The organism is Mesorhizobium sp. B2-1-8, assembly GCF_006442545.2.
Taxonomy (GTDB): domain Bacteria; phylum Pseudomonadota; class Alphaproteobacteria; order Rhizobiales; family Rhizobiaceae; genus Mesorhizobium.
The window spans coordinates 3,387,501-3,444,558 of record NZ_CP083952.1 but is presented as its reverse complement, the minus strand read 5'-3'; the positions used below and the strand labels follow the sequence as shown (position 1 = coordinate 3,444,558).

Genomic DNA, 57,058 nt, shown 5'->3' with positions numbered 1-57,058 from the left:
GAAGGCCGCCTGCGGACATGTATGCAGACCCCTGCCCCGCGCCGCGACCATGATGTTTTGCAGGAACATGCCGTAATCGATCCACGAACCCTGGTTGAGCCGGCGGTCGATGGTGAAGATCATGCCGACCGGCGCGTCGAAGAAGACGAAGTTGCGGTCATGCTGGGCACGCATCTTGTCGACTTCCCGGCGGCCTATGCCGAGCGCGCCGTAGAGGCCGAACCCGTTGGCACGGCGGCGGGTGAGATACGGTTCGAAGAACTGGGTCGGATAATAGCGATATTCGTCCCAGTCGGCTTTTTCCGCGCGGATGCCGGAATTCATGATGGCATCCGTGATCCGCTGCTTGGTCCCGCCCTTGGTGACGTAGACCCGCCAGGGCTGCATGTTGGTGCCGGAGGGAGCGCGCGCCGCGACAGCCAGTATGTCACGGATCGTCTCGTCGTCGATCATGTCGGGCAGAAATGCGCGCACCGAACGGCGCGACATGATCGCATCGTCGACGATCTCGGCATCAACCGCGATTCGAGCCTTCTTTCCCAGCATGGGCCGTCCCTTAGCCATGTTCTCGATCGGACGTCCCCACTCGCCGCTCGCGGCGGAGCCTTTGCATGAACCGTCAAAATCCTGCAAGCAAATCTTGAGCAGTGGTGAAAATCTACTTGATTTTTTCATGAGCTTCATTTCTCATGAAATTCGACTGTAATTTTTCATGAAGTGAGCGATTTGGTCTCCCCTACCGCACGAACATTACAGGGACCTGACGAGCGAGTCCTGGCCGGCGATATCAGGGCCTTGCGCCGGGTGCGAGGGCTGACGCTTGCCGAGATCGCGCTGCAACTCGGCCGTTCGGTCGGCTGGGTCAGCCAGGTCGAGCGCGGACTGTCGACGCCGTCGCTCAGCGACCTCAGGGCTTTCGCCGATTTGTTCGGCGTGCCGATCAGCCTGTTCTTCAGCCATGACGTGCCCGTGGAAAGCGAGCGCGGCGTGGTGGTGCGCGCCGGCAAGCGCCGCACCCTTGGCACCAGCGAATCCGGCCTTGTGGAGGAGCTTCTGTCACCGGACCTCGGTGGTAGCTTCGAGATGGTGCGGTCAGTCTTCGCGCCTGGCGCGGAGTTGAAGAACGAGGCCCGCCGCCCGACCGAGGAGGCTGGATACATCGTGTCCGGGCAGTTCGACATCGAAATAGCCGGGGTCTGGCACCGGCTCGGCGAAGGCGACTCCTTCCGCTTCGAAGGCAAGCCTTACCGCTGGCGCAACCCGGGTAGCGAGCCGGCGGTCGTAATCTGGGTGGTTTCGCCACCCGTCTATTGAATGCATGGCACCTAAAACCGTGCAGCGGTTTTGGGAAAAGGACGTGCATCAAACAAAGATAGAAGCGCGACGCGCTCGAAGATTGGGAGAAGAACATGGCGGGTTTGCCGAGCACGGCGCGCGTGGTGATCATCGGAGGTGGCGTTGTCGGCACCTCTTCGCTCTATCATCTGGCCAAGGCCGGCTGGACCGACTGCGTGCTCCTGGAAAAGAACGAGCTGACCTCGGGCTCGACGTGGCATGCCGCCGGCAATGTGCCGACCTTCTCTTCGTCGTGGTCGCTGATGAACATGCAGCGCTATTCGACCGAGCTTTATCGTGGTCTCGCCGACGCGGTCGACTATCCCATGAACTATCATGTCACCGGTTCGCTCAGGCTCGCCCACACAAACGAGCGCATGCAGGAATTCCAGCGCGCCAAGGGCATGGGCACCTACCAGGGCATGGACATAGACGTGGTCGGGCTCGACGAGATCAAGCGCCGCTACCCCTTCCTTGAAACGCATGAGTTGAAGGGCGCGCTCTACGATCCGAGCGACGGCGACATCGACCCGGCGCAGTTGACGCAGGCGCTGGCCAAGGGCGCGCGCGACATGGGCGCCAGGATCATCCGCTTCTGCCCCGTCACCGGCGTGCGGCGCGAGAAGGACGAGTGGGTGGTCGTAACGGCGCAAGGCGAGATCCGTTGCGAGATCGTCGTCAATGCGGCCGGTTACCGTGCCGCCGAAGTCGGCAGGATGTTCGGCCGCGAAGTGCCGATGATGGTGATGAGCCACCAGTACATATTGTTCGAGGAAATCCCCGAACTTGCCGCCTGGTCGAAGGAACAGGGCAAGAAGCTGCCGCTGCTGCGCGACGTCGACACCTCATACTATTTGCGCCAGGAAAAGGCCGGCATGAATCTTGGTCCCTATGAGCGCAATTGCCGCGCGCATTGGGCAACCCACGACGATCCCATGCCGGACGACTTTTCCTTCCAGCTCTTCCCCGACGATCTCGATCGGCTGGAGCATTATCTGGCCGATGCGGTCGCGCGCGTCCCGATCCTGGGCACCGCCGGCCTCTCCAAGGTCATCAACGGCCCGATCCCTTATGCGCCGGACGGCAATCCGCTGATCGGGCCGATGCCGGGCGTTCCCAATGCCTTCGAGGCTTGCGTCTTCACCTTCGGCATCGCCCAGGGCGGCGGCGCCGGCAAGGTGCTGGCCGAATGGGTGACGCAAGGCCAGACCGAATGGGACATGTGGTCGTGCGATCCGCGCCGCTTTACCTCTTTCGCCTCAGCACCGGATTATTGCGTGGCCAAGGGCATGGAAATCTATGGCAATGAATACGCCATCCAGTTCCCGCGTCACGCCTGGCCGGAAGGACGTGACAGGAAACTGTCGCCGATCCACGATCGCATCAAGACGTTCGGCGCCCGCTTCGATGCCTATAATGGCTGGGAACGCGCCACCTGGTACGCGCAGGACGGCGACGACGTCTCCGAGAAAGCGACGCTGACCTTCCGCCGCGAAGGGCCCTGGCAGCAACGCGTCCGCGAAGAGTGCCTGGCGGTCCGCGACGCCGCCGGCATCCTCGACCTGCCCGGCTTCTCGCGCTTCAACCTCGAGGGTCCAGGTGCCGCCGAATGGTTGAGCCGGCAAGTGACCGGCCTGGTGCCGAAGCCGGGCCGCATCGGCCTCGTCTATTTCTCCGACGACAAGGGCCGCATCGTCACCGAAATGTCGGTGGTACGCCATGGCGAAGAGTCCATGACGCTGATCACCGCGGCGGTGGCGCAGTGGCATGACTTCGAATGGCTGAAATCGCACATGCCTGGGGATGCCGCGTTCAAGCTGATCGACCGGACGGAGGAATTCTCCACGCAGATCCTGGCCGGTCCCAATTCGCGCAAAATCCTTGCCGATGTCTGTGAGGCCGACCTGACCTTGCCATGGCTGACGCACCAGGAGACCAGGATCTCCGGTCGCTGGGCCAAGCTGGTCCGCGTCTCCTTTGCCGGCGAGCTCGGCTGGGAGATCCACACCAGGGTCGACGACACCGCGGCAATCTTCGACGCGATCTGCGCCGCCGGGCAAAATCATGGGCTGAAGCCATTCGGCATGTACGCACTGGATTCGCTGCGTCTGGAAAAGGGCTACCGCACCTGGAAGGGCGACCTGTCGACGGACTACTCGGTCCTGCAGGGCGGGCTCGAGCGCTTCGTCAAATGGGAAAAGCCCGACTTCCGTGGCAAGGCGGCCCTCCAGAACGAGAAACAGCAAGGCGTGAAGAAGCGCTTCGTCACGCTGGTGATCGAAAATCCCGGCGATTGCGACGCGCCTTACATGTCGACGCTCTGGCATGACGGCCAGATCGTCGGCGAGACGACCTCGGGCGGCTGGGGCCATCGCATCGACAAGTCGATCGCGCTCGGCATGCTGCGCGCCGACCTGAGCGAACCCGGTACCGCCGTCGAGGTCGAGATCTTCGGCGACCGCTTCAAGGCAGTCGTGCAGCAGGACGAGCCCTTGTGGGATCCCAGGAACGAAAGACTGCGCGCATGAAGCCGGTTATCCTCACCGATGGCGGCATGGGTCAGGAGTTGGTGCGGCGCAGCAAGTCCGAGCCGACGCCGCTGTGGTCGGCCAGGGTGCTGATCGACGAACCGGACCTCGTGCGCGGCTTGCATGCCGAATTCATCCGCGCCGGCGCCCGCGTCATCACCATAAACACCTATTCGGCGACGCCGGAACGGCTGGCGCGCGAAGGTGCGGAAGACCTGTTCAAGCCATTGCAGAAGCGTGGCATCGACCTCGCCAGGCAAGCGCGCGACGAAGCCGGTGAGGCGGCGATCGCCGGCTGCCTGTCACCGCTTTTCGGCAGCTACGCGCCGGCGCTGACCATCTCCTATCAGGACACGCTCGACATCTACCGCCGTATCGTCGCCGAGCAGGCTGATGGCGTCGACCTGTTCCTGTGCGAGACCATGGCGTCGGCCGAAGAGGCACGCGCAGCGGTCACCGCCGCATCGGAAAGCGGCAAGCCTGTCTGGGTGTCATGGACCCTGGCCGACCACGGCACGCCGCGCTTGCGCAGTGGCGAGACGATTGCTTCGGCGGCGGAGGCGCTCGGAAATCTGCCGGTGGCGGCGCGGCTGCTCAACTGCTGCCGCCCGGAAGCGATCGCGGCGGCCTTGCCGGAACTGATCGAGCTCGGCGGCCCGGTCGGCGCCTATGCCAATGGCTTCACCTCCACCGAAGCGCTCAAGCATGGCGGCACGGTGGATGTACTGCATGCCCGCCACGACCTCGGTCCGGATGCCTACGCCGACCAGGCTGTCGGCTGGGTCGAAGCCGGTGCGGACATCGTCGGCGGTTGCTGCGAGGTCGGTCCTGCCCATATCGCCGCCTTGCGCGACCGGCTGCAACAGGACGGCTACGCCATCTCGGGAGTCTCACATGCCTAAACCATCATCGCGCATCACCGGCATCGTGCCATCGGGCAAGGACGGCTGGGAGGTTCATTTCGCCGCCTGGAGCCGCAAGGAAGCCGGCGAGGACATCATCATGCTGTCGGCCGGCGACCATGATTTCGACACGCCGTCGGAAACGATCGAAGCCTGCGTTGCCGCGGTTCGCGGCAGCAACCATCACTACACGCCGCTCCCCGGCCTGCCACGCCTGCGCAAGGCGATGGCGGCGGCCTCCAGCGCCTGCACCGGCGTCGAGACGATGCCGGAAGAGGTCATCGCCACATCGGGCGGCCAGGCCGCACTCTACGCGGCCGTGCAGGCTGTTCTCGACCCGGGCGACCACGCCATCGTCGTCGCCCCCTACTATGCCACCTATCCCAACACCTTCAGTGCGGCGGGTGCCAGTTTCACCGTGGTCGAGACACCGGCCGAGGATGGGTTCCAACCCCGCACCGACATGATCCGCGCGGCACTCAAGCCCAACACGCGCGCCATCCTGATCAACACGCCGAACAACCCGACCGGCGCTGTCTATTCGCGCGAGCGCCTGGAACAGCTGGCCGAAATCTGCCGCGAGCACGATCTCTGGCTGCTGTCGGACGAGGTCTACTGGACGCTGGGCGGCGGCGAGCATGTCTCACCGCGCTCGCTGCCCGGCATGGCCGAGCGCACGCTGGTTATCAATTCCATGTCCAAGAGCCATGGCATGACCGGCTGGCGCATGGGCTGGCTGACCGGTCCGGAGAAAATGATCACACTGCTGATCAACCTCAACCTGGTGACGACCTACGGCCTGCCGGCCTTCATTTCGATCGCTTGCACCGAGGCGCTGGAGCAAAACTATGGCGTCAAGGACATCGCCGAACGCTACGCCGCACGCCGCACCGTCCTGCTCGATGCGGTACGCGGCATGAACGATGTCACCGTGCGCGGTTCCGAAGGCGGCATGTATGTCATGCTCGACATATCGGATGTCGAACCCGATGACGAGAAATTCGCCTTCGCCTTCCTCGACAAGGAGAAGGTCGGCGTCATGCCGGGCTCGAGTTTCGGCGAAGCCGCGGCCGGCCATATCCGCATCAGCCTGTGCCAGCCCGAGCCGGTACTGCGGGAAGCAGCCGCCCGGCTGCGCCGTTTTGTTTCCAGCTATCGCCGCGAGGCCGCATGACCGCCAGGACCATTCCCACCAAAGCGCGGGCCGTCATCATTGGCGGCGGCGTCTCCGGCTGCTCGGTCGCCTACCACCTGGCCAAGCTCGGCTGGACCGACATCGTGCTTTTGGAGCGCAAACAGCTGACCTCGGGCACGACGTGGCACGCCGCCGGGCTGATCGGACAGTTGCGCGGTTCGCAGAACATGACAAGGCTGGCGAAATACTCGGCCGATCTCTACGTCAAGCTGGAAGCCGAGACCGAGGTCGGCACCGGCATGCGCCAGGTCGGCTCGATCACCGTGGCGCTGACCGAGGAGCGCAAGCACGAGATCTACCGGCAGGCGTCGCTGGCCCGCGCCTTCGACGTCGACGTGCGTGAGATTTCTCCCAACGAAGTCAAGGAGATGTACCCGCACGTCAACGTCTCCGACGTGATCGGCGCCGTGCATCTGCCGCTCGACGGCCAGTGCGACCCGGCCAACATCGCCATGGCGCTGGCCAAGGGTGCGCGTCAGCGCGGCGCCACCATCGCCGAGAATGTGAAGGTCACCAAGGTCCATACGAAAAATGGCCGCGTCTCCGGCGTGTCCTGGGCGCAAGGCGAAGAGCAAGGCACGATCGAGGCCGACATCGTGGTCAACTGCGCCGGCATGTGGGCGCGCGACCTCGGCGCACAAAATGGCGTTAACATCCCGCTGCACGCCTGCGAGCACTTCTATCTCGTCACCGAGCCGATCCCCGGCCTCGGCCGCCTGCCGGTGCTGCGCGTGCCGGACGAGTGCGCCTACTACAAGGAAGACGCTGGCAAGATGATGCTCGGTGCCTTCGAACCGGTGGCAAAGCCATGGGGCATGGACGGCATCCGCGAGGATTTCTGCTTCGACCAGTTGCCCGAGGACATGGACCATTTCGAACCGATCCTCGAAATGGGCGTCAATCGGATGCCGATGCTGGCCACCGCCGGCATCCACACCTTCTTCAACGGCCCGGAAAGTTTCACCCCCGACGACCGCTACTATCTTGGCGAGGCGCCGGAGCTGCGTGGTTACTGGATGGCTACGGGCTACAATTCGATCGGCATCGTCTCGTCCGGCGGCGCCGGCATGGCGCTGGCGCAGTGGATCAACGATGGCGAAGCGCCGTTCGACCTCTGGGAAGTGGACATCCGCCGCACCCAGCCGTTCCAGAAGAACCGCCGCTATCTCAAGGAGCGCGTTTCCGAAACGCTCGGCCTGCTCTATGCCGACCACTTTCCCTATCGCCAGATGGCGACGTCGCGTGGCGTGCGCCGCTCGCCCCTGCATGAGCATCTGAAGGCGCGCGGCGCCGTGTTCGGCGAAGTCGCCGGCTGGGAGCGCGCCAACTGGTTCGCGCGCGAAGGCCAGGAGCGCGAATATCGCTATTCCTGGAAGCGGCAGAACTGGTTCTACAACCAGCGTGAAGAACATCTGGCCGTCCGCAACAAGGTCGGCCTGTTCGACATGACTTCGTTCGGCAAGATCCGCGTCGAGGGCCGCGATGCCTGCGCCTTCCTGCAAAGACTCTGCGCCAACGACATGGATGTGGCGCCGGGCAAGATCGTCTACACCCAGATGCTCAACCAGCGCGGCGGCATCGAGAGCGACCTCACCGTGTCGCGGCTTTCAGCAACGGCCTTCTTAGCCGTTGTGCCAGGCGCGACACTGCAGCGCGACCTCGCCTGGCTGCGCCGGCATGTTGGCGAGCAGTTCGTCGTCGTCACGGACATAACCGCCGCTGAAGCCGTGCTTTGCCTGATGGGTCCGGATGCGCGAAAACTGATCCAGAAGGTCAGCCCGAACGACTTCTCCAACGAGAACAATCCCTTCGGCACCTTCCAGGAGATCGAGATTGGCATGGGCCTCGCTCGGGCGCACCGCGTCACCTATGTCGGCGAACTCGGCTGGGAGCTTTATGTCTCGACCGACCAGGCGGCGCACGTCTTCGAGGCCATCGACGAGGCCGGCGCCGATGTAGGCTTGAGGCTCTGTGGCCTGCACACGCTGGATTCCTGCCGCATCGAAAAGGCTTTCCGTCATTTCGGCCATGACATCACCGATGAAGACAACGTGCTGGAAGCGGGCCTCGGCTTCGCGGTGAAGACGGCCAAGGGCGATTTCATCGGCCGCGATGCCGTGCTGCGGAAGAAAGAGGCCGGATTGAACCGCCGTCTCGTCCAGTTCCGCCTGAAGGACCCGCAGCCGTTGCTCTTCCACAACGAGGCGATCCTGCGCGATGGCAAGATCGTCGGTCCGGTCACTTCGGGCAACTATGGTCATCATCTCGGCGGCGCGATCGGGCTGGGCTATGTGCCATGCAAGGGCGAGAGCGAAGCGGATGTGCTGGGTTCGACCTACGAAATCGAGATCGCCGGCGAACGGTTTGCCGCCGAAGCATCGCTGAAGCCGATGTATGATCCGAAGGCGGAACGGACGAAGATGTAGCGCCTCTTACCCTTCTCCCCGTTCTACGGGGAGAAGGTGGCCCGAAGGGCCGGATGAGGGGCGGCGCCGAGTTGGCAAGGCTAGCGCTGCCCCTCATCTGCCTGCCGGCATCTTCTCCCCGTAGAACGGGGAGAAGGACGCTAATTTCGCCGCCTAAAACCGCTCCAGCTTCGCCCGCACCTTCACCAGAAACGCCGCCCTCGTCGCCGGCGTCGAGGCATCCATCAAATAATGCGCCAGGAAGAATGTCTTGCAGCGTCTGGCGCACAGCGCCCGCATGCCGCGCAGCAAGGTCTTGCGTCCGGGTTGGCCGACGACGACGCTCCACCAGGTGGGGGCGCCGCAGGTGGTGATGACGCCGACCTTGGTCACATGCGTCATCAGCGACCTGATACCGCCCTTGCCCACTGGGAGCTTGAAGGCGATGTCGGTCGCCCACACCCGGTCGAGCCAGCCTTTCAGCATCGCCGGCAGCCCATACCACCAGGTCGGATAGACGAACAGGATCGCCTCGGCCCAGCTGAGCAGCTCGAAATGCGGTTTCAGCGCCGGATCCTGCGGCGCCTGATTGTTATAGCTGCGCCGCTCCTCGCAGCTCATCACCGGGTTGAATTTTTCGGCATAGAGGTCCAGCAGCCGCACGTCCCAGCCTCGTCGTGTCAGCACATCCACGGCGGTGTCGCGGATCGCGGCGCAAAAGCTCTCCGGCACCGGATGGCAATAGACGACAAGCGCACGCATCAAAATGCATCCATGCTGGCCGCGACCTTCGCCGTGAAGGACTTCCGCGTCTCGTCGGTCGACAGGTTCATCGAATAGTGGGCGAGATAGGAGACCGGAGCGCCAGGCTTGATCGTGGCGCGCAGCATGCGCTTCACAACCTTGCGTGGCGGGTCGCCCATCAGCATGGCGCGGAATCGGCTGCCACCATAGGTGGTGACAGCCGTCAGCTTGCGGATGTTGTGTAGCGTCGGCTGCACTTTGCCATCGACAAGCTTGAACGACACGCCGGGCAGGAAGACGCGGTCGAAAAACCCTTTCAGGATCGCCGGATAGCCGTAGTTCCACACCGGAAACGACAGCACCAGAGCCTCAGCTGCCTGTAGCCTCTGAATGTAGCCGGTAACCGCATCGCCTGCTCCACGCTGGTCGTGATAGCCGAGCCGCTCGGCCCGCGTCAGCCGCGGGTCGAAGTCCTCGGTATAGAGGTCGCAGTCATCGACCGTATGGCCCGCCGTCGTCAGCCGCTCGACGATCATCCGGTGCAGGCCGGCATTGAAGCTGGTCTCGACCGGATGGGCGTAGAGGACGAGGATGTTCATGGAAGGACATCCCGCAAGTCAGCGCGAGGCGCCCCCCTCTGCCCTGCCGGGCATCTCCCCCTCAAGGGGGGAGATTGGCAGGTTCGACGTCCCCAATCCATTTCGGCGTTGGTAATTGGCGAAAGCCCAAGCGACATCCAATCTCCCCCCTTGAGGGGGAGATGGCCGGCAGGCCAGAGGGGGGTGGCTTGGCGCCAACGCTTCATGGATCAGCTTGCCCTCTGCAGCCCCTTGAACAGAAAGGTCCGGCCGGAACGATAATCGTAGTCCGGGTTTTCCCAGGCGATCATCTTGCCGGGGTTGAGCAGGCCTTGCGGGTCGGTCTCGCGCTTGAAGGCCAGTTGCACCGCGTCGGTCTGCTTCATACCGCCCTCTTCCAGCGTGTAGCGGTGTGGGTTGAAGATCGGGCAGCCATTTTCCTCATGCAGGCGGATGATCTCGTCGAGCCGCGCCTCGGTGGTGAACTTGACCAGCGGCAGGCCGAAGCAGGTGATGTTGCCGTCCAGCCGCACGAATTCGAGATGCGAAAACACTTCGCCGGGAAACATCGCATCCATTTTCTCGACCAGCGCCAGCTGGTTGGGAAAGGGATAGAGCGACTGCAGGTAGGTGATGGCGGGATCGACCCGCAGCGCCCTGAGCGTGGTATGGTTCCATGCCAGTTCATAGGCCGGCGGCAGGCCCTTTTTCTCTTCCGGCGCAGCAAGAGCGGCGTTGAAGATCACTTCGCCCCCGGCGCGTCGCGTAAAGGCAAGGAACGCGTCCAGCCCATGCTGCGCCACCATGACGACGCATATGCTTTGCCCTTCCCGGAAGAATTTCTGGTGCCGCTTGAAGTAGAGCTGCGGCACGGGCGCTGCGATCGGCGTGATCAGCTTGGTCAGGATGCCGTCCTGGCAGGCCAGCGCGTTACCATAGCGGGCCGCATCCATGAAGGCGTCGAAGCCGACGATGACGTCGATCCACTCATAGGCTGCCGTCAGCGGCATCTCGACTTCCGAGATAATGCCGTTGGTGCCATAGGCATGGGTCACCTTGTGCAGGTCTTCGCCGGTGAGTTCGAGCGTTTTCGGCTCGGCCTCCATCGTCACCACGCGCAGCCGCAGCACATTGCCGAAATCACGCAATCCGCCGAAATTGATCGAGCCGACGCCGCCAGAGCCGCCGGCGATGAAGCCGCCGATCGAGGCGGTGTTGTAGGTTGAGGGCGACAGCCGCAGTTCCTGTCCGGAATGCGCCCGTGTCGCCTTGTCGATGTCGGCCAGCACCGCGCCCGGACCAGTCACCACGCGGCCCGGGGCGATTGACTTGATCTCGTTCATCTCGGCAAGGTTCAGCACCACCCCGCCCGACAGCGGCATCGCCTGGCCGTAATTGCCGGTGCCGCTGCCGCGCGGCGTCACCGGCACGCCATGGCGATGACAGGCGGTAAGCACGCGGATCAGTTCGGCTTCGGTCTTCGGCGTCACGATGAGGTCACCGGTGACATGGTCGAGCTGCTGTTTCAGCACCGGGCTGTACCAGTAGAAGTCGCGGCTCTTCTGCTGCACGATGGCCGGATTGTCGTCGAGTTTTATCCCGTCCAGATCGCTTTTGAGCGCCGAAACATCCATCATTCCACCATCAGCCCGTCGAGTTCGGCATAGTCGGGCAATTGCCGGTCGATCGCGCGTCCGGCGCGCACGACGATGCGATCCGATTCGGGTCGCGACAGCAATTCCGTCCAGCTTCGACCTTTGAACAGGACGAAGTCGGCATCGCCTCCGGCGGCAAGCGTGCCGAAGCCATCGAGCCGCATCACCTTGGCCGGCGTTGCGGTGACCGCCTGCGGCCAGTCGGCGACCGGATGGTCGAAATGCAGGATGCGCGTCGCCATGCGGTAGACCTCCAGCATGTCGAGATCGCCATAGGCGTAGAACGGGTCGCGCGTGTTGTCGGAAGCGACGGCCACTGGAATGCCCCTCGCCTTCATCTCGTGCAGCAGCGTCACGCCACGCCAGCGCGGTGTGGTTTGGTCAGCGCGACGGTCCTGCAAATAGAGATTGCACATCGGCAGCGATACGATTGCCAGCCTGGCTTTCGCCACTTTGTCGAGCGTGTCCAGCACCTCGAGATCGGGCTGCCGTGCCAGCGAGCAGCAATGGCCGACGAGGATTTTTCCCTCGAATCCGTTCCACAGGGCTGCTTCGGCGATCTTCTTCAGCGAGATCGCGGCGACATCGTCGGTCTCGTCGGCGTGAAAATCGAGGTCGAGTCCGTGCTTGATGGCCTGCGCGAAGACGTGGTCGAGCAGTTCTTCCAGGTCCGGCACCATATAGGTGACGACGCCGAGCACACCCTTGGCGGCGGCCACCCTTTTGGCCAGCCTGTCGAACCATTTCTTGTCGCGCACGCCCTCGATGCCGAGCAGGCAGGCACCCTGCAATTCGATGCGGCCGCGCCATGCCTCGCGCATCGTCTCGAACACCGGCCAGGAGATTTCCTCCTGCGGCGCGACGCTGTCGATATGAGTCCTGAGCGCCCTGGTGCCATGCGCGTAGGCCGAGCGCAGCGAGAAGTCCATGCGGCGCGCGACGTCCTCGGCGCTCCAGCGCGCCACGCGGTCGGCGCCGGTGGCATTCAGCGCGCCCATGAACGTACCGTCGGGATTGGGCTTTCGCGGCCAGATATGGCCCTTGTCGATATGCGTGTGGCAGTCGACGAAACACGGCAGCACGATACGGCCGCCAAGGTCTATGGTGCCGGCCGGTACCTTCGATGCGGCGTGCGTGGCGATGCTGGAAATCTTGCCGTCGGCGACGGTGATGTCGGCAAGGGCGAAACCATCGCTGTCGAAGGTCGCAGCACGACCCGGCGTCAGCGACGCATGAAGCCGGATGTTGGTTAGGTGGTAAGGACCGGAGGTTGGTATCAAGGCACTAGCGCTCCTGCTTCAGCGCGCTCTCGTGCCAGCGCCGCAGAATGAGATGCGAAATCAGCGACAGCACGAGGAAGATCAGGATGCCGGTAAGCGAAATCAAAAACAGCGCCGCGAACAGCCTAGGCGCATTCAGCCGGTAGCCGGCCTCGATGATGCGCGACGCCAGCCCCGAGGACTGGCCGGTGGTGCCGGCGACGAACTCGGCGACCACGGCGCCGATCAGCGACAGGCCGCCGGCGATCTTCAGCCCACCGAGAAAATACGGCATCGCCGCCGGCAGTCTGAGATAGCGCAGCTGCTGCCAGCGCGTCGCGCCGTTGAGCTTGAACAGGTCGCGCAGATTGCGGTCGACCGAGTTGAGGCCAAGCGTGGTGTTGGACAGGATCGGGAAGAAGGCGACGATCCAGGCGCAGAGCAGAAGCTTGGTCGTCTGATTGTCGACATAGATGTTGATCAGCGGAAAGATCGCCACGATCGGCGTTACCTGCAGCACGATGGCGAACGGGAAGAACGACATCTCCACCCACTTAGACTGGGCGAACAAGACCGCCAGCCCGACCCCGCCGACAACCGCGAGCAGCAGACTGAGGAAGGTGATGCGCAAGGTGACCAGCAGTGCGGAAAACAGCAGGCCGGCATCGTTGTAGAGCGTTGTCAGCACGACGCCGGGTCGCGGCAGGATGTACTGCGGAATCCCGTTCCAAACGCAGATACGGTCCCACAGCCAGATCGCCAGGATCATGATCGCCAGCGGCAGCACCCAGCGGCCGATCCGCTCGAGCCGCTCCTGGCGCACGCGGCGCACTTCCTCGGGGTCGAGTTTCAACGTGCCGTCAATGACCGTCATGATGCGAGCCCGCTGTTGAATTGATGGCATTGACCAGCACATCCGAGGTTTGCCGGCAAAGGGCTGCATAATCCGGCGACGTGCGGAAAGCCTCGTCGCGCGGATAGGAGGCCTCGATGGCGAGTTCTTCGAACACCCTGCCCGGCCGCGCCGCCATGACGACGACGCGGTTGGAGAGAAAGACGCTTTCGAACACACTGTGGGTGACGAAGACGACGGTGAAGCGCTCGTCCTGCCACAGTTCCAGCAGATCGTTGTTGAGCTTGAAGCGGGTGATCTCGTCGAGCGCGGCGAACGGCTCGTCCATCAATAGCACACGCGGCTTGGTCACCATGGCGCGCGCGATCGAAACCCGCATCTTCATGCCGCCGGACAGCTCGCGCGGCACGGCGTCATCGAAGCCGGTCAGGTGCACCCGCGCCAGCATCTCCGTGATCGCCGGGGCGGCCTTGGCGCGGGAAATGCCTTTCAGCCTGAGCGGCAGCCAGACATTGTCGAAGACGCTGGCCCAGGGCAGCAGCGTAGGCTCCTGGAAAACAAAGCCGATATTGGCGCGGTCGAGCGAACCGCCGCCGCGCCAGTCGAGCCCACCCGATGTCGGCGTCGACAGGCCGGCAATCAGCCGCAGCGCCGTCGACTTGCCGCAGCCCGACGGCCCGAGCAAGCTGAGGAAATCCCCTTCCCGGATCGTCAGGTCGACATCGCTGAGCGCCGTCACGCCATTGGAAAAGACCTTGCCGACGCCACGCAGCGCCAGCAAGGTCGGAGCCATGTCCGAGGCGGGCGTTTTCGCCACCTGTTCCCGCATCATGCCGGGCCGGCCTATTTCTTCAGCTCGAGCCCGACACCCTTGTTGATGAAGGCCAGCGTGTAGGCCTTCGTGATGTCGATGCCTGCAGGCGTGACCTTGGCCTTGACCATCTTGTCGTAGAAACTCTTGATCCGCGCATCGGTCATGGCGCCGATGCCGAGTTTCTCTGTGTCGCCGGAATCGGCAAGGCCGAACTTCTTCATCTGCTCGATCGAGAAGGCGATCTGCTCGTCGCTCATGTCAGGATTGTCTTTCTTGATCATGTCGTTGGCGGCCTTGTTGTCGCCGTAGAGGTACTTGTACCAGCCCTTGGCCGAGCCATCGACGAAGCACTGGACCACCTCGGGTTTCTTGTCGATCGTGTCCTGCATCACCTCGATCGTGGTCGAATAGGTGTCCCAACCGTAGTCGGCGAGCAGGAACTGGTTCGGCACGAAGCCGCCTTCCTTCTTGACCGCGAATGGCTCCGAAGTGACGTAGCCCTGCTGGATCGACTTCTTGTTGGCGATGAAAGGAGCGGTGTTGTAGGTGTAGGGCACGCGCTTTGACGCGTCGAAACCGAGTTCGATGACCATCCACTGGAAGAAGGTCTGCGCACCTTCATCGCCCAGAATGTACTGGTCGGCGTTCTTCAGGTCTTCCCATTTGTCGAGCCCCTCACCGGGGTGGGACATGATGACCTGCGGATCCTTCTGGAAGTCGGCGGCCACGACACGCATCGGAATGCCCTGCTGGACGGCATCGAAGGCCGACAGCAAATTGCCGCCCATGTAGAAATCGATCTTGCCGGCCAGGAGCATCGGCCGGCCGCTGACCTGCGGGCCGCCCTGCATGATGGTGACGTCGAGACCACAGGCGGCATAGGTGCCATCCGCCACGGCCTGGTAATAGCCGCCATGTTCCGGCTCGGCGAGCCAGTTGGTGCCGAAGGTGACTTTTTCATTCGCCGCCGCACCCAGAGTGCTGCCCGCAAGGAGCGCCACCACCGCGACCGAAATCTTCTGTTTCACGTACATTGACACCGCCCTTATTTTGCACCGGCGCGCTGCGCGCCGTGCTTGACACCAAAGATTCAAGAAGCAAGACACATGCCACCGGCGTCGCGCGCCAGGACCCGCCCGCCTGCACCACAGCCATCTGCGAAAGCCGGAAAGGTCGTGCTGCACCGAAGCGCATCGTGCCTATTTTTTGAACGCCTGTCCACAATCGCACCGGCGACATGCACTGCCATCTTGATGGTGCAATGCATCCGGCCTTAGGCTGGCGATGTCCAGGAGATTGCCATGTTCAAGTTCCTCGCCCCGAAGTCGATCAAGCCGCCCTTTGCCCGTTACAGCCACGGCGTCGAGGTGCCGGCCGGCAAGCGGCTGGTGCTGTGTTCCGGCCAGGTTGCCATCACGGCGGACGACCAGATCCCGGAAGACGCCGGTGCGCAGGCAGAACTCTGCTTCAGGAACATCGCGGCGATCCTGGGCGAGGCCGGGCTGGGACTTGGCGACATCGTGCGCATCAACGCCTACGTCACCGACCGCGCGCATCTGCGGCCCTATATGGAGGTTCGCGACCGGCTGTTTTCCAGCCCTGCTCCGGCCTCGACGCTGATGATCGTTTCCGGCTTTGCCCGGCCCGAATTCAAGGTCGAGGTCGAGGCCATCGCGGCCGGGTGATCGACAGGCCGGCCACACCGCGCTAGGTCTGCCCTGATCATTGAAGAGGCGTGACATGACCGTAGCAAAAAGACGCGTCTGGTGGGGCGACTACCGGACAACCGAGTATGCCTCGATGGATCCCGAGGCGACGATAGCCGTGCTGCCGGTCGCGGCGATCGAGCAGCATGGGCCGCATCTGCCCGTCTCGACCGACACCTCGATCATGAACGGCATGCTCGACACGGTGATTTCACGCCTGCCCGAGGACCTCGACATCCGCATCCTGCCGGTCCAGGCGGTGGGCAAGTCGAACGAGCATCTGCACGCGCCGGGCACACTGACCCTGCCGGCAACGACGCTGATCGAGGCGTGGACCGAGCTTGGCCTGTCGATCGCGCGCGCCGGCGTGCGCAAGCTCATCGTCGTCAATTCGCATGGCGGCAATGAAGAGATCATGGGCATCGTCACGCGCGAACTGCGCGTGCGCGAAAAGATGCTGGCGGTGAAGACCAGCTGGCAGCGCTTTGGCCGCCCGGCCGGCATGTACACCGAGCTCGAGGACCGTCACGGCATTCATGGCGGCGACGTCGAGACTTCGCTGATGCTGCATTTCCGGCCGGATCTCGTCGACATGGGCAAGGCCGACAATTTCGTTTCCAACGTCGCGGACGCCGAGAAGGAATTCGCGCTGCTGCGCCAGACCGGCACGCATGCCTTTGCCTGGATCGCCAGCGATCTCAACCCGAACGGCGTGGTCGGTGATGCCAGCATTGCAACGGCAGAGAAAGGCCGATTGACCGCGGAATATCAGGCCGACGGCTTCATCGGCCTGGTGCGGGACGTGCGCAAGGCAAAGCTCGCCGAGTGGCTGAAGTAGCTAGCCGTCGATCTTGAGGGCGAAGGGCGTGCCTTCGAAGGCGTCGGCGCCGCGCCCGATCGCCTCGATCGCCTCGATCATGCGGCCATTGCGGTCGAGCAGCGTGTCCGCCGCCGCGATCAGCCGCGGATTGGGCGTCGCCGAAGGCGACAGCGCGCGCAACGTCTGCGCCAGTTCCACCTCGTCGCGTTTCGGCGCCAAAGCTGCGGCGATAATATAGGCCGAAGCGGTCGAGCGGCTGATGCCGGCATAGCAATGCACGACCATGGGCTTCACCCGGTCCCAGCGGCGCGCGAAATCGAGCAGGTTGCGCACATGCTCCTCGCCCGGCATGGTCATGCCCTCCTGCGCCACCGCGATGTCATGCATGACCAGATGCAGGTGGTTTTCCCTGGGGATCGAAGCCGGACGCACCACCTCGGTGCCGGCCGCAAGCAGCGACAGCATGCGGTCGGCGCCGGTCCTGGCCACGGTTTCCTCGATCTTCGCCAGCGAGCAGACATGGATCATTGTTTCGAACCTTTCGACCGATCCTCGCGCCGCGACGCCCAGTCCGCAAGAGCGGATTCAAGCCTGCGCCATTCCTCCTCACTCCCCGGCAGACCGGCGCGCAGGACATGCGGCCGGTCGGAGAAATGCCGGAGCAAGATGCCGCTCTCGCCAAGCGCGGAAAACAGGCCGGCGGCATCGGGCAGGCTGAGATAGCGGAACAATGTGGTGCCGCCCGCGACGCGAATGCCGAAACGACCGAACAGCGCATCGAGCCGCGCCGCGGCATCCGCCAGCGACGTCCGCATCGCATCCTGCCAGTCGAGATCGGCGAGCGCGCGGATGCCGTATTCCAGTGCCGGTCCGGCGACGGCCCACGGCCCGAACTGCATGTTCAGCCGTTCAGCCGTCGGCGCATCGGCAAGCGCGAACCCAAGCCGTAGACCGGCCAGACCAAAGAACTTGCCGAAGGAACGCAGTACGATGATGCCACCTTGGCCGACGTAGGCGGCGAGACTGTGCTCGCGTGGGCCGACATCCATGAACGCCTCGTCGACGACCAGAAGCCCGCCCTTGGCGCGAAGTCCGGCAGCCAGCGCCAGCAGCCGGTCACGCTCGATGATGCGCCCATCCGGATTGTTCGGATTGACGATGATGGCGAGGTCGGCTTCGGCCAGCGCCGCGAAGTCACGGACCTCGACCACCTCGTGCCCGGCAATCGCGGCCGCCCGGGCGTGTTCGGCATAGGTCGGCCCCAGCACCAATGCCTTGCCGGGCTTCACCAGCGAAGTCACCCGCGGCAGCAGGATCTGCGTACCGGGCGCCGCCACGACGTTTCCTGCGGAAGGCGCGCCATATGTCTTGGCCGCGATCTCAATCAGTTCGCGCCCACGCGCGGCCTCCGGCAATCGCCACAGGGAGGTGGCGGGCAGGTCGAAAAGCGGGTAGGAGTGCGGATTGATACCGGTCGAGAGGTCGACGAAAGGCAGCACGGCACTGGGGAAAAGCGCCCTTGCCCGGCCAAGACTTCCACCATGGTCCACCGCTCCTTCAAGAAGCCTCATGTCAGTCCTGATCGCTTTCCTGTCATTGGTTGTCGAATTCGCCCTCGGTTATCCCGACTGGCTGTTTCGCGCCATCGGCCATCCGGTGACGTGGTTCGGCAGGCTCATATCCTTTCTCGACTTAAGCCTCAACCGCGCCACTGATCCCGACGCGCTGCGTCGTCAACGCGGTGTCCAGGCGCTTTTGGTCATTGTGCTGATGCCGGCGCTAACAGGTCTTTGCGTGCAGCTTGTTCTACTCTGGTTCGTCCCCTTGGGGTGGATCATTGCCGTCCTTCTGGCGACATCGCTTCTGTCGCAGAAGAGCCTCTATGAACATGTCGAAGCCGTCGCTGACGCGCTCGACAGTGGAGGCCTCGACATGGGCCGCGCCGCTGTCTCTCGGATCGTCGGCCGTGACCCCGAGACGCTGGACCGCGCCGGCGTCTGCCGCGCGGCGATCGAGAGCCTGGCGGAGAATTTTTCCGACGGCATCGTCGCCCCCGCCTTCTGGACCGGTGTCGGCGGGGTGGCCGGCGGCGCCGCCTACAAGGCGGCCAACACCGCCGATTCGATGATCGGTCACCGTACTCCGCGCCATGAGGCCTTCGGCTGGGCGGCGGCGCGCTTCGACGATTGGATCAACCTGCCGGCGTCGCGGCTGACGGCGCTGCTGATCGTGCTTGCGGCTTTCCTGGTTAAGGGCACCGACCCCAGCAACGCCTGGCAGGCGGTACGGCGCGACGCGAAAAAACACCGGTCGCCCAATGCCGGCTGGCCGGAAGCAGCGATGGCCGGCGCGCTTGGCCTGGCGCTCGCCGGGCCACGCAGCTATGGCGGCGTTGTGGTCGACGACGTCTTCATGGGCGAAGGCGGCCGCCGCGATGTCGACAGCGGCGATATAAGGCGGGCACTGAAACTCTATCGTGTCGCTGATTTCCTGCTGATTGGCTTGTTCGGCCTGGTCGCTGTGATCGCTGTTCTGGTGTTTTAAAACTCTATCCCCTGCTGCGCCTTCACGCCCGCCGAGAAATGGTGCTTGGTCACACCCATCTCGGTGACCAGATCCGCCGCCTCGACCAGCGCCGGCTTGGCGTTGCGGCCGGTGACGACGACGTGCAGGCCCTCGCGACGGGCCTTCAGCGCCGCAACCACCTTGTCGAGATCGAGATATTCGTAGCGTAGCGCGATGTTCAATTCGTCGAGCACGACAAGGCTGATCGAGGGATCTTCGATCAATTCCAGAGCCTTGGCCCAGGCGGCCTCGGCGGCCGCGATGTCGCGCTTCAAATCCTGCGTCTCCCAGGTGAAACCCTCGCCCATGGCGTGCCAGACGACCCGGTCGCCAAAGGCGGCGAAAGCGTCCTTCTCGCCTGTGTGCCATCTGCCCTTGATGAACTGCACGACACCGACGCGCTTGCCGTAGCCGAGCATTCTAAGCGCCAGTCCGAAGGCGGCCGTGGTCTTGCCCTTGCCGGGGCCGGTGTTGACGATCAGCAAGCCCTTCTCGATAGTCTTGCCGGCAACCTCGGCGTCCTGCACCGCCTTGCGCTTGGCCATCTTGGCGCGATGGCGTTCTTCATCCTTGTCGTCGATGTCAGTCATTTCACTTCACCTTGAGCGGTAGCCCCGCCACCATCAGGAGCACCGTGTCGGCGACCGCGGCGACCCGCTGGTTGAGCCGGCCGGCGTCGTCGCGAAAACGCCGCGCCAGCGCATTGTCGGGCACGATGCCTTGCCCGACCTCGTTCGATACCACGAACCACGGCCCGCGCGGCCGCGACAGCACGTCCGCCAGCCGTCGGCACGCCGCGTCAACGTCGTGATCGGCCAACATGTGATTGGTCAGCCACAGCGTCAGGCAGTCGACAAGCACCGGCTGATCATCCGGCAAGGCTTCCAGCGCTTCGGCAAGGTCGAGTGGCGCATCGATGGTCGACCACCCTTCGCCGCGCCGCGAGCGGTGCAACGCGATGCGCTCGCGCATCTCGTCGTCACAGGCTTGCGCCGTGGCGATATAGGCCCATGGCGAGGGCAATGCCGCCACCAGGGTTTCGGCGTGCGCGCTCTTGCCGGAGCGCGCGCCACCGATGATGAAGGTCAGCTTGCCGCGATCAGGCAAAGCTGTCGCGCAGGCTGGTCGCCGTGCCGGTGAAGCGTCTGCGCACCACGCCGACGACGGCGCCGAGCACCAGCCAGAACACCAGATTGGTCACCGTCACCGCCACCACGAACTGATGGTGCAGGCCTTCCGGGATCGGTGTTTCGAAACTGTCGGGCTGCGGCGCGCCGACGACATGCGGGGCGACGATCAGCAAGACGGCGAGGATGGTCAACGGCAGCGATCTGCGAAACACGATCAGACCAAGGCCGATGGCGGTCGCCGCCGCCGTTGCCGTCCACCAGATCTGACGCGGAAGAAGATCGGCCGCCGGCATTGCCGGCAGTTCCGGCTGCAGGCCGAGGCCAGGCGCCAGCGTGAACACGGCAAAGCCGGCCAGCCCCCAGAACACGCCCTGGCGCCAATTGCCGATGCCGCCGGCAAACTCGGAAACCGCGACCAGGACCAGCGCGAAACCGATGCCGGTGACGATATTGGCAACCACGCTGAAGGCGAAACGCTCGAAACCGTCGGCCGGCGCCCAGGCTTCGTCTTCCTCCGCCGGCGTCTTGGCTTCGACGGCTGCTGGCGCGGCAGAACTCATCGCATTCCCAGCGGGCGCGACCGTGCTTACGGCGCTGGTATCGGTTGCGGCGGGTGCCGCGCCATGGTCGTGGTGATGGCGGCCGCCGGCCTTTTCGTAGACCTCCGCCTTGAGGATCAGCGGCACTGTCGCATAGGCCTGGATGCAGGCGAGAACGACACCGGCCACGAGCCCCGCGATCGCCGCGACGAACACGACGTTGCGAAACAGATTCATGATGTCAGATCCTCGTCAGTGGCAGGGAAACGCCATCGAGTGGCGATAGTCGTGGGCGGCATTGTGGACCGCATCGATATGCGAGAAACCGACAAAGCCGACGACGAAGATGCCGAGCAGCGCCGCGAGCGCGAGCTGCATGAAGCGCGACTGCGAGGAGACGGAGGCGCCGAGGGAGACGGAAGCGGTAGTCATGTCTTGTCCTTTCGCCCTCCACCCGAGGGCATCGAAGTCAGTTTCCTGTCGCCGGCAGGTCTCCTGGCTCGCGGATAAGCGCCCTTCCCCACCTTCCCGAAGGAAAACCTTCAGTGGCATATGGAGAGGACTACCGCACACAGTTGCGGGGGCAGCCACGGCATTGGACAGGAATTCCTGTCCGCACCGCATTCCCTCTTGGCTCCAAAAAGGAACCGACGACGCTGATGACTATAGGGAAATTCGCCGCGCGCGGCAAACCAAATTCCGACAGCAGCCAGCGCAGGAGCGTCGTATCGGCAAAGCCGCTCCCATCCCGTCCTGATTGACAAACTCCATGGCCGGGTGTCGGCTGGCAACCCTCACAGGAAGCCAGCCATGCAGCCCGATGCCAGCGAGCGCGAGCCCTATAACGGCCTGACCCGAACCGAGCCGTCGCTGCCCTCATCGGCCTATTGGGATCAGGAGAACTATCAGCGTGATCTCGACGCCATCTGGTACAGAAATTGGCTGCTCGTCTGCCGCGAGGCCGACCTTGCCCGGCCTTTGGCATTCCGCACCTTCCGCGTCGGTACGCAGGAAATTCTTGTGTTGCGCGACGAGACCGGCGCGTTGCGTGCCTTCCACAACACGTGCCGGCATCGCGGCTCGCAGCTTTGCCAGGAAAGCGAAGGACGGCTGAAGGCGCGGCTGATCACCTGCCCGTATCATGCCTGGTCCTATTCGCTGCGCGGCGACCTTGTGCGCGTGCCATCGAAGTCGCTGCCTGACGGCTTCGACAAGGCCGATTATCCGCTTTACCGCGTTGCCCTCTCGGTGTGGCGGGGCTTCGTCTTCGTCAATCTTGCTGAAGATGCCGCCGGCTCGGCGCAGTCACCCTTCGACCCGGCCTCCGGCGACCTCGGCAACTGGCCGCTGGACACGCTGGTGTCGGGCCATGTGCTGCGCAAGGTCATGAACTGCAACTGGAAGATTTTCTGGGAAAACTTCAACGAATGCCTGCACTGCCCGGGCGTTCACAAGGACCTGTCGCGGCTTGTGCCGATCTATGGCCGCGGTCTGATGAGCCGGCACGACGATCCCGAATGGGCGCGCCATGCCGCCAATGATGCGCCGGAGTTTTCCGGCGGCCTGCGCGCCGGGGCTGAAACATGGTCGCGTGACGGGCGGACGCACGGGCCGGTCTTCCCGGGCTTGACGCAGGCGGAACGAACCGCTGGCCAGACCTACGTCACCAGCCTGCCCTCGATGTTCATCGTCGGCCATGTCGACTATGTCAGGACCGTGCGGCTGGTGCCGCTCGGCCCGGAGCAGACCGAATTGACCGCCGAATGGCTGTTCGCGCCCGAGGCGCTCGCCGAGACCGACATCGACAACATCGTCGCCTTCGGCACACAGGTGCTGGAGGAGGATGCCGCGATCTGCGAGGTCAACCAGAAAGGCCTGCGCTCGATGCGTCATACAGCCGGCGTGCTGATGCCCGAGGAGTACGACTTGCATCGTTTCCACAATTGGGTGCGCGAGCGCCATACGGCGCTTTCGCCCTGATTTTTACAGGGACTTCGGCAGGTAGCGCCACGTCATGAAGCCGCAAAACGCCGCCAGCAGGCCGAGCGTGACGAACACCGATCCCAGTCCGAAGAAGGCCAGCACCACCGAATAGACCAGCGGCGGCGTCAGTTCGGAAAAGTCGAGATAGGTGCGGTAGACCGCCGCCATCTGCGCGCGCTCATAGGAGCGCACCGAGCGCATGAAGGCGGTCGAACCCAGCGCATCGAGCGCGATGGTGAAGAAGGCCCCGCACAGCAGGAAGGCGCCGGTGAGCAAGGGCGCTGCGGCTCCGACCGTGCCCGCGGCCAGCAGCATCGCCGACATGGCGAAATAGGCAAATGTCATGGTCCGGCGGCCGCCGAAGCGCTTTCCCGCCTTGCCCCAGAAGATCGCCATGAACAAAAGCGCATTGCCGGCCGAGACCAGCAGGCCGCCCGCCAGTTCACCTTGCCCGGTGATGACCATGAACAGCGGTCCATAGACGAAGAACGTCGTCCAGAAGCAGGATCGGCCGAAGGCGATCAGCCAGGCGAGCCTGAGCCTCGGCTGCGCCACGAAGCGGCCGATATTGGCGAGCGGATTGGCCGGCCGCGTCTTGCCGGGGCGGATCGACGGGTTGTCGCCCAGCCGATAGGTCCAGAACAGCGCCAGCAAGGCCATGGCGAAAACCGCCACCGCGCCATGCGCGGCATAGATGCCGAAATGCGCGTAAAGGAAGATGCCGAGCGTCGGCCCGCCCGTCCAGGCGACCATCGACCACGCCATGCGCAGCGATTCAGCCTGCATGAAGTCGGTCTTGCGGATGTGGTCCATGATGTAGAGGTTGAGCGTGATCGACAGCGCGCTGGCGCCCATCACCCGGCACAGCATCCCGGCCACTTGCCCGGCGAGCGAATGAGTGACGAAGAACAGCGAGCCGATGGCGAGCAGGCAGGCGCCCGCCGTGTAGACCCAGCGCCGCGCGAAGCGGCGGATCAGCATCGGCATGAACAAGGTCACCGACAGGCCGAGCATGGACACGACGGTATAGAGGATCGAGACGATCTGCTCGTTATGGAGGATCTCGTAGGCCTGGATCGGTATGACGCTCGAAACCATGGCGCGGGCGAAGGATTCCACCGCGTAGAGCGAGGCGAAGGTGCGCGCATCCGCGGCCTTGAGGGCCGGAAGCCAGATCGGATGGCGCACATGCGTGGACATTGCTTCCCCAAAGCAGAATCGCGGCGTCAAATCTGCCGTGGACATTTCAGGCCCATTAAGAGGAAACCGACGCACATCCGGCAAAAGCGAAGCCGGTCAAAGGCTTTCCGGCGCTGGCCCAACCCGGCGGCTGACGCGCACCCGCCGCGCGACCCAGGCCAAGGCGACCGGCCTTCTTCTATCCGGTGCAACCGTGATAGTCGTCTTGTAGGGGCTGAATCAGATCGCGAGACCATGAGCATCCACACGCCGACCGCACCCGCTCCGGAGCCATCGAAGCGCATCGTCGCCATCGATATCTTGCGCGGCGTCGCGCTAATCGCGATGGCGAGCTACCATTTCACCTGGGATCTGGAATTCTTCGGCTACACCGATCCCGGTCTCACCGCCTTCGGCTGGTGGAAGATCTACGCCCGCTGCATCGCCTCGACCTTCCTGTTCCTGGTCGGTGTCAGCCTGTATCTCGCGCATGGCCGACAGATCCGCTGGAACGGTTTCTGGAAGCGGTTCGCCATGGTTGCAGGTGCCGCGGTCGCCATCTCGATCGTCACCCGCATCGCCACGCCCGATGGATTCATCTTCTTCGGCATCCTGCACGAGATCGCACTCGCCAGCCTGCTTGGCCTCGCCTTCCTGCGCCTGCCGGCCCTGCTGACGCTTGTCGTCGCCGCGCTCGTCATCGCCGCGCCAGTCTACCTGCGCTTCGAGGCCTTCGATCACCCCTGGCTGTGGTGGATCGGCCTTTCCGCCATCAATCCGCGTTCCAACGACTACGTGCCGCTGTTCCCCTGGTTCGGCGCGGTGCTTCTCGGCCTTGGGGCGGCGAAACTGGCGTCCGCTTCCGGCATACGGGCACGCCTGGCGAGCCTCGTGCCCGGCCGTTGGGCCAATCCGCTGGTCTTCATCGGCCGCCACAGCCTGGCCTTCTACCTGATCCACCAGCCGCTGCTGATCAGTTGCGTCTGGCTGTTCTCGCAAGTGATGCCGGCGCAGGTCGAGCCTCCGCAAGTCAATTTCCTGAAAACCTGCCAGCGCTCGTGCGAGCAGATGCGCAACGCAACCTTCTGTTCGAGCTATTGCGGCTGCATGCTCGAGACGCTTCAAGGTGAAGGCTCTCTTGATCGGCTCTTCAACAACGACCAGACTGCGGACTTCAGGGCGCATCTGTCCGATCATGCCGCAACGTGCACCACCAAGACCGAGGACAAGATGACGGAGGGAGGGACACAATGATCGAGCCGAAGCCTGGGACCGTGCCGAAGCCTGGGGTGATACCGTGGCCGCCGGTGATCTACGCTGCTGCGATCGCGATCAGCATCATCCTCGGCATGCTCTATCCCTTGCCCTGGATCGGCGACCTCCTGGGCGACATTCTGTTCGCCGCCGGCTGGGTGGCACTGTTCACCGTCGCCGTACTCTGGTTCACCGCGATCCGCACCATGATACGGGCCAGGACAACGCTCAATCCCAACGCCGTACCCGATCATCTCGTCACGACCGGCCCCTTCGGCGTCACCCGCAACCCGATGTATTTGGCCAACACGCTGCTGTTGATCGGCGTTGCCTTCGTCTCGGGCATCGCCTGGTTCTTCCTGCTTGCCTTCGTCGCCGCCTTCGCCACCCAGAAGCTCGCGATCGAGCGCGAGGAAAAGATGTTGGCGGCGAAATTCGGCAAGAAATACCGCGACTATGCAAAAAGAGTACGGCGCTGGATCTGAGTAGAGTTAGGTGTTCACCCCGAGCTCGACCAGCCGCTCGACGCAAGACTCCTCGGCCTGGTCGAGTTCGGCCAGCGTCTCCTCGAGGTCGCGGCGCTTTTGCCTGAGATCCTCGCGCTTTTCCTCGATACGCTTGATCATCAGCTTGAGCTGCCCGACCTCGCCCGGCGGCTCCTTGTACATCTGGATGATCTCGCGGATCTCGTTGATCGAGAAGCCGAGGCGTTTTCCGCGCATGATCTGCCGGATGAGGTGACGGTCGGAAGGGCGAAACAGCCGCGTGCGACCGCGACGCACCGGCTGCACCAGTCCCTCGTCTTCGTAGAAACGCAGCGTCCGCGTCGACACGTCGAATTCGCGGGTCAGTTCGGTGATCGAATAATATTCCCGCATTGTCACTCCACGCGGGAATTCCGGGCATTCGCCATGCGGCGCCCTTCCCTCCCGAACCAACCGTTGCCACATCGGAATCGACGCGGCACCCCATGCGAGCCTCGCACGGCATTTACGTAAAAGTCAATTGAGACGCCTAACGGACGCTGAACCACCAGGTCGCGAGGCCAAGGAAAGCAAAGAATCCAACGACATCGGTAACGGTGGTGACGAAGACCGCCGAAGCGACCGCGGGGTCGACCTTGAACCGGTCGAGCAGCAACGGGATCAGGATGCCGGCAAGGGCCGCCACGAACATGTTGATGATCATCGCCGCGGCGATGATGCCGCCCAGATTGGGGTCGTGGAACCAGACGGCCGCGACGATGCCGATCAGGATGGCGAAGACGATGCCGTTGATGAAGCCGACGCCCATTTCGCGGCGGATGATGCGGCCGGCATTGTAGATGTCGAGATCCCTGGTCGCCAGCGCCCGCACGGTGACGGTCATGGTCTGCGAACCGGCATTGCCGCCCATGCCGGCCACGATCGGCATCAGCACGGCGAGCGCCACGATATGCTCGATCGTGCGGTCGAAAAGGCCGATCACCGATGCCGCCAAAAATGCCGTCAGCAGGTTGACGAGTAGCCAGGGAACGCGCGAGCGCGAGGTCGCCAGGATGCTGTCGGAGAGCTCCTCGTCGCCGACGCCGCCCATGCGCAGCAGGTCTTCCTCCGCTTCCTGCTGGATGACATCGACGACGTCGTCGATGGTCAGCACGCCGACCAGCCGCTCGTTCTCGTCGACGACGGCGGCCGACAAAAGGTCGTATTGCTCGAATTCCCGCGCCGCCTCTTCCTGGTCCATGGTGGCCGGGATGGCGTGCCGCGTCTCATGCATGACTTCCTCGACCTTGACCGCGCGCTTGGTGCGCAGGATCTGGTCGAGATCGATGGCGCCCAGCAGCTTGAAGGTCGGATCGATGACGAAGATCTGGCTGAAGCGGTCGGGAAGGTTCTTGTCCTCGCGCATGTAGTCGATGGTCTGGCCGATGGTCCAGAATGGCGGCACCGCGACGAACTCGGTCTGCATGCGCCGCCCGGCGGTCTCTTCCGGGTAGTCGAGCGAACGGCGCAGCCTGATCCGCTCGGTGAACGGCAGCCGCGACAGGATCTCGTCCTGGTCTTCCGGCTCGAGGTCTTCGAGGATGTAGACCGCATCGTCGGAATCGAGTGCCTGCACCGCTTGCGCGATCTGCGCGTTGGGCAGGTTGTCGACGATATCCATGCGGATCGCCTCGTCGACTTCGGTCAGCGCGGAAAAATCGAAGTCGGCGCCCAACAGTTCGACCAGCGCGCGCCGCTGTTCGGGGTGCAGCGCCTCGATGAGGTCGCCAAGTTCCGACTGATGCAGGTCGTCGACCTGGCGCTTGAGGATCAGCGTATCGCGATCGGCGATCGCCGCGCCGATCTGGGCAAGGAAGGACGATAGGACGGCACCGTCCTCGCCATAGATGTCGGCGTGGTGCTCGTCGGCGGCCCTGGCGCCGGTCGTCCGTTCGTCCTGGCCTTCCACCAGCGCCTCCCGCCATCAGAATCCCGGAAAAGGTGCAAATCAGGTCTAGACCATGAGTCCGCAAAGTGGAAACCGGTTTTCGGTCCGGTGCCCATACAAAAGTAACGGCGACCCGGCACGCTTCAACTTCGCAACATTTTCTTCTAACGCACGGGAATCTCAGGCCAAATGCGTTCTTGCCTGCTGATGCCGTGCTTTCCCGATGCCGAGTGGACTGCCGATTTCATCAAAAGCCGGCCACGCTTCGGCTTCCGGCGGCGCGACAGCCGATGTCGCTGGGGAAAGAGCACCCCCGCGCCATTGGAGCAGAATTGTCATGATGCAGGTCCAGGCATCGGCTGGACCCGCCAAGCCGCAATAAAAAAAGCCGGAAGCCGTTGAAGATCAGGTCGCGGACAGAGAACAAGGCAATCGAAGAGCGGCGCGTTCGCGTGGTCGTGGCCGAGCGCAATCCGCTCGTCATATCGGCGCTGCGTGAAATGCTGGACTGCGACGGGCGCTTCGAACTTCTGGCCTCGGTACAAAGCGGCAGGCATTTCCTGGAGCTTGCGGCGGCACAGGAGTTCGATGTCGCCGTGATCGGCTGGAAGCTCTCCGACATGGACGGCGCGGACGTCCTGGCCGAGGTCCAGGGCCGCAAGCTCGACGTCCGCATCGCGGTCTTTTCAAACGACCATGACATCGGCATCCTGAAACAGTGCGTGCGCCTCGGGGCGCAAGGCTACTGCTTCCAGTTCGACGATCCCGCCATCATCTTCGACACGATCCTGGCCGTCGCCCATGGTCGCATCTGCATCCCCTATATCGACATCAACAAGGTCAACGACACGCCTCTGTCCCGGCTTACCGTGCGCGAGCGTGAACTGCTGGCGGTGCTGTCCGATGGCTGGACCAATTTGCAGATCGCGACCCGGACCGGCATCTCCGAGAATACCGTGAAGTACCATCTCAAGAATCTCTACGACAAGCTGGACGTCCGCAACCGCGCCATGGCGGTCGCGCTCTATTCACGAGAGAGGCGCAGCCAGAAGCAGCCTTTCGGGTAGGGCGACCGGGTAGGCCATACCCACCCGCACGCGGCAAGTTCTTACCCGCCAAGGTGTTGCTGCAATCAGCCATCGAAACGAAACTCCCCACCACCGCTTTGCTGGATCAGGAGGAGTTCGCACCATGGCCGGTTTCACCCATCTTTTCATCCCCGGGCCGACCAATATCCCCGAACAGGTGCGGCAGGCGATGAACCTGCCCATGGAGGACATGCGCGCGGCCTCCTTCCCCGACCTCACCCTGCCGCTGTTCGAGGACATCAAAAAAGTCTTCAAGAACCAGACCGGCCGCGTCTTCATCTATCCGTCCTCCGGCACCGGCGCCTGGGAAGCGGCGATGACCAATGTGCTCAGCCCCGGCGACCGCGTGCTGATGTCGCGCTTCGGCCAGTTCTCGCATCTGTGGGTCGACATGGCCGAGCGCCTCGGCTTCGAGGTCGAGGTGATCGACTGCGAATGGGGAACCGGCGTTCCGCTGGACCTCTATGCGGAGCGGTTGAAGGCGGACAAGACGCACCGCATCAAGGCGATCTTCTGCACCCAGAACGAGACGGCGACAGGTGTCACCAGTGACGTGGCCGGCTGCCGCGCCGCGCTCGACGAGGCGAACCACCCAGCGCTCCTCTTCGTCGACGGCGTCTCGTCGATCGGCTCGATCGATTTCCGCCAGGAAGAATGGGGTGTCGACTGCGCCGTCAGCGGTTCGCAGAAGGGTTTCATGCTGCCGGCCGGCCTCGGCTTCTTGTCGGTCAGCAAGAAGGCGCTCGTCGCTTCCAGAATCGCCACTCACCGGCGCTGTTTCTTCTCCTTCGAGGACATGATCCGCGCCAACGATGCCGGCTATTTTCCCTACACGCCGGCGACGCAGCTGCTGCGCGGCCTGCGCGCCTCGCTCGACTTGATCGCCGAGGAAGGGCTGGACACCATCTTTGCCCGCCACCACCGGCTGGCTGAAGGCGTGCGCAAGGCGGTCGATGCCTGGGGCCTGAAGCTCTGTGCCAAGGCGCCGAAATGGCATTCGGACACGGTCAGCGCCATTCTCGTGCCCGATGGCATCGACAGCGGCGATGTCGTCAAGCGCGCCTCCCAGGCTTACCAGACATCGCTCGGCGGTGGCCTCAACAAGGTGTTCGGCAAGGTTTTCCGCATTGGCCATCTCGGCTGGCTGAACGAGGTGATGGTGCTGGCCTCGCTGTCATCGGCTGAAATGGCGCTGCTCGATTGCGGCGTCCGGCTGGCGCCGGGCTCGGGCGTCGGCGCCGCCATCCAGCATTTCCGCGCCTCGGCCGCAATGCCTGTCGCCGCAGCCGCCTGAGGGGAGAGAAGATGAGCCACACCATCAACCACCTCAGGAAACTCAGGCTGCAGCGCAGCGAACTGGCGGTTCCCGGCTCCAGCCCGGAGATGATCGACAAGGCGGCCAACAGCGCCGCCGACTTCGTCTTCCTCGACATCGAGGACGCTGTCGCCCCGCCCGACAAGGAACGCGCCCGCAAGAACATCATCCAGGCGCTCAACGACATCGACTGGCGCGCCAAGGGCAAGACCGTTTCGGTACGCATCAACGGCCTCGACACGCACTACATGTATCGCGACGTCGTCGACGTGATGGAACAGGCCGGCGACCGGCTGGACACGATCCTGGTGCCGAAGGTCGGCGTGCCGGCTGACCTCTACATGGTCGAGGCCATGGTCAACCAGGTCGAGATGGCCAAGGGTTTCAAGACACGTGTCGGCCTTGAAGCCCTGATCGAGACCGCGCTCGGCATGGCCAATGTCGAGGCCATTGCCGCGACGCCAGGCCGGCTGGAGGCGATGCATTTCGGCGTTGCCGACTATGCCGCCAGCAACAAGGCGCGCACCGTCAACATCGGCGGCCTCAATCCCGACTATCCCGGCGACCAGTGGCATTTCGCCCTGTCGCGGATGACTGTGGCCTGCCGCGCCTATGGGTTGCGCGCCATCGACGGGCCGTTCGGCGATTTCTCCGATCCGGAAGGCTACAAGGCGGCCGCCAGGCGCGCTGCCGCACTCGGCATCGAGGGCAAATGGGCGATCCATCCCTCGCAGATTGCCTTGGCCAACGAGGTGTTCTCACCGCCGGAGAAGGAAGTCACGCGCGCCCGCCGCATCCTCGAAGTGCTGAAGGAAGCCGAGGCGCAGGGCAAGGGTGCCGCCGCGCTCGACGGCAAGATGATCGACGCCGCATCGGAACGCATGGCGCGCAACGTGCTGGTGGTCAACGACGCCATCGAACGCGCCGGCCAGCTTAACTAGCCAACGAGAGCCGCGCCTCGCGGCACCTTGACGATTTGGGGAGGAGAAAAAATGGACATCCACGAATATCAAGCCAAGGAACTGCTCGCCCGGCATGGGGTGCATGTGCCGCGCGGCGGCCTGGCCTACAGCCCCGAACAGGCGACCTACCGGGCGCGCGAGATCGGCGGCGGCAAATGGGTGCTGAAGGCGCAGGTTCATTCCGGCGCGCGCGGCAAGGCCGGCGGCATCAAGCTGTGCGCCAATGACGAGGAGATTTCCAACGCCGCCGAAGCCATGCTCGGGCGCAAGCTGGTGACCCACCAGACCGGCCCGCGCGGCAAGCTGATCTCGCGGCTCTATCTGGAGGAAGCCGTCGACATCGCGCAGGAACTCTATCTCGGCTTCGTGCTCGACCGCAAGGAAGAGCGCGTCATGATCGTGGCCTCGGCCGCCGGCGGCATGGAGATCGAGGAGATCGCCGAAAGAGCGCCGGATTCCATCATCCGCGCCACCGTCGATCCGGGCGTCGGCATGCAGCGCTTCCAGGCGCGCGAGATCGCCTTCGGGCTCGGGCTGGAGGACAGCCTGATCGGCAAGGCGACCGAGACCATCTTCAGCTGTTACCAGGTGTTCCGCGACTACGACGCCTCGATGCTGGAGATCAATCCGCTGGTGGTGACCCGCGACGGCAGCCTAGTGGCGCTCGATGCCAAGATGTCGTTCGACGAGAACGCGCTGTTCCGGCGGCCCGAAATCTCCGAATTGCGCGACAAGAGCCAGGAAGACCCGCGCGAAACCTTCGCCAGCGACCGCGGCCTCTCCTATGTCGGCCTCGACGGCAATATCGGCTGCATCATCAATGGCGCCGGGCTCGCCATGGCGACGATGGACATGATCAAGATCGCCGGCGGCGAGCCGGCCAATTTCCTCGACATCGGCGGCGGCGCTTCGCCCGAGCGGGTGGCGAAATCCTTCCGCGCCGTGCTCGGCGACAAGAATGTCGAGACCATCCTGGTCAACATCTTTGCCGGCATCAACCGTTGCGACTGGGTTGCCGAGGGCGTCATCAAGGCGATCCGCGAGGTCGGCGTCAACGTGCCGCTGGTGGTGCGGCTTTCCGGCACCAGGGCCGAGGAAGGACGCAAGATCCTGGCCGATTCCGGCGAGGCGGTGATCGTCGCCGACACGCTCGCCGAAGCCGCCGAAAAAGCCGTCGCCGCTTGGCGCGCGGCCACCAAGAAAAAAGCAGCTTGAGGGAGGACGGAAAAATGGCAATCCTGCTCAACCGCAGCACGCGCGTCATCGTGCAAGGTTTCACCGGCAAGATCGGCAGCTTCCATGCCGAGGACATGAAGCGCTACGGCACCAAGCTCGTCGGCGGCGTCACTCCCGGCAAGGGCGGACAGACGCATCTCGGCCTGCCGATCTTCAACACCGTCAAGGGCGCTGTGCGCGAAACCCGGGCCGAGGCCAGCATCGTCTTCGTGCCGCCGCCCTTCGCCGCCGATTCGATCATGGAGGCCGCGGATGCGGGAATAAAGCTCTGCGTCTGCATCACCGACGGCATCCCCTCGCAGGACATGATGCAGGTCAAGCGCTACATGCGCCGCTACCGCTTCGAGGACCGCATGCGGCTGGTCGGGCCGAACTGCGCCGGCATCATCACGCCGGGGCAGGCGCTGATGGGCATCATGCCCGGCTCGATCTACCTTCCCGGCCGCGTCGGCATCGTCGGCCGCTCGGGCACGCTGGGCTACGAGGCCGCCTCGCAGATGAAGGCGCTCGGCATCGGCGTCTCGACCAGCGTCGGCATCGGCGGCGATCCGATCAACGGCTCCTCCTTCAAGGACGTTCTGAAGCTGTTCGAGCAGGACGACGAAACCGACGCCGTGGTGATGATAGGCGAGATCGGCGGACCGCAGGAAGCCGAAGCCGCGATCTGGGCGCGCGACAATATGAGGAAGCCGCTGATCGCCTACATTGCCGGGCTCTCCGCCCCGAAAGGCCGCCGCATGGGCCATGCCGGCGCCATAATCTCGGCCTTCGGCGAGTCCGCGCAGGAAAAGGTCGAGATCCTGAAAGAGGCCGGCGTCATCATCGTGCCGACGCCGTCGTCCTTCGGCGATGTGGTGGCGGAGACGCTGGAGCGAACGAAGAAGGCGGCTTGAAGCGGTTTGGAACAGAGCAGACGCATCAAATTTCGGGAGGACGAGCGCAGCCTCTTGTTGCGCCTGCTGCTTCAGGTCGCAAGCGCGCGCGAGCCCGAGATCGCCGCCGTTCTGGCCGGACGCAGGTCACTTGTCTCGCTTGCGGCGGAGCAGCGCATCCCGGCGCTTCAGGCGAGCGGCGTTTGGTTCCAGTTGCTGGCGATTGCCGACGAGTTGCTTGCCATGCGGGCGCGTCGCGAACTCGAACAAGGCGCCGGTGTCGACGAAATGCCCGGCTCCTTCGGCAGTGTGATCGCGCGGATGGCGGCGAACGGCCATTCGGCGGCGGAGGTCCAGGCGAGGCTCGACGAACTCTGCGTCGGCCCGACCATGACCGCGCACCCGACCGAGGCCAAACGCGTCACGGTGCTGGAGATCCACCGACGTATCTATCGCAAGCTGACCGAGCTCGACCAGCCGCGCTGGGCGCCACGCGAACGCGACCTGCTGGTCGCCGATCTGGAAAGCGAGATCGAGCTTCTGTGGATGACAGGCGAGCTGCGGCTGGAGCGCCCAACGGTCGAACGCGAAATCGCCTGGGGGCTGCATTTCTTTCGCGAAGTCATCTTTGAGGCAACGCCGCAGCTCTATGGCAAGCTTGAAGGCGCCATCGAGCGCCACTATCCGGCGGCGCCGATCAGAATCCCCTCCTTCATGCGCTATGCCTCGTGGATCGGCGGCGACCGCGACGGCAACCCGAATGTGACGGCCGCCGTCACCGCCCATGCCCTGGCCGAATACCGCGATACCGCCATGGGCTGGTATCTGACGCAGATGCAGCGGCTGGTGACGGTGCTCAGCGCCAGTTCGAACGTCATCGACCTGCCGGCGAGCTTCAAGCCGGTGTTGCATACTGCGCTTGATAAAAGCGGACAGGCTGACGTGATCAGCGCCCGCAACCCTGACGAACCGCTTCGCCAGTTTGCTTCGGCCTTGTTTGCCCGCCTAATAGCCACGCGGGACGGCAGCGCGGCAGCGTACCCGTCGGCAGGGGGTTTCGTTCCGATTTGAACGCGCTGTCTCGCGTTCTCGAAGCAATCGGAGGGCGCGCGGTAGCCAGGCGTTTCGTCCAGCCCCTGCTTTGGCAAGTCGGAAGCTTCGGCTTCCGCACCGTCTCGCTCGACATCCGGCAGAACTCCACGGTCGTCAACCGCGTGCTGGCCGAGCTGTTTGCACTGACAAATCCCGCCGATCCGGCCGAAGCCGGCACGCCGCAATGGTCGGCGCGCATTCGCAAAGCTATCGCCGAGGGTGAGCGGCTGGAGATCGACGCCAGGCACCTCTCGCCTGAAGCAGGTGAACTGCTTTCGACATTCTCCGTCATCGCCAAGCACATCTCCAGCTCGGATCCCGACGCTGTCGGCTCTTTCGTTCTCTCGATGACCCGCTCGGTCGACGATCTGCTCGCGGTCTATCTGCTGGCACAATATTGCGGACTCTCAACCGCGCCCGCCGGCGGCACAATCAGGCTGCGGATCGTGCCATTGTTCGAGACCATCGCCGATCTGCAGGCCGCGCCGGGCATATTGAACGGATTGCTCGACGTCTCTTTGGTGAGGCGCACGGTGCGCGATTTCGGCGCGCGCCAGGAAATCATGCTTGGCTATTCGGATTCCAACAAGGACGGCGGCTTTCTCGCTTCCAATTGGGAACTGGCAAAAGCGCAAAAGCGCCTCGCTGCCGTCGGGCGCAAGCACAAGGTCAGGATCAGTTTCTTTCACGGTCGCGGCGGCTCTGTCAGCCGTGGCGGCGCGCCGACCGGCCGAGCAATCGCGGCGCAGCCGCAAGGCACCGTCACTGGCACCATGCGGGTGACCGAGCAGGGCGAGGTCGTATCGTCGAAATTCGCCAATCGCGGCACCGGCCTTAACCAGCTCGAAATTCTCGCCGCCGCCGTTCTGGCCCACAGCGTCGTATCGCCCGGAGATGTCGAACCGAAGGAAACGCCGGAGTTCTATGAGGCGCTGGAAGCGCTGGCGGGCATGTCACAGGCATCCTATGCCCGGTTGATGGCCGAGCCCGGCTTCCTCCAGTATTTCAACGAGGCGAGCCCGGTCGCGGAACTGGCGCTCCTGAAAATGGGATCACGGCCGGATCGCCGTTTCGGTGCCAGCGGCATTGCCGACCTGCGCGCCATTCCATGGGTGTTCGCCTGGAGCCAGAACCGTCATCTGCTGACCGGCTGGTATGGCATTGGCAGCGCGCTCAGCGCTTTCGTCACGGTGCGTGGCGAGGCTGGGCGCGAACTTCTGGGCCGCATGTTCGAGCACTCGCGCTTCTTTCGCCTGATCGTCGACGAGGCCGAGAAGACGCTTTACCAATCGGACATGGAGATCGCGCGGCTCTACGCCGGCCTGGTGTCCGACAGCGACGCGGCCCACCGAATCCATGCCCGCATCGCCGCTGAACACGAGTTGACGCGACGCCTGATCGGCGACCTCACGGGAGGCGATCTTTCCGAGCGCTTTCCGATGTTCAAGCGGCGTTTCGACAGTCTGCGGCGGCAGATGGACGACATCCACCGGCTGCAGGTCGATCTGCTGCGTGATGTCAGGGCAAGGACGACGGATCAAAAGCGGGCAACCGACGCCCTGCTCGTATCGATCAATTGCATCTCGTCTGGACTGGGGTGGACGGGATAGCTCGCCGGCTGGCCGAGTTACGTCAGTCACCTTGCTTCATTGTTCTGGGGCTGATTGCTGATCGCAGATCGCCGGCCTACCCGCGCCGAAGGCCTCCGCAGGGCCGCCAGTGGCGACCCAACATCCGATCAAAGCGAAACGTCTATGGGGAGCCCTCGCCCCGAAAAGGACGTGCTCGCCCGGATCACAACTGCTTGTCGGGAAATACTGGTGCGGTCGAGACGGCTCGAACTGAAATTTAGATGTTTTAAATCAGATAGTTACCTGTCGTATTTCGAAATTTTGTAGTGCAATTAGTAGTGCATTTTGTCGAGGGTTCGGTGGCTGTGAATACGCGCCACGACCCTTTTTCGAGGATCGCCGACCGAGAAACCCGGGATGCACGGATTTGGCGCCCTTCCTTCGGAGATTTGGTGGCCCGGAGGATGTCAGACGAATATCGATTTCATCGGCTTTTTCGTGGCCTGAATCTTCAAAATTCCCGCATTGTTTCGTATCATCACAGGACGAATTGACGACTGGAGGAGATCGGGGAAACGCTATCGCCTGGTCGTGTCCCATCAAGTGGTGTAGCTGGCGGTTACGAAGCCGCTCGCGAGCGCGCCGTTAGTAGCGCTGTAGCGAGTGAGCGGGGTGTCGGTGGTCATCGGCGTTTTCCGTTAGGGTTTGGTTGTTGACGCCAACCCCATTTCGGAAGGACCACCGATGACCGACGACATGATGAACCTGCGCACGCTCGTGGAGAAGACCCCGGATGCCGATCTGCTGCGCGAGATGATCGGCTTTGCCGCCGAGCGGCTGATGGAAATGGAGGTGGGCGCGGCCACCGGCGCCGGCTATGGCGAGAAGAACCCGCTGCGGCTCGCCCAGCGCAACGGCTACCGCGACCGGGACTGGGAGACGCGGGCCGGCACGGTCGAGCTGCGCATCCCGAAGCTCACTGGCTTGTCGTCACTGATGGTTGCGAGTTTCAACTTGGCCATATCAACCTCCGTATGGTTCAAGCGCGAGGTCGCGGGTCACGAGAACGCGAACGGGAAGCCCGGGTCGGATCGTAAGCGTCGGCGCCACATCGAGTTGCCGCTGAACGACCCGTTGGCCTAGATGGCTGACGCTATCGGAGGCGCCGCTGCGCAGAGCACGCACGATATCGCTGTCTTGGTCGGACGAACCGGACTGTGCGCCAACGCTCAGAACGGTCGACAACGCCGCGGCCTTGAACAACTCGCCCCAGTGATAGTCGACGCCGTCCTCAAGCCCAGCATACCCCTGCTCATCTGCGCCAGGCTGCCGCTCCAGAACGATGGAGCGTCCGTCGGGAAAGATCAGCCTGTTCCAGACGAGCAGCAAGCGACGCTGTCCCGAACGAATTCCGTTGTCGTATTGCCCAATAACACGAGTGCCTTGCGGGATGAGCAGCGAGCGGCCGGTGGGACTGTCATAGACATTCTCGGTTACCTGCGCGCTGATCTGGCCGGGCAAGTCCGACCGGATACCCGTGATGAGCGCGGCCGGGATCACGGCACCGGCTTGAAGCACATAAGGTGACGCCGGCGGTGTGACGTGATCTGACGCCACGGTCCGCCGGTCAGCGGCAGCGGACAGGAAGGCAAGCTGGCGATCCTGCGCATTTGGTTGACCGTTCTGACTGGCAAGGTTGATAACAGCAGGGGCGGACGCCTCCGCGGTCCTGGCATCTCCTTGCGCTGTCTGGAAAAAGATGCGTGAGGTTCGGGCCGCTTCCTCTTCGGCTCGCCGGCGTTGCTCGGCTTCGTCAATCGCGGCGCTGGCGGTCGCGAGAGGCACGACGGCCTGTCCCTTGTTTTGGGCATCGAGGATCGGCCTGCCGAGATCACCAGGCAACGGCGGCCCAAGGACCGGGCCGGCATAGTCGCGCGGCAGGCGCGCCAGTCCGTCAGCGGGCGGCCGATTGGAGGTCGGGTAGAGCTCTTCGCCCTGCTTGAATGTGTTGGCGTCCTGCAGGGCGTAGATCAGCGCGCCCCCGAGACCGAGCGAGGCGACGAAGCCGATGCCTGCGAGCATCTTGCGCGAAAGACGCGTCACGCGCGGCGGGTCGGCGCGAAGCCGCATGGGTTCGACGTCCATATGGTTCTCGTTCATGGCTGCAGTGCTCCCCTGTGCGTTGAGTTCGGCACCCTTGACGCGACGCTGTCGCTTGGCCTCCGCCACAACCCATCGGTTCTTCCACCATCGTTGCGGACGATCCTTACCGTCTGCTGCCGCTTGCCGGCGCCAAGACGCAGTTCGGCGGCCCCAAAAAGGCGGTCGACGATCAGGACGTTCTGATAGACGCGGCTGTTGGTGATTTCAGCCTCGCCTTCCGGACCGATGACGAAAATCGGCGGCATCTCGCCTTGCACAATGCCGCGCGGAAACTCGACGTATACCCGGCGGCCGTCGTCGTAGGCGCCGACCGGCTTCCAGGGTGGGCTGTCGCCGGTAAGGCCGTACCGATAGTTGCGCGCGGTAACGTCCGGTATGACCGGTGTTGTGGCGACGGTCTGCAGGGGTCCCGCTTTCAGGGCCGGATAGGACCACGCAACGGCAGGCATGTAGGGCTTCACGCCTGCCCGTAGCTCAAGCATATAGCTGCGCCGGTCGGTGGCGATGATAAGGTTCGTGGTGATGTCCGCGCGGGAGGGTTTTACCAGGACGTGGATGCGCCGCGCGACGCCGGACCCGCTTTCCGTGTCGCCGATAATCCAGCGCGCGGTGTCACCGGCCGCGATCGGACCGTCTCCCGTCAGACTTTCGCCCGGCTCGAGCGCGATGTCCGTTATCTGGCCAGGCGCGGCGTAGACCTGATAGAGCGCTCCTTCGCTCCATGGGTAGATCTGGATGGCGTTGTAGTAGCCCTCGCGGCGCGGCTCCACGCGCGCTGCCGCGTTTGCGTTCTCGACGCGCGCGGCCGGTGTTTCGCCGATGGCGCCGCCCCGCGCGGGTGCCCAGCCTGGTGGCACGCGAAGAGGTTTCGGCCGTTCGTCTTTCGCGGCGGCCGGAGCCGGCGGCAAAGGGGGAACATAGGAATCGTAGCTGATCTTGGGCGGCTTCTTCGGCGCCATGGCGCAGTTCGCGAGGAGCGTGGTTCCCGAGACCAGCATGGCCGGTAGCAGCCATCTTGCGAGACTTGGGCCAGCGACAAGACGCAATCTCGGGCTCATTGGCTCATCTCCCGCGACCAGTTGATGGCGTTGACGTAAATGCCAAGGGGATTGGCGCGAAGCCGTTCGGCGTCGTTTGGCATCTGCGTCACGATCGTCAGGATCGCGGTCCAGCGCTCGGTGCCTGAGAGCTGGCCGTTTTCGTAGTGGTGCTCGATCCAGGCGACACGGAAGGAGTTTGGCGAGGCTCTGATGACCGAAGAGATCTCCACCGCGACCTGCTGCTTGCGGACCTTGGAGAAAGGATCGTCAGCGCGAGCATAGTCGTTGAGCGCCGCAGCACCCTGGTCGGTGGTCCATTCATAGGCGCGCAGCCAGTCCTGGCGCAGGATGATTGGGTCGGCTGGAACAGAGCGCACCTGCTCGATAAAGCGGGCGAGATGCCACGCGATCTGCGGATCGGTTGGCTTGTAGTCGGCGATCGCGGGCGCGGTCGCTTGAGCCTGGCCGAGCCTATCGACCTGCACGACCCAGGGCACCACGGTACCGCGGCCCAATTGCCAGACCAGTGAAGTGGCCAGCCCCGCCGACAGGATCAGCGACCCGAACGCCATGGCGCGCCAGTTTCGTGCCTGCACGCGGGCGGAGCCGATGCGCTCATCCCAGATCTGCTGCGCCTTTTGATAAGGGGTTTCCGGTCGAGGGGTCTTGCCGTAGTGGACGGCGGGGCGCCGAAAGATGTTCATGGGTCATTCGCCTTCAGAAAGAGAAATCGAGGCTCCGCCGCCGTGGCTGTCGCCGGCGCGCACCGCGTGTGCGGCGGTCTGGGCGCCGTGCGCGAGGCGCTGTGAGCGATGCATGCGCCTGGCCCATTCGGGCTGTTCTTGAGTGCCGGGCGGCTTGCCCGCGGCGGGCGGAGGAGCCGCGGCTGACACCGCGGCGCCTCCGATCGTTCCCATGGTCGAAGAGCCCCCGGTGATTTCAGCGGCTGAATTGGCGGCGGTTGCGAAGCTCGACTTGAGCGATTGACCGGTGTTGGCGGCAGCGCGCTTGAGTGGGGAGGCTGCCGCCGAGGCGCCTGCGCGCGCAATCCCGCCCAAGCCGGAGGCGATGCCTGCCGCGCCAGCTTGGCCAGCGGCGCCAAGCGTATAAGCGGCCGAACCGCCGCCAGCGAGTGAGGCCCCGCCACGCGCGGCTGACGCCGCTCCCGAGAATGCGGCTGTCCCGCCTCGCGCCGCCAGGCCGGCTGCGCCATAACCTGCAACCGCCAAGCCGCCCGCGGCAAGGCCAGTGCCGACGGCCGCACCGGCGCCAAGCTGCGGTCCACCCGCGACGAGGCCGTTGGCGATGCCGGGACCGAAGATGCCGAGGCCAAGCAGCGAGAGCGCCGCCAGCACGATCGCCATGGCCTGGTCGATGGTGGGGTTCTCGCCGCCGAAGCCTTGCGTGAATTCGCCGAAGAGCGTCGATCCGATGCCGATGACCACGGCAAGCACCAGAACCTTGATGCCGGACGAGATGACGTTGCCGAGCACGCGCTCGGCCATGAAGGCCGTCTTGCCGAAGAGGCCGAAAGGGATCAGCACGAAGCCGGCCAGCGTCGCCAGCTTGAACTCGATCAGGGTCACAAAGAGCTGCACCGCCAAGATGAAGAAGGCGAGCAGGACGAGCGCCCAGGCGAAGAGCAGGCAAGCGATCTGGAGTTTTCAAAGAAGGAGATGTAGCCCATCAAGCCGGAGATCGCCTCAAGCAATGGTCGTCCCGCGTCGAGGCCGGTTTGCGCTACCTTGCCGGGGTGTAGCAGGTCCTGTGCCGAGAAACCGGTTCCACTCGCCTTGAGACCAAGACCGGAGAAACTATCGAAGACGATTTGGGCCAGGCTGTTCCAGTTGGAGATCAGGTAGGCGAAGACGCCGACGAAGAGCGTCTTCTTGACGAGCCGCGCGAGGATGTCGTCATCGGCGCCCCAGCTCCAGAAAAGCGCGGCGAGCGTCACGTCGATGACGATCAACGTGGTGGCGACGAAGGCGACCTCGCCGCCGAGCAGGCCGAAGCCGCTGTCGATGTAGCGGGTGAAGGTGGCCAGGAAATGGTCGATGACGCCGGTATTGCCCATGTCTATCGGGCCTCGCGCAGGGCGGCATCAGGCGACTGCGAAACGGCCGGCTCGCTTATCGAACTCCGGGACGGCTTTTCGAGGCCGAGGAAGCGATGGCGCTGTTCGGCCCACAGCCGCGCACATCCCTCGTCACGCAGAGCAGCCGCGCCGAGGGCCCGGCAGCGGCGCAGGCGGTCACGAAGCGGATTCGGCGCCGAGGCCGCCGGTGTGTGCGGGCCCTCCCCTACCCGCTTGTCTTCCTTCCGGCTCATCTCGAGCGCGGTCGCCGCGACGGCGACCGCGACGAAGACGACGGCCACGAGGCGAGCGAGGGCTTTGCCGTCCATGGCCATGACCCTCAGCGGTTGAACATTTGAACGTCGCCGGCCTGATACCCGGAGCCAGGGGTCAGGAAGCGGCGGCGTTGCTCGCGGCCCTGGTCGACCGCGGCGGCACGTTCAGCTTCGGTCAGCGCCTGGGCGCGACCGTTGGCGGCTACCACGGCGGTCAGGTCCGCAAGCTGCTGGCCCTGAAGCGCAAGCAACTGATTGCCGGCTTGCGTTGCCTGCAGCGCACCGGTCGCCGATTGGCTGGCGCCGACCAACGCCGACATCTGCGCGCGACCGGTCTCGATATTTCCGACGACGCCCGCCTGGATGCGCATGGCGTCCTGGAGACCGCCTACCGTGTTTTGCCAGCGCGAACGCGCGTCCGTGACGAGCTGCTGGTCGGAAGCGGAGAGTGAGGCGCTGCCGTATTGCTGCTGAAAGGCCTTGTCGACCTGCTGGACGTCGAAGGCGATGTTCTGTGCCTCGCCGAGAAGCTGTTGCGTGCGCTGCACCGACTGTTGCAGTTGCTGGAGCGAGGACAAAGGCAGGCTCGCCAGGTTGCGCGCCTGGTTGATCAGCATCTGGGCCTGGTTCTGAAGCGAGGTGATCTGGTTCGTGATCTGCTGCAGCGAACGCGCGGCCGTCAGGACATTCTGGGAATAGTTCGACGGATCAAACACGATGAAGGCATGCGCTGCCGCAGTCATCATCGGCGAGATCGCGACCGGCGCGGCGAGCATCGCCGCGGCCAGCAGAAGGGCGCGCCGGCGGCTTTGACGAATAGTCATTGTTGGGGATCCTTTTCAGGTTCAGGGGCGGTGAGATCGGGAATGAGGTCGGCGGCCCAGCCGACATCGCGGGCACGCAGCCAGGCTGACAGGAAGTCGTCGCGGCCGTGCTCGGCGATGATGCTGCCGATCAGGGCCTGATCGCTCTTCGAGGACGCGGCGCAAAGTGCCAGCCCGACCTCGGACAGGCCGAGCTCGAAGAGACGGTTGCCGCGACGCGACTGGCAGTAATAATCGCGCTTGGGTGTCGCTCGCGCCAGGATCTCGATCTGGCGGTCGTTCAGGCCGAAGCGGCGATAGATGGCGGTAATTTGCGGCTCAATGGCGCGTTCATTGGGCAACAGCAGCCGGGTCGGACAGCTTTCGATGATCGCCGGCGCGATAGCCGAATTGTCGATGTCGGAGAGTGACTGGGTGGCGAAGACGACGCTGGCATTCTTCTTGCGAAGCGTCTTCAGCCACTCGCGCAACTGCCCGGCGAACGCGTCATCGTCGAGGGCAAGCCAGCCTTCGTCGATGATGAGCAGTGTCGGACGACCGTCGAGCCGGTCGCCGATGCGATGAAACAGATAGGATAGGACGGCCGGCGCGGCCTGCGTGCCCACCAGACCCTCGATTTCGAACGCCTGCACGGATGCCTGGCCGAGGTGTTCGGCCTCTGCGTCGAGCAGCCGGCCGTGAGGGCCGCCAACACAGTAAGGACGAAGCGCCTGTTTCAGGTCATTGGCTTGCAAAAGCACGCTGAGCCCGGTGATGGTGCGCTCCTCGACCGGAGCCGAAGCCAGCGACGTCAGCGCCGCCCAGATATGCTCCTTTGCGTCCGGGGTGATCACGATGCCCTCGCGCGTCAGGATCGCGACGATCCAGTCAGCCGCCCAAGCGCGCTCGTACGTGTCATGAACGCGGGCGAGCGGCTGCAGCGAAACGGAGGCGTCCATGCCTTCGGTAAGATGACCGCCGAGATCGTGCCAGTCGCCGCCCATGGCTAGCGTCGCCGCCCGAATCGAGCCGCCGAAGTCGAAGGCGAAGATCTGAGCATTGCGGTAGCGGCAAAATTGCAGGGCCATCAGCGCCAGCAGAACCGACTTGCCAGCGCCGGTGGGGCCGACGACCAGCGTGTGGCCAACATCGCCGACGTGAAGGACCAACCGGAACGGGGTCGAGCCTTCGGTCTTGCCATAAAGCAAGGGAGGACTGACCAGATGCTCGTCCCGTTCCGGCCCCGCCCACACGGCAGAGAGGGGGATCATGTGGGCGAGATTGAGCGTTGAGATCGGCGGCTGGCGGACGTTGGCATAGGCGTGCCCTGGCAAGGAGCCGAGCCAGGCGTCGACGGCGTTGACGGTCTCGACAATCGCCGTGAAGTCGCGGCCCTGGATGACTTTCTCGACGAGCCGCAGTTTCTCGTCGGCCACGCGCGGGTCGGAATCCCATATGGCGACGGTCGCGGTGACATAGGCCATCCCCGCCATGTCGGCGCCGAGCTCCTGCAGCGCCGTATCGGCGTCGGCCGCCTTGTTGGCGGCGTCGGTGTCGAGCAGTGCTGATGCCTCGTTGGTCATCACCTCCTTCAGGATCAAGGCGATACTCTTGCGCTTGGCGAACCATTGCCGCCGTATCCTGGTCAACAGGCGGACAGCGTCGACCTTGTCGAGCAGGATCGCGCGGGTCGACCAGCGGTACGGGAAGGCCAACCTATTGAGGTCGTCAAGCAGGCCGGGTGTCGTGGCGGTCGGGAAGCCGACGATGGTGAGCACGCGAAGATGCTTGTCGCCAAGCCGCGGTTCGAGCCCGCCGGCGAGCGGCTCGTCGGCCAGCAGCGCATCGAGATAGATCGGGGTCTCGGGGACGCGCACCTGATGGCGTTTGGTGGAGACCGTCGTGTGCAGGTAGGTCAGCGTTTGGCCGTCATCGAGCCAGTGGCATTCCGGCATGAACCCGTCGAGCAGGGACAGCACGCGCTCTGTCCGGTCGACAAAGGCGCGCATGATCTCACCCGGATCCGCGCCCGACTGGTCGCGGCCCTCATAAAGCCATCCCTCGGCGCGCGTGGCGTCTTCGGGCGGCGGCAGGAACAGGAATGTGAGAAAGTAGCTCGATACGAAATGAACTCCTTCCTCGTCGAAGTCGGCTTTGCGCTCGGCGTCGAGCAGGCCGGAGGCCGCATTGGGAAACTGGCTTTCGGGATAGGAAGCCGCTTCGTGCCGCTGTGCTTCAACGAAGATGCTCCAACCCGAGCCGAGGCGACGGAAGGCATTGTTGATGCGCGATGCCACCGCAACAAGTTCCGCCGCCACGGCGGAGTCGAGATCGGGCCCGCGAAACCTCGCGGTGCGCTGAAAGCTGCCGTCCTTGTTGAGCACGACGCCCGGCGCGACGAGAGCGACCCAAGGCAGATAGTCGGCAAGGCGGGCAGCCGTCCGGCGGTATTCGGCAAGGCTCATCATAACGACGCCCTCAAACCGACAGATGTCCGGGCAGCCGCAGGTGCCGGCGTCCGACCTCGAAAAACAGCGGATCGCGCCTGGCAGCCCACACCGCCATGACATGTCCGATTGCCCAGATGAGAAGACCGACCAGCCAGAGCCGCAGCCCAAGACCGACAGCGCCAGCCAGCGTGCCATTCAGGATCGCGATTCCGCGCGGCGCGCCGCCAAGCAGGATCTGCTCGGTCAGGGCCCGATGGACGGGCACCGACCACCCCGGCACCGCGTCGAATTGTTCGAAAGCTGCTGTCATGAGATCAACGCTCCGCCGCCGAACGAGAAGAACGACAGGAAGAAACTCGACGCCGCGAAGGCGATCGAAAGGCCGAAAACGATCTGGATCAACCGCCTGAAACCGCCCGAACTGTCGCCGAAGGCCAGCGTCAGGCCGGTGACGATGATGATGATGACGGCGATGATCTTCGACACCGGTCCCTCGACCGACTGCAGGATTTTTTCGAGCGGCTGTTCCCACGGCATCGAGGAGCCCGAGGCATGGGCGTTCGACACGACCAGGAGATTGACGGCTAGGGCGACGGCTCCTGCGTCATATTGCCGTGGCAGTGTGCAAGGAGGCGGATCATGAGGTTTCTCCTGGGTTGGTGGGCTTGGCTTCAGCAATGCGATAATCGCCGTCGGGGCCGAGACCCTCGATCCGAACGAGTTCGCTAAGCCGCCGCGCGGCGCCACGTCCGGACAGGACAGCCACAAGGCCGATCGTGTCGGCGATCAACGCACGCGGGACAGTGACGACGGCTTCCTGGATAAGCTGCTCAAGGCGGCGCAGAGCGCCAATACCGGACCCCGCATGAAGGGTGCCGATACCGCCGGGATGCCCTGTGCCCCATGCCTTCAAGAGGTCCAGGGCCTCGGCGCCGCGCACTTCGCCGATTGGGATGCGATCAGGCCGCAGGCGCAGCGAGGAACGAACCAGGTCGGAGAGCGTGGCGACGCCATCCTTGGTGCGCATTGCGACAAGGTTGGGCGCGGCGCATTGCAGTTCGCGGGTGTCCTCGATGATGACGACCCGATCCATCCCTTTCGCCACTTCGGCGAGCAGCGCGTTGGTGAGGGTCGTCTTGCCGGTCGATGTGCCACCGGCAACGAGGATGTTAGCGCGGCCAGCAACCGCGGCGCGCAACATCGCGGCCTGGCCAGAAGTCATGATGCCCGCCGCGACATAGTCATCGAGCGTGAACACGGCGACCGCAGGTTTGCGGATCGCGAAAGCCGGCGCGGCGACCACGGGCGGCAGCAGGCCTTCGAAACGCTCGCCGGTTTGCGGCAATTCGGCCGAGACGCGCGGGGAACGGGAATGGACCTCAGCGCCGACATGATGGGCGACCAGGCGCACAATCCGCTCGCCAGCGGTAGGCGCGAGCATTTCCCCCGTATCGGCCAAACCTTCCGAAAGCCGATCCACCCAGATCCGGCCATCCGGGTTCAGCATAACCTCAACGATCGCGGGATCGTCTAGGAACCGGGCGATGGCGGGTCCGAGCGCGGTCCGCAGCATACGCGAGCTGCGCGCGCGTCCCTCGGTATCGTTATGCGAGATAGCCATCCTGTCCCCGCTTGGGCCGGGAACACGTCGAACTGTCCCCGGGTCGGGGACGATCAAAGCCTTGGAGCAGTCCGATTCAACGCGTTTCAGCCGCCGTCGTAGCGTAGCGCGCAAATACCGGCGAACGGCGTCGCCGCAGGCCGTGGCGGTCTACGGCGACGCATTGCGCCATTCACCGCAAATGCGTGCAATATAAACTTCCGCAATACTATGTCCATGTTTATTGACACCCGACTCCCACCGGGTTTAAGAGAGAGCCATCGATCGCCTGGCCGTACAGCCGATCGTCCTTTTCACGGCGCGGAGGATAGCCATGAGGTCCGGTCCAGAGGGCGCGATTTCTCAACGCAACGCCGCCTTCCTCAGGCACGCCGAAACGATACTGACATCGTCGTCACCCGCGTCGACAAAGAGGGGTGGCACCCCGTGAGCATGCTGGACATCTGGCTGGGCATTCTGCAGGGGCTGGGTATCACCGCACAGGTCACAGCCTGCGGCCTGGTCTTCGCGGTCCCCTTCGCGCTCGTTTTCGGCGTCGCGCAGTTTCTGACCACCGGTATAGCGCGCTTTCTGGTTACCGCCGTGATCGAATTCTGGCGCAGCTCCGCGGTCGTCGTCCTGCTTTTCGTCTTTTACTACGTGCTGCCGGTCGTGGGCGTCACTCTATCGGCGCTGACCGTCAGTGCATTGGTGCTCGGCCTCAATAGCGGCGGCTATGCCAGCCAGGCGGTGCGCGCCGGGCTCCAATCTCTTCCTGCCGGCCAGCGCGAGGCAGGCATGGCGCTCGGCCTCTCGCGCCCGGCGATCCTGCTTCTGATCGAGCTCCCCCAGGCGTTGGTCGCCATGAGTCCCACCTTCGTCAACAACCTTATTCAGCTCGTCAAGGCGACTTCCCTTGTCTCGTTGGTCACGTTGACGGACATGACGTTCCGCGCCAAGGAAATCTCGCAGACCGAATACGACCCGGTCGCGATCTATTCGGCGCTGCTGCTAGCCTTCTTCGTCGTCTGTTATCCGATCGCACTCGCCGGACGCTGGCTCGAGAAGCGGGTCAATCCCGAAAGAGGAACGCCTCGTGGGATTTAACCTCGATTTCGCACTCTCGACCATCCCGACCATAATCGGCGCGATAGGGAATACCCTGCTCGCCACGGTCTTGAGTTGCCTCGGTGCGTCGGCGCTTGGCTTCACTTTCGAAATGATCCGCCGCGGGGGCGGAGCGCCTGGCCTCGCCGTGCGCTTCCTGATCGACTTCATCCGCTCAACGCCGGTCCTGGCCTGGCTCTATTTCCTGTATTTCGTCATGCCCTTCTACGGGATCCGCCTTGGCGCCATGACGGTGGGCATACTGGGGCTGAGCCTGTACTACAGCGGTTATCTGGCGGAGGTGTTCAAGGCGGGCATCGACGCAATTCCAAGCGGCCAGCTGGAAGCAGCCAGAGCCTTGTCGCTCACCCGCCGCGATACGATCATTTTCATCATCGGACCGCAAATGCTGCGCAACATCGCCGCGCCGCTCGGCAACTACCTGGTTTCGATCCTCAAGGCGACGCCTTATCTCGCGATCCTGGCCGTGCCGGAAATGCTCGGGCGCGCCTTCGATATCGCTTCCGAGACCTATCGTTACGCGGAGCCGCTGACCGTCGCCGGCGTTCTGTTTCTCGCCCTGGCGCTGATCGTTTCTTATGGCGTGAAGTGCATCGAGCAGCGTCTGCTTGCAGCTGGACGTCGCTGATGCTCGCTCAAGCCCCAATCTCCACCGCTCAATCCTTCCCCCTTGTGCGGATCGACGGCCTCAACAAGTGGTTCGGTGCCCTGCAGGTTTTGACAGACATCGATCTGACGGTACGAGCGGGCGCACGCGTCGTCGTTTGCGGACCGTCCGGGTCCGGCAAGTCGACATTGATCCGCTGCATCAACGGTCTCGAACCTTTCCAGAAGGGAACGATCCAGTTCGAAGCGATAACTCTGGGAAAAGATGCTCGCGATACCGCGCGGGCGCGCCGACAGACAGGTATGGTCTTCCAGAGCTTCAATCTCTTTCCGCACCTCACCGTGCTCGCCAACTGCACGCTGGCGCTGCGCCGGGTTCTCCTGAAACCGGCGCGCGAGGCCGAAGAGATCGCCATACAGCATTTGACGACGGTGCACATCCCCGAAAAGGCGCATGCCTACCCGGCCCAGCTCTCGGGCGGTCAACAACAGCGAGCGGCGATCGCGCGCGCTCTCTGCCTCAATCCCCGCATCATGCTGTTCGATGAACCCACCTCGGCGCTTGACCCGGAAATGATCAAGGAAGTCCTGGACGTGATCATCGCGTTGGCGGGAACCGGCGTGACCATGGTCTGCGTGACCCATGAAATGGGTTTTGCACGCGAAGTCGCGGACGAGATCGTTTTCATGGACGAAGGCCGCATTGTCGAGCATGCCTCTTCCAATGACTTTTTCTCTAGAGCCGCTCACCCACGCGCCCGGCTGTTCCTCGATACCATCCTGAGCCATTGAGGGCAGATGCCTGTGACCCGGCGTGCCGGCCAAGAGCTCGGACGGACGCCAACACGCGTCCGGCAGGTGCCGGACGCGCCAAGCAGGTTACCACTCCGGCGCGAACGCGTAGCCTGCGGAGCGGACGGTCCTGATCACATCGCTTCCCACGGATGCCCGAAGCCTTTTGCGCAGCCTTGCTATATGAACGTCGACGCCCCGCACATCAGTTGCGGCGGCATGTTCAGGCCATGCGGTCGCGACCAGTTCCTCGCGGCTGAAAACCTTGCCTGGTTTTGCCAAAAGGCTTCGCAAAAGCTTGAACTCGATCGGCGGCATGACAATCTCGTTTTGCTTGAAGAATGTCCGGTGGGTCTGTCGCTCGAGCCGAAAATCGCCATGCACCACATCTCCCGAGTCCGTTTCGCGCGATAGCTTCGCAAGATCCGCTTTGCCATGCAGCCAGGTCAGCAGCTGTTCGGGCGCAAACGGCCGCGAAAATATCTCGTCGACGCCAGCCTTGATCAGTTCGAGGTGCAGCTTGCCGGAACGGGGAGCGACGAGGGCTGCGATGGGGATGCCTCCCGTCGCTTCGCTCGATTTCAGCGACAGGCACTGTTTGGCGATTTTGCCGTCGCCGGGTTGACAGTCCAGGATAACGGCAAGCGGCGCCGCCGCCTTGATGACACGTGCGATTTCCTTGTCTGCCGTGATCAGTCGGGTTTCGAAGCCGGCAACCGAGAGGATGTGGCCGAAAACCAGGAAGAAATCCGGGTCCTTTGAGGAGATCAGGGCCAGTGGCTTCATGCGTCCATCAACCGAATCCGAGGCACCATGGGCGCAAACGGCCACTCTGTCTGATTTTTCGCCATTTTTTATGTAACATCAAATCGGTAGAAGCTGCCGAGTGCACACGAATTTACGCCAGAATGCGACAATTTTCGCCACTTTTCGATCTCTCGTCGCACACGGAGCGCACACGAATATATGGCCACCTACCCAAAGCTCTCGTCCGGTTCCTGGCGTGTCCAAGTTCGTCGCAAAGGTCACTACGTCAGTGGGACCACCTTCCTGCGCCGAGACGACGCGCGTCGCTGGGCGACCGAAACCGAGCGCTTAGTCGAACGCGGTGAGTCGCCGACCAAGTCCCGTATAGCGCGCCTTAAAACTTTCGGCGCCTCATCGACCTTCATATCGACGACATGAGCGATGTAGGCAAGTCCCCTCGCCGCTCCAAGGCCGCAGCCCTCAATATGCTCCAATGACATCTGGGGAAGATCATCCGCCACGTTTTCGGGGCGCGCGTCCAGGCGGACGACAAGCATGACTTACAAGGTTGGAATTCTCGCCTTCGACTCGTTGGTCGGCGACCCGAGCAAGGATCTCGGAGCTCAAATCATCGTACGCCTCCGGCGAGGGCCGCCTTGCGCGAACATGGGCCGGTAGCGAGGCTGCGCTCTTACGGTCGTCCTTACGAGCGGAGTTCGCAGCACAGCCATGAGCCAGATGACGATATTGACCGGGCCCGAACGCCGTCGTCGTTGGAGTGAAGAGGATCAGTGCCGGATACTGGCCGCAGCATTCGCGCCGAGGGCCACAGTGGCAGCGGCGGCGCGTCAGTACGATGTCGCGACCAGCCTGATCTATAAGTGGCGCCGCACGTTAGGCCCCGGGAAACGGGCTTTGCCGAAGTTGTCGTGGTTCGCGATGAGCCTGCCGCCGCTTCGGTGCCGGCGCCACCAGCCGTGATCGAGCTGGAGATCGCCGGCAAGGTGCGGCTGCGGATTCCGCTGACCACGCCGCCGACCCTTGCGGCGGCGATGGTGAAGGCGCTGGGCGTATCATGATCCCGGTTCCGAGCCAGGTGCATATCTGGTTGGCGGTCGGCCGGACCGATATGCGTGGTGGGATGCAAGGCCTCGCTCTGCAGGCCCAGGAGACGTTGGGCCGGGATCCGCATGCCGGTGATCTATATGTCTTCCGCGGCCGCAACGGCAATCTGATCAAGACTATCTGGCATGATGGGCTCGGCATGTCGCTGTATGCAAAACGGCTCGAGAAGGGCCGGTTTCTATGGCCGCCGCCGGCGGACGGCACGGTTTCCATATCACCGGCGCAGCTCGCCTACATGCTCGACGGGATCGATTGGCGCAACCCGCGCCACACGTTCCGCCCGCGGCGCGCGGGCTGAGTTTTTCTTTGATTTTGCGCCATTTTCCGCGAGTCAGCGGACGCGTTTTATGATTCACTCCAGGGCATGGTTGCCACCGCCCAGGATGCTGTTCCGGACGATATCGGCGCGCTGAGAGCAGCGCTGAGCGCGGCGCTGGCCAGAGCCGAAGACGAGGCCGCGCGCGCTGCGCTGGTCGAGGCCGAACTGGCGGTCGCCAGGGCCAAGGCATCGGATGATGCGGCGCTGATCGCACATCAGGACCTGACGATCCGGGAGCTGCAGCGGCCGCTGCACGGTCAGAGTTCTGAAGGCTCAGCCCGCCTGCACGACCAGATGGAGCTCACCTTCGAGGAACTCGAGAGCACGGCGACGGAATACGAGATCGCCGCCGCACAAGCCGCGGCCCGGACCACCGAGGTGGCGCCTTATGTGCGCAAGCGACCGGCGCGCCAGCCATTTCCCGAGCATCTGCCACGCGAGCGCGTGGTCGAGCCGGCGCCGACCGCTTGCGACTGCTGCGGCGGTCACCGGCTGCGCAAGCTGGGTGAGGACATCACCGAGACGCTGGAGGTGGTGCCACGGCAATGGAAGGTGATCCAAGACGTGCGGGAGAAGTTCACCTGCCGCGACTGCGAGGCGATCAGCCAGGCTCCGGCGCCGTTGCACGCCACCCCACGCGGCTGGGCCGGTCCCGGCCTACTGGGGATGATCCTGTTCGAGAAGTTCGGCCAGCATCAGCCGCTCAACCGCCAGGCTGAACGCTATGCCCGCGAAGGCGTGCCGCTCAGCCTGTCGACGCTCGCCGACCAGGTCGGCGCCGGCGGCGCGGCGCTGATGCCGCTGTTCAAGCGGCTCGAAGCCCATGTGCTGGCCGCTTCACGTCTGCACGGCGACGACACGACGGTGCCAGTCCTGGCCAAGGGCAAGACCGATACCGGCCGATTATGGACCTATGTGCGCGATGACCGACCGTTCGGCGGCGCCGATCCGCCGGCGGCAGTGTTCTACAATTCCCGCGATCGGTTATGGCGATCTCTATGCGTCGGGTCGTCAGCCGGCGCCTGTTCTGGAAGCCAGCTGCTGGGCCCACAGCCGGCCCAAAGTGTTCGAGCTGGCCGATATCGAAGCGGCGGCGCGCAAGAAGGCGCGTGGCGACAAGCTCAAACCTGGTCCATCCGCTAGCGGTTGAAGCCGTGAAGCGCATCGATGCCTTATTCGATATCGAGCGCGCGATCAACGGCATGTCGCCAGGCCAACGCCACGCCGCGCGCCAGGAGCGGAGCCTGCCACTGATCACCGAGCTCAAGCGCTGGATGATCGAGACACGCGACAAGCTCTCCCGCGGACACGATCTGACCAAGGCCTTCAACTACATGCTGCGCCGCTGGTCATCCTTCACCCGGTTCCTGGACGATGGGCGGATTTGTCTGTCGAACAATGCAGCCGAGCGAGCCCTGCGCCGCATCGCTCTCGGCAGAAAGTCATGGCTGTTCTGCGGTTCCGATCGCGGCGGACAGCGCGCTGCCGTTCTCTACAGCCTGATCGTCAGCGCCAAGATGAATGATATCGACCCGCGGTCCTGGCTCGCCGACTTCCTCGCCCGACTGCCCGCCTATCCGGCCCATCGGATCGATGATTTGCTGCCATGGAATTGGAGATCCGCAAAACTGCGGACTCAACCAGCGGCGGCCTGATATGCAGCGCAATAAGGTGCATCACGTTCACACCGTCGAACGTGTCGCCAGGGACCTCGGCGTCAGCGAAGAGCTCATCCAGGACCTGACGCTCGGTCTCGAGCCCGAGGACGGCGTCATCTGGGTCTACGGGCCAACGATGACGACGGGATCTTGGCCTTCACCGATGAAGGCATCGAGGAGGTCGAACTCCTCCCCGAAGATATCATCGCGTCTCCCCATCGAAAGCTTGACCTCAGCACTGCGGTGTCATGGCCGCCGGATACGAACGCCTGCGGTCTTCACCGGATGAGTACAAATCATCGCGACCATTCCGTGTAAAACGCCGGTGCCAACTCGTTGACCGCGAAGCCTAGCGAGGGAAGGTCTGCGCTAGGCTAGGGCAGTTTGTGTTGAAGACTGGCTGTTTGGGTCCGGCTGATCGTCGCCCACGACGATTGTGTGCCAGTCCAACAATAAAGCCGTCTCGATTGTTCAGATCGAGACGGCCGGTGATTTATGGCAAAATTGGTTGCGGGGACAGGATTTGAACCTGTGACCTTCAGGTTATGAGCCTGACGAGCTACCGGGCTGCTCCACCCCGCGTCAACCGTTGGACGTAAGCCGAGGCCTACAGATAGTAAGGATGTCCACCAAATGAAAGGGCCGCTTAGAGCGGCCCGAGGTTTCCCGTTGGCGGGCCATGTGCAGAGAAGATTTCATCACATCGACCCAAAAATCGGCTTCGATTTTTGGAAAGTACGATGTGACACGTAAACGTGCGTTTAGCAGACCTGGCAGCGACCTACTCTCCCGCGTCTTGAGACGAAGTACCATCAGCGCTGGAGCGTTTCACGGCCGAGTTCGGAATGGGATCGGGTGCAGCCGCTCCGCCATAACCACCAGGTCGGCAAAACGCACGTTGTTCGAGAAGCTGTTTTCTGTGCCAAGGCGACGTTTGCAGTTTGCCTTCGGGCGAAGCCCGCAAGCACGACTGCGCGTCGCCGGTTTTACCGGCGCCCTCGCGGAGCATAGGCCCCGAAGGGGCCGCTCATGCGTGAGCGCTGGCTAAACATCTGACTTCAGGCGACAATCCTTTGGATTGCGCCGAAATGGACATTAGGAATGAGAACGATCAAGCCGATCGAACTATTAGTACCGGTAAGCTTCAAGCGTTGCCGCTCTTCCACACCCGGCCTATCAACGTGGTCGTCTTCCACGGTTCTCAGGGAATACTCGTTTTAAGGTGGGTTTCCCGCTTAGATGCCTTCAGCGGTTATCCCGTCCGGATATAGCTACCCTGCTATGCGGCTGGCGCCACAACAGGTCCACCAGAGATCCGTCCATCCCGGTCCTCTCGTACTAGGGACAGATCCTTTCAATATTCCTACACCCACGGCAGATAGGGACCGAACTGTCTCACGACGTTCTGAACCCAACTCACGTACCGCTTTAAATGGCGAACAGCCATACCCTTGGGACCTGCTCCAGCCCCAGGATGCGATGAGTCGACATCGAGGTGCCAAACAACCCCGTCGATATGGACTCTTGGGGGTCATCAGCCTGTTATCCCCGGCGTACCTTTTATCCGTTGAGCGATGGCCCTTCCACGCGGGACCACCGGATCACTATGACCGACTTTCGTCTCTGCTCGACTTGTCAGTCTCGCAGTCAGGCAGGCTTATGCCATTGCACTCAGCGAACGATTTCCGACCGTTCTGAGCCCACCATCGCGCGCCTCCGTTACTCTTTAGGAGGCGACCGCCCCAGTCAAACTACCCACCATACATTGTCCCGGACCCGGATAACGGGCCGCGGTTAGACATCCATAGTAATAAGGGTGGTATTTCAAGGGTGGCTCCACCTGAGCTGGCGCCCAGGTTTCAAAGCCTACCACCTATCCTACACATGCCACTACGAATGCCAATGTAAAGCTATAGTAAAGGTGCACGGGGTCTTTCCGTCTAACCGCAGGAACCCCGCATCTTCACGGGGAATTCAATTTCACTGAGTCTATGCTGGAGACAGCGGGGAAGTCGTTACGCCATTCGTGCAGGTCGGAACTTACCCGACAAGGAATTTCGCTACCTTAGGACCGTTATAGTTACGGCCGCCGTTTACTGGGGCTTCGATTCAGAGCTTGCACCCCTCCTCTTAACCTTCCAGCACCGGGCAGGCGTCAGACCCTATACGTCGTCTTGCGACTTCGCAGAGCCCTGTGTTTTTGATAAACAGTCGCTACCCCCTGGTCTGTGCCACCCTCCTCTACTTGCGTAGAAAAGGGTCACGCTTCTTCCGAAGTTACGCGTGCAATTTGCCGAGTTCCTTCAGCATAGTTCTCTCAAGCGCCTTGGTATACTCTACCAGACCACCAGTGTCGGTTTCGGGTACGGTTTATAAGGAGGAGCTATTTCCTGGAACCACGCAGCAGCCCGTTCAATCCGATAAGATTGGACTACCTCAATGATCCGTCACTACCTCCAAGCCCACGAATATTAACGTGGTTCCCATCGACTACGCGTTTCCGCCTCGTCTTAGGGGCCGGCTAACCCTGCTCAGATTAGCTTTAAGCAGGAACCCTTGGTCTTTCGGCGGGGGAGTCTCTCACTCCCCTTACGTTACTCATGTCAGCATTCGCACTTCTGATACCTCCACCACCCCTCACGGGTATGGCTTCATCAGCTTACAGAACGCTCCGCTACCGCTTGGCCCTTGCGGACCAAACCCTAAGCTTCGGTGTATGGCTTTAGCCCCGTTACATTTTCGGCGCAAAGACCCTTATTTAGACCAGTGAGCTGTTACGCTTTCTTTAAATGATGGCTGCTTCTAAGCCAACATCCTGGTTGTTTTGGGATCCTCACATCCTTTCCCACTTAGCCATAACTTGGGGACCTTAGCTGTAGGTCAGGGTTGTTTCCCTTTTCACGACGGACGTTAGCACCCGCCGTGTGTCTGCCGACTAGTACTCCCAGGTATTCGGAGTTTGGTTAGGTTTGGTAATCCGGTGAGGACCCCTAGCCCATCCAGTGCTCTACCCCCTGGGGTATTCGGTCGACGCTCTACCTAAATAGATTTCGCGGAGAACCAGCTATTTCCGAGTTTGATTGGCCTTTCACCCCTAGCCACAAGTCATCCCGAACTATTGCAACAGTTATGGGTTCGGTCCTCCAGTAAGTGTTACCTTACCTTCAACCTGCTCATGGCTAGATCACTCGGTTTCGGGTCTAATGCGACGAACTGAACGCCCTGTTCAGACTCGCTTTCGCTGCGCCTACACCTACCGGTTTAAGCTTGCTCGTCACACTAAGTCGCTGACCCATTATACAAAAGGTACGTGGTCACCCTTGCGGGCTCCCACTGTTTGTAGGCAATCGGTTTCAGGTACTCTTTCACTCCCCTTGTCGGGGTGCTTTTCACCTTTCCCTCACGGTACTAGTTCGCTATCGGTCATGCACGAGTACTTAGGCTTGGAGGGTGGTCCCCCCAATTTCAGACAGGATTTCACGTGTCCCGCCTTACTCGAGGACGATTGATTGCATTACGCGTACGGGGCTGTCACCCACTATGGCCCTACTTTCCAGAAGGTTCCGCTTGTCTCTCAATCGCCACTGGCCTGGTCCGGGTTCGCTCGCCACTACTTCCGGAGTCTCGGTTGATGTCCTTTCCTACGGGTACTTAGATGTTTCAGTTCCCCGCGTTCGCCACTTTATCCCTATGTATTCAGGATAAGTTACCTATAACAGATACTTGGAAACCACAGCAGCAAGCCTGCGCGACCTCGAAGAGATCGTCGCCTCACGCGCAATCCTTGCGGATTTTTGCGTCAGTCACCCTGCTGCTCTGATTTTCCAAGTACCTTAGGTGGGTTTCCCCATTCGGAAATCTACGGATCAAAGGGTATTCGCACCTCCCCGTAGCTTATCGCAGCGTATCACGTCCTTCATCGCCTGTGCATGCCAAGGCATCCACCAATTGCCCTTAAGACACTTGATCGTTCTCATTGCCAATGCCCACCGCGCAATCCGAAGGATTGTCGCTTCAGCCAAACCCTTGCGAGGTTAGCAGCCGCGCAATCCGAAGGGATTGTCGCCACGCGATCTCGAAGAGATCGTCGCGTCAGCCAAATCCTGTGCAGGACCCAGCTTGATGTCATTGGCACAAAAAGACCAGCTTCTCGAGATCGGTTCGAGGGCGCGGTTAGGCAAACCCATCATATGCAAGGGATTGAGCGTCCCTTGCGACAAATCACGACCCTTGCGGCTCATGAAGTTCGAACAAATCTTCTCTTTACGATGTCAAACAGAACAGGC

General features: G+C 63.2%; 51 protein-coding genes, 1 tRNA gene, 2 rRNA genes, 3 pseudogenes and 1 riboswitch (1 of these 58 running past the window's edge). Of the genes and pseudogenes, 26 read left to right on the top strand and 31 right to left on the bottom strand.

Going from position 1 to position 57,058, the window contains the following annotated elements:
* Positions 1-546: the 5' portion of a nitroreductase gene (locus tag FJ970_RS16840; RefSeq protein WP_181178480.1), read on the bottom strand. The gene continues 159 nt to the left of window position 1, outside the view; only the first 546 of its 705 coding nucleotides appear in the window; its start codon is at positions 544-546; its stop codon lies off the left edge, out of view.
* 171 nt (positions 547-717) lie between these two features.
* Here FJ970_RS16840 and FJ970_RS16835 point away from each other — a divergent pair, with 171 nt between their 5' ends.
* The 5 genes from FJ970_RS16835 (at position 718) to FJ970_RS16815 (ending at position 8,386) form a co-directional block, all read left to right on the top strand.
* Complete coding sequence (locus tag FJ970_RS16835; RefSeq protein ID WP_181178478.1) at positions 718-1,314, top strand: helix-turn-helix domain-containing protein; 597 nt, start codon at positions 718-720, stop codon at positions 1,312-1,314.
* A 95-nt stretch (positions 1,315-1,409) separates the two neighbouring features.
* The gene (locus FJ970_RS16830; protein WP_140758221.1) at positions 1,410-3,863 is read left to right on the top strand and encodes a GcvT family protein; all 2,454 of its coding nucleotides are present in this window, start codon (positions 1,410-1,412) and stop codon (positions 3,861-3,863) included.
* Positions 3,860-4,765, top strand: a complete 906-nt coding sequence (locus tag FJ970_RS16825) for a homocysteine S-methyltransferase family protein (protein ID WP_140758220.1) — start codon at positions 3,860-3,862, stop codon at positions 4,763-4,765. Before FJ970_RS16830 ends, FJ970_RS16825 begins: the two co-directional genes overlap by 4 nt.
* Complete coding sequence (locus FJ970_RS16820) at positions 4,758-5,939, top strand: pyridoxal phosphate-dependent aminotransferase (protein WP_140758219.1); 1,182 nt, start codon at positions 4,758-4,760, stop codon at positions 5,937-5,939. Before FJ970_RS16825 ends, FJ970_RS16820 begins: the two co-directional genes overlap by 8 nt.
* The gene (locus tag FJ970_RS16815) at positions 5,936-8,386 is read left to right on the top strand and encodes a GcvT family protein (protein WP_140758218.1); all 2,451 of its coding nucleotides are present in this window, start codon (positions 5,936-5,938) and stop codon (positions 8,384-8,386) included. Before FJ970_RS16820 ends, FJ970_RS16815 begins: the two co-directional genes overlap by 4 nt.
* A 153-nt stretch (positions 8,387-8,539) precedes the next feature.
* Here FJ970_RS16815 and FJ970_RS16810 read toward each other — a convergent pair whose 3' ends face one another.
* The 7 genes from FJ970_RS16810 to FJ970_RS16780 all read right to left on the bottom strand — a co-directional run bounded on the left by FJ970_RS16810 (position 8,540) and on the right by FJ970_RS16780 (position 15,302).
* Positions 8,540-9,127 (bottom strand): NAD(P)H-dependent oxidoreductase, encoded by a 588-nt coding sequence (locus FJ970_RS16810; protein ID WP_140758217.1) that lies wholly within the window; start codon positions 9,125-9,127, stop codon positions 8,540-8,542.
* Positions 9,127-9,708: an NAD(P)H-dependent oxidoreductase gene (locus tag FJ970_RS16805; RefSeq protein WP_140758216.1), complete on the bottom strand. Its 582-nt coding sequence runs from the start codon at positions 9,706-9,708 to the stop codon at positions 9,127-9,129. Before FJ970_RS16805 ends, FJ970_RS16810 begins: the two co-directional genes overlap by 1 nt.
* Before the next feature lie 209 nt (positions 9,709-9,917).
* Positions 9,918-11,321: an FAD-binding oxidoreductase gene (locus FJ970_RS16800; protein WP_140758306.1), complete on the bottom strand. Its 1,404-nt coding sequence runs from the start codon at positions 11,319-11,321 to the stop codon at positions 9,918-9,920.
* On the bottom strand, positions 11,321-12,622 hold the full coding sequence (locus FJ970_RS16795; RefSeq protein WP_140758214.1) for a cytosine deaminase: 1,302 nt from the start codon (positions 12,620-12,622) through the stop codon (positions 11,321-11,323). The genes FJ970_RS16800 and FJ970_RS16795 overlap by 1 nt, the downstream gene beginning before the upstream one ends.
* 4 nt (positions 12,623-12,626) lie before the next feature.
* Complete coding sequence (locus FJ970_RS16790) at positions 12,627-13,475, bottom strand: ABC transporter permease (protein ID WP_140758213.1); 849 nt, start codon at positions 13,473-13,475, stop codon at positions 12,627-12,629.
* Entirely contained in the window at positions 13,462-14,286 is an 825-nt protein-coding gene (locus FJ970_RS16785; protein WP_140758212.1) for an ABC transporter ATP-binding protein, read from the bottom strand. The genes FJ970_RS16790 and FJ970_RS16785 overlap by 14 nt, the downstream gene beginning before the upstream one ends.
* Before the next feature lie 11 nt (positions 14,287-14,297).
* Complete coding sequence (locus FJ970_RS16780; protein WP_140758211.1) at positions 14,298-15,302, bottom strand: ABC transporter substrate-binding protein; 1,005 nt, start codon at positions 15,300-15,302, stop codon at positions 14,298-14,300.
* 267 nt (positions 15,303-15,569) lie between these two features.
* On the opposite strand from FJ970_RS16780, the gene FJ970_RS16775 reads away from it, so the two are divergent.
* Positions 15,570-15,953 carry a RidA family protein gene (locus tag FJ970_RS16775; protein WP_140758210.1) on the top strand — a complete coding sequence of 128 codons (384 nt, stop codon included), beginning with the start codon at positions 15,570-15,572 and terminating at the stop codon, positions 15,951-15,953.
* Between the two features lie 55 nt (positions 15,954-16,008).
* Positions 16,009-16,812, top strand: a complete 804-nt coding sequence (locus tag FJ970_RS16770; protein ID WP_140758209.1) for a creatininase family protein — start codon at positions 16,009-16,011, stop codon at positions 16,810-16,812.
* Here the strand turns inward: FJ970_RS16770 and FJ970_RS16765 are convergent, their stop codons facing one another.
* Both FJ970_RS16765 and cobD read right to left on the bottom strand, forming a co-directional pair.
* Positions 16,813-17,322: a tyrosine phosphatase family protein gene (locus FJ970_RS16765; protein WP_140758208.1), complete on the bottom strand. Its 510-nt coding sequence runs from the start codon at positions 17,320-17,322 to the stop codon at positions 16,813-16,815.
* On the bottom strand, positions 17,319-18,365 hold the full coding sequence (cobD, locus tag FJ970_RS16760; RefSeq protein WP_140758207.1) for a threonine-phosphate decarboxylase CobD: 1,047 nt from the start codon (positions 18,363-18,365) through the stop codon (positions 17,319-17,321). Before cobD ends, FJ970_RS16765 begins: the two co-directional genes overlap by 4 nt.
* On the opposite strand from cobD, the gene cbiB reads away from it, so the two are divergent.
* Positions 18,364-19,338 (top strand): adenosylcobinamide-phosphate synthase CbiB, encoded by a 975-nt coding sequence (gene cbiB, locus FJ970_RS16755; RefSeq protein WP_140758206.1) that lies wholly within the window; start codon positions 18,364-18,366, stop codon positions 19,336-19,338. The genes cobD and cbiB overlap by 2 nt on opposite strands.
* On the opposite strand, the gene cobO is transcribed toward cbiB, so the two are convergent.
* The 4 genes from cobO to FJ970_RS16735 are packed head-to-tail and all read right to left on the bottom strand — an operon-like array spanning position 19,335 to position 21,460.
* The gene (gene cobO / locus FJ970_RS16750) at positions 19,335-19,949 is read right to left on the bottom strand and encodes a cob(I)yrinic acid a,c-diamide adenosyltransferase (protein WP_140758205.1); all 615 of its coding nucleotides are present in this window, start codon (positions 19,947-19,949) and stop codon (positions 19,335-19,337) included. The genes cbiB and cobO overlap by 4 nt on opposite strands.
* Before the next feature lies 1 nt (position 19,950).
* The gene (gene cobU / locus FJ970_RS16745) at positions 19,951-20,466 is read right to left on the bottom strand and encodes a bifunctional adenosylcobinamide kinase/adenosylcobinamide-phosphate guanylyltransferase (RefSeq protein ID WP_140758204.1); all 516 of its coding nucleotides are present in this window, start codon (positions 20,464-20,466) and stop codon (positions 19,951-19,953) included.
* Positions 20,459-21,265: a CbtA family protein gene (locus FJ970_RS16740; RefSeq protein WP_140758203.1), complete on the bottom strand. Its 807-nt coding sequence runs from the start codon at positions 21,263-21,265 to the stop codon at positions 20,459-20,461. The genes cobU and FJ970_RS16740 overlap by 8 nt, the downstream gene beginning before the upstream one ends.
* Before the next feature lie 15 nt (positions 21,266-21,280).
* Positions 21,281-21,460: a CbtB domain-containing protein gene (locus FJ970_RS16735; RefSeq protein ID WP_015317373.1), complete on the bottom strand. Its 180-nt coding sequence runs from the start codon at positions 21,458-21,460 to the stop codon at positions 21,281-21,283.
* Between the two features lie 35 nt (positions 21,461-21,495).
* A riboswitch (cobalamin riboswitch) is annotated at positions 21,496-21,695 on the bottom strand.
* A gap of 143 nt (positions 21,696-21,838) precedes the next feature.
* Here FJ970_RS16735 and FJ970_RS16730 point away from each other — a divergent pair.
* The gene (locus FJ970_RS16730; protein WP_140758202.1) at positions 21,839-23,008 is read left to right on the top strand and encodes an aromatic ring-hydroxylating oxygenase subunit alpha; all 1,170 of its coding nucleotides are present in this window, start codon (positions 21,839-21,841) and stop codon (positions 23,006-23,008) included.
* A gap of 3 nt (positions 23,009-23,011) precedes the next feature.
* Here FJ970_RS16730 and FJ970_RS16725 read toward each other — a convergent pair whose 3' ends face one another.
* A complete protein-coding gene (locus FJ970_RS16725) occupies positions 23,012-24,211 on the bottom strand; it encodes an MFS transporter (protein WP_140758201.1) in 1,200 nt (399 codons plus the stop codon).
* A gap of 234 nt (positions 24,212-24,445) precedes the next feature.
* On the opposite strand from FJ970_RS16725, the gene FJ970_RS16720 reads away from it, so the two are divergent.
* Positions 24,446-25,444: a heparan-alpha-glucosaminide N-acetyltransferase gene (locus FJ970_RS16720; RefSeq protein ID WP_140758200.1), complete on the top strand. Its 999-nt coding sequence runs from the start codon at positions 24,446-24,448 to the stop codon at positions 25,442-25,444.
* Positions 25,441-25,929, top strand: coding sequence for a methyltransferase family protein (locus tag FJ970_RS16715; RefSeq protein WP_140758199.1), 489 nt, complete (start codon positions 25,441-25,443; stop codon positions 25,927-25,929). Before FJ970_RS16720 ends, FJ970_RS16715 begins: the two co-directional genes overlap by 4 nt.
* Before the next feature lie 6 nt (positions 25,930-25,935).
* Here FJ970_RS16715 and FJ970_RS16710 read toward each other — a convergent pair whose 3' ends face one another.
* A complete protein-coding gene (locus FJ970_RS16710) occupies positions 25,936-26,322 on the bottom strand; it encodes a MerR family transcriptional regulator (protein ID WP_006203215.1) in 387 nt (128 codons plus the stop codon).
* Positions 26,323-26,458: 136 nt separating this feature from the next.
* Complete coding sequence (gene mgtE, locus FJ970_RS16705; RefSeq protein ID WP_140758198.1) at positions 26,459-27,877, bottom strand: magnesium transporter; 1,419 nt, start codon at positions 27,875-27,877, stop codon at positions 26,459-26,461.
* Between the two features lie 377 nt (positions 27,878-28,254).
* On the opposite strand from mgtE, the gene FJ970_RS16700 reads away from it, so the two are divergent.
* The 8 genes and pseudogenes from FJ970_RS16700 to FJ970_RS16670 all read left to right on the top strand — a co-directional run.
* Positions 28,255-28,923, top strand: coding sequence for a LuxR C-terminal-related transcriptional regulator (locus FJ970_RS16700; RefSeq protein ID WP_140758197.1), 669 nt, complete (start codon positions 28,255-28,257; stop codon positions 28,921-28,923).
* Positions 28,924-29,047: 124 nt separating this feature from the next.
* On the top strand, positions 29,048-30,238 hold the full coding sequence (locus FJ970_RS16695; RefSeq protein WP_140758196.1) for an aminotransferase class V-fold PLP-dependent enzyme: 1,191 nt from the start codon (positions 29,048-29,050) through the stop codon (positions 30,236-30,238).
* Positions 30,239-30,249: 11 nt separating this feature from the next.
* Complete coding sequence (locus FJ970_RS16690) at positions 30,250-31,200, top strand: HpcH/HpaI aldolase/citrate lyase family protein (RefSeq protein WP_140758195.1); 951 nt, start codon at positions 30,250-30,252, stop codon at positions 31,198-31,200.
* Positions 31,201-31,251: 51 nt separating this feature from the next.
* Complete coding sequence (locus tag FJ970_RS16685) at positions 31,252-32,436, top strand: malate--CoA ligase subunit beta (RefSeq protein WP_140758194.1); 1,185 nt, start codon at positions 31,252-31,254, stop codon at positions 32,434-32,436.
* A 14-nt stretch (positions 32,437-32,450) separates the two neighbouring features.
* Positions 32,451-33,350 carry a succinate--CoA ligase subunit alpha gene (gene sucD / locus FJ970_RS16680; RefSeq protein ID WP_127871573.1) on the top strand — a complete coding sequence of 300 codons (900 nt, stop codon included), beginning with the start codon at positions 32,451-32,453 and terminating at the stop codon, positions 33,348-33,350.
* Between the two features lie 6 nt (positions 33,351-33,356).
* Positions 33,357-34,400, top strand: coding sequence for a phosphoenolpyruvate carboxylase (locus tag FJ970_RS33655; RefSeq protein ID WP_265336174.1), 1,044 nt, complete (start codon positions 33,357-33,359; stop codon positions 34,398-34,400).
* The gene (locus FJ970_RS33650) at positions 34,397-36,031 is read left to right on the top strand and encodes a phosphoenolpyruvate carboxylase (protein WP_265336173.1); all 1,635 of its coding nucleotides are present in this window, start codon (positions 34,397-34,399) and stop codon (positions 36,029-36,031) included. Before FJ970_RS33655 ends, FJ970_RS33650 begins: the two co-directional genes overlap by 4 nt.
* A gap of 705 nt (positions 36,032-36,736) precedes the next feature.
* Positions 36,737-36,970: pseudogene (locus tag FJ970_RS16670) on the top strand (transposase); the annotation flags it as partial.
* A 45-nt stretch (positions 36,971-37,015) separates the two neighbouring features.
* Here the strand turns inward: FJ970_RS16670 and FJ970_RS16665 are convergent.
* From FJ970_RS16665 to trbB, 10 genes and pseudogenes are all read right to left on the bottom strand, one after another.
* Positions 37,016-38,152, bottom strand: coding sequence for a TrbI/VirB10 family protein (locus tag FJ970_RS16665; protein WP_140758193.1), 1,137 nt, complete (start codon positions 38,150-38,152; stop codon positions 37,016-37,018).
* Positions 38,149-39,213, bottom strand: coding sequence for a P-type conjugative transfer protein TrbG (gene trbG / locus FJ970_RS16660; protein WP_140758192.1), 1,065 nt, complete (start codon positions 39,211-39,213; stop codon positions 38,149-38,151). Before trbG ends, FJ970_RS16665 begins: the two co-directional genes overlap by 4 nt.
* Complete coding sequence (gene trbF, locus FJ970_RS16655) at positions 39,210-39,899, bottom strand: conjugal transfer protein TrbF (RefSeq protein WP_140758191.1); 690 nt, start codon at positions 39,897-39,899, stop codon at positions 39,210-39,212. The genes trbG and trbF overlap by 4 nt, the downstream gene beginning before the upstream one ends.
* A gap of 3 nt (positions 39,900-39,902) precedes the next feature.
* Positions 39,903-41,269 (bottom strand): annotated as a pseudogene (trbL, locus tag FJ970_RS16650) (P-type conjugative transfer protein TrbL).
* A gap of 2 nt (positions 41,270-41,271) precedes the next feature.
* Positions 41,272-41,598, bottom strand: a complete 327-nt coding sequence (trbK-alt, locus tag FJ970_RS16645; RefSeq protein WP_140758190.1) for a putative entry exclusion protein TrbK-alt — start codon at positions 41,596-41,598, stop codon at positions 41,272-41,274.
* An 11-nt stretch (positions 41,599-41,609) separates the two neighbouring features.
* The gene (gene trbJ / locus FJ970_RS16640) at positions 41,610-42,368 is read right to left on the bottom strand and encodes a P-type conjugative transfer protein TrbJ (protein WP_140758189.1); all 759 of its coding nucleotides are present in this window, start codon (positions 42,366-42,368) and stop codon (positions 41,610-41,612) included.
* Positions 42,365-44,815, bottom strand: a complete 2,451-nt coding sequence (trbE, locus tag FJ970_RS16635) for a conjugal transfer protein TrbE (RefSeq protein ID WP_140758188.1) — start codon at positions 44,813-44,815, stop codon at positions 42,365-42,367. Before trbE ends, trbJ begins: the two co-directional genes overlap by 4 nt.
* A 10-nt stretch (positions 44,816-44,825) precedes the next feature.
* Positions 44,826-45,107: a VirB3 family type IV secretion system protein gene (locus FJ970_RS16630; RefSeq protein ID WP_140758187.1), complete on the bottom strand. Its 282-nt coding sequence runs from the start codon at positions 45,105-45,107 to the stop codon at positions 44,826-44,828.
* Complete coding sequence (locus FJ970_RS16625; protein ID WP_140758304.1) at positions 45,104-45,418, bottom strand: TrbC/VirB2 family protein; 315 nt, start codon at positions 45,416-45,418, stop codon at positions 45,104-45,106. The genes FJ970_RS16630 and FJ970_RS16625 overlap by 4 nt, the downstream gene beginning before the upstream one ends.
* Positions 45,419-45,434: 16 nt before the next feature.
* Positions 45,435-46,418: a P-type conjugative transfer ATPase TrbB gene (trbB, locus tag FJ970_RS16620; RefSeq protein ID WP_140758305.1), complete on the bottom strand. Its 984-nt coding sequence runs from the start codon at positions 46,416-46,418 to the stop codon at positions 45,435-45,437.
* A gap of 426 nt (positions 46,419-46,844) precedes the next feature.
* On the opposite strand from trbB, the gene FJ970_RS16615 reads away from it, so the two are divergent.
* Genes FJ970_RS16615 through FJ970_RS16605 form a run of 3 tightly spaced genes read left to right on the top strand, consistent with a single transcriptional unit; the run spans position 46,845 to position 48,923 of the window.
* A complete protein-coding gene (locus FJ970_RS16615; protein WP_140758186.1) occupies positions 46,845-47,504 on the top strand; it encodes an amino acid ABC transporter permease in 660 nt (219 codons plus the stop codon).
* Positions 47,494-48,153 carry an amino acid ABC transporter permease gene (locus tag FJ970_RS16610; protein ID WP_140758185.1) on the top strand — a complete coding sequence of 220 codons (660 nt, stop codon included), beginning with the start codon at positions 47,494-47,496 and terminating at the stop codon, positions 48,151-48,153. The genes FJ970_RS16615 and FJ970_RS16610 overlap by 11 nt, the downstream gene beginning before the upstream one ends.
* Positions 48,153-48,923, top strand: coding sequence for an amino acid ABC transporter ATP-binding protein (locus tag FJ970_RS16605; protein ID WP_140758184.1), 771 nt, complete (start codon positions 48,153-48,155; stop codon positions 48,921-48,923). Before FJ970_RS16610 ends, FJ970_RS16605 begins: the two co-directional genes overlap by 1 nt.
* A gap of 87 nt (positions 48,924-49,010) precedes the next feature.
* Here the strand turns inward: FJ970_RS16605 and FJ970_RS16600 are convergent, their stop codons facing one another.
* Positions 49,011-49,709, bottom strand: coding sequence for a winged helix-turn-helix transcriptional regulator (locus FJ970_RS16600; RefSeq protein WP_140758183.1), 699 nt, complete (start codon positions 49,707-49,709; stop codon positions 49,011-49,013).
* A gap of 690 nt (positions 49,710-50,399) precedes the next feature.
* On the opposite strand from FJ970_RS16600, the gene FJ970_RS33915 reads away from it, so the two are divergent.
* From FJ970_RS33915 to tnpC, 4 genes and pseudogenes are all read left to right on the top strand, one after another.
* Entirely contained in the window at positions 50,400-50,651 is a 252-nt protein-coding gene (locus FJ970_RS33915) for a transposase (protein WP_415752006.1), read from the top strand.
* Entirely contained in the window at positions 50,600-50,749 is a 150-nt protein-coding gene (locus FJ970_RS16590) for a hypothetical protein (protein ID WP_227792220.1), read from the top strand. The genes FJ970_RS33915 and FJ970_RS16590 overlap by 52 nt, the downstream gene beginning before the upstream one ends.
* Positions 50,746-51,093, top strand: a complete 348-nt coding sequence (tnpB, locus tag FJ970_RS16585) for an IS66 family insertion sequence element accessory protein TnpB (RefSeq protein ID WP_140758182.1) — start codon at positions 50,746-50,748, stop codon at positions 51,091-51,093. The genes FJ970_RS16590 and tnpB overlap by 4 nt, the downstream gene beginning before the upstream one ends.
* A 66-nt stretch (positions 51,094-51,159) precedes the next feature.
* Positions 51,160-52,769: pseudogene (gene tnpC, locus FJ970_RS16580) on the top strand (IS66 family transposase).
* 508 nt (positions 52,770-53,277) lie between these two features.
* On the opposite strand, the gene FJ970_RS16575 reads toward tnpC, so the two are convergent.
* The 3 genes from FJ970_RS16575 to FJ970_RS16565 form a co-directional block, all read right to left on the bottom strand.
* Positions 53,278-53,354 (bottom strand) — tRNA-Met (locus tag FJ970_RS16575).
* Between the two features lie 186 nt (positions 53,355-53,540).
* Positions 53,541-53,655 (bottom strand): 5S ribosomal RNA (rrf, locus tag FJ970_RS16570).
* A 224-nt stretch (positions 53,656-53,879) separates the two neighbouring features.
* Positions 53,880-56,741 (bottom strand): 23S ribosomal RNA (locus tag FJ970_RS16565).
* Between the last annotated feature and the right edge of the window lie 317 nt (positions 56,742-57,058).

Coding starts and splice junctions, on each gene's coding strand:
- FJ970_RS16775 (WP_140758210.1), top strand. CDS start 15,570: ATGTTCAAGTTCCTCGCCCCGAAGTCGATCAAGCCGCCCTTTGCCCGT.
- FJ970_RS16730 (WP_140758202.1), top strand. CDS start 21,839: ATGCAGCCCGATGCCAGCGAGCGCGAGCCCTATAACGGCCTGACCCGA.
- FJ970_RS16770 (WP_140758209.1), top strand. CDS start 16,009: ATGACCGTAGCAAAAAGACGCGTCTGGTGGGGCGACTACCGGACAACC.
- FJ970_RS16665 (WP_140758193.1), bottom strand. CDS start 38,152: ATGAACGAGAACCATATGGACGTCGAACCCATGCGGCTTCGCGCCGAC.
- FJ970_RS16720 (WP_140758200.1), top strand. CDS start 24,446: ATGAGCATCCACACGCCGACCGCACCCGCTCCGGAGCCATCGAAGCGC.
- FJ970_RS16725 (WP_140758201.1), bottom strand. CDS start 24,211: ATGTCCACGCATGTGCGCCATCCGATCTGGCTTCCGGCCCTCAAGGCC.
- FJ970_RS16715 (WP_140758199.1), top strand. CDS start 25,441: ATGATCGAGCCGAAGCCTGGGACCGTGCCGAAGCCTGGGGTGATACCG.
- cobD (WP_140758207.1), bottom strand. CDS start 18,365: ATGAGGCTTCTTGAAGGAGCGGTGGACCATGGTGGAAGTCTTGGCCGG.
- trbB (WP_140758305.1), bottom strand. CDS start 46,418: ATGGCTATCTCGCATAACGATACCGAGGGACGCGCGCGCAGCTCGCGT.
- FJ970_RS16805 (WP_140758216.1), bottom strand. CDS start 9,708: ATGAACATCCTCGTCCTCTACGCCCATCCGGTCGAGACCAGCTTCAAT.
- FJ970_RS16830 (WP_140758221.1), top strand. CDS start 1,410: ATGGCGGGTTTGCCGAGCACGGCGCGCGTGGTGATCATCGGAGGTGGC.
- FJ970_RS16790 (WP_140758213.1), bottom strand. CDS start 13,475: ATGACGGTCATTGACGGCACGTTGAAACTCGACCCCGAGGAAGTGCGC.
- FJ970_RS16605 (WP_140758184.1), top strand. CDS start 48,153: ATGCTCGCTCAAGCCCCAATCTCCACCGCTCAATCCTTCCCCCTTGTG.
- FJ970_RS16800 (WP_140758306.1), bottom strand. CDS start 11,321: ATGGATGTTTCGGCGCTCAAAAGCGATCTGGACGGGATAAAACTCGAC.
- FJ970_RS16690 (WP_140758195.1), top strand. CDS start 30,250: ATGAGCCACACCATCAACCACCTCAGGAAACTCAGGCTGCAGCGCAGC.
- FJ970_RS16820 (WP_140758219.1), top strand. CDS start 4,758: ATGCCTAAACCATCATCGCGCATCACCGGCATCGTGCCATCGGGCAAG.
- FJ970_RS16710 (WP_006203215.1), bottom strand. CDS start 26,322: ATGCGGGAATATTATTCGATCACCGAACTGACCCGCGAATTCGACGTG.
- FJ970_RS33915 (WP_415752006.1), top strand. CDS start 50,400: ATGAGCCAGATGACGATATTGACCGGGCCCGAACGCCGTCGTCGTTGG.
- trbE (WP_140758188.1), bottom strand. CDS start 44,815: ATGATGAGCCTTGCCGAATACCGCCGGACGGCTGCCCGCCTTGCCGAC.
- FJ970_RS16735 (WP_015317373.1), bottom strand. CDS start 21,460: ATGACTACCGCTTCCGTCTCCCTCGGCGCCTCCGTCTCCTCGCAGTCG.
- FJ970_RS16740 (WP_140758203.1), bottom strand. CDS start 21,265: ATGAATCTGTTTCGCAACGTCGTGTTCGTCGCGGCGATCGCGGGGCTC.
- trbF (WP_140758191.1), bottom strand. CDS start 39,899: ATGAACATCTTTCGGCGCCCCGCCGTCCACTACGGCAAGACCCCTCGA.
- trbK-alt (WP_140758190.1), bottom strand. CDS start 41,598: ATGGACGGCAAAGCCCTCGCTCGCCTCGTGGCCGTCGTCTTCGTCGCG.
- FJ970_RS16825 (WP_140758220.1), top strand. CDS start 3,860: ATGAAGCCGGTTATCCTCACCGATGGCGGCATGGGTCAGGAGTTGGTG.
- FJ970_RS16815 (WP_140758218.1), top strand. CDS start 5,936: ATGACCGCCAGGACCATTCCCACCAAAGCGCGGGCCGTCATCATTGGC.
- cobO (WP_140758205.1), bottom strand. CDS start 19,949: ATGACTGACATCGACGACAAGGATGAAGAACGCCATCGCGCCAAGATG.
- FJ970_RS16765 (WP_140758208.1), bottom strand. CDS start 17,322: ATGATCCATGTCTGCTCGCTGGCGAAGATCGAGGAAACCGTGGCCAGG.
- FJ970_RS16810 (WP_140758217.1), bottom strand. CDS start 9,127: ATGCGTGCGCTTGTCGTCTATTGCCATCCGGTGCCGGAGAGCTTTTGC.
- FJ970_RS16785 (WP_140758212.1), bottom strand. CDS start 14,286: ATGATGCGGGAACAGGTGGCGAAAACGCCCGCCTCGGACATGGCTCCG.
- FJ970_RS16630 (WP_140758187.1), bottom strand. CDS start 45,107: ATGACAGCAGCTTTCGAACAATTCGACGCGGTGCCGGGGTGGTCGGTG.
- sucD (WP_127871573.1), top strand. CDS start 32,451: ATGGCAATCCTGCTCAACCGCAGCACGCGCGTCATCGTGCAAGGTTTC.
- trbJ (WP_140758189.1), bottom strand. CDS start 42,368: ATGACTATTCGTCAAAGCCGCCGGCGCGCCCTTCTGCTGGCCGCGGCG.
- tnpB (WP_140758182.1), top strand. CDS start 50,746: ATGATCCCGGTTCCGAGCCAGGTGCATATCTGGTTGGCGGTCGGCCGG.
- FJ970_RS16685 (WP_140758194.1), top strand. CDS start 31,252: ATGGACATCCACGAATATCAAGCCAAGGAACTGCTCGCCCGGCATGGG.
- trbG (WP_140758192.1), bottom strand. CDS start 39,213: ATGAGCCCGAGATTGCGTCTTGTCGCTGGCCCAAGTCTCGCAAGATGG.
- cbiB (WP_140758206.1), top strand. CDS start 18,364: ATGTCAGTCCTGATCGCTTTCCTGTCATTGGTTGTCGAATTCGCCCTC.
- FJ970_RS16600 (WP_140758183.1), bottom strand. CDS start 49,709: ATGAAGCCACTGGCCCTGATCTCCTCAAAGGACCCGGATTTCTTCCTG.
- FJ970_RS16780 (WP_140758211.1), bottom strand. CDS start 15,302: ATGTACGTGAAACAGAAGATTTCGGTCGCGGTGGTGGCGCTCCTTGCG.
- FJ970_RS16695 (WP_140758196.1), top strand. CDS start 29,048: ATGGCCGGTTTCACCCATCTTTTCATCCCCGGGCCGACCAATATCCCC.